47 protein-coding genes and 2 pseudogenes (1 of these 49 only partly in view) are annotated in these 57,671 nt (G+C 71.4%); 29 read left to right on the top strand and 20 right to left on the bottom strand.

Annotated elements, in window-relative coordinates; translation table 11 throughout:
* Positions 1–78 precede the first annotated feature (78 nt).
* The 10 genes and pseudogenes from E4198_RS20900 (at position 79) to aceE (ending at position 13,190) form a co-directional block, all read left to right on the top strand.
* On the top strand, positions 79–894 hold the full coding sequence (locus tag E4198_RS20900) for a PspA/IM30 family protein (protein WP_136184511.1): 816 nt from the start codon (positions 79–81) through the stop codon (positions 892–894).
* A 78-nt stretch (positions 895–972) separates the two neighbouring features.
* Positions 973–1,275 (top strand): hypothetical protein, encoded by a 303-nt coding sequence (locus E4198_RS20895; protein WP_136184510.1) that lies wholly within the window; start codon positions 973–975, stop codon positions 1,273–1,275.
* Positions 1,276–1,407: 132 nt separating this feature from the next.
* Positions 1,408–2,661, top strand: a pseudogene (locus E4198_RS20890) (histidine kinase); the annotation flags it as partial.
* 115 nt (positions 2,662–2,776) lie between these two features.
* A complete protein-coding gene (locus E4198_RS20885; RefSeq protein WP_136184509.1) occupies positions 2,777–3,481 on the top strand; it encodes a response regulator transcription factor in 705 nt (234 codons plus the stop codon).
* Positions 3,482–3,502: 21 nt separating this feature from the next.
* Complete coding sequence (gene cobS, locus E4198_RS20880) at positions 3,503–4,273, top strand: adenosylcobinamide-GDP ribazoletransferase (RefSeq protein ID WP_136184508.1); 771 nt, start codon at positions 3,503–3,505, stop codon at positions 4,271–4,273.
* A gap of 194 nt (positions 4,274–4,467) precedes the next feature.
* The gene (locus E4198_RS20875; RefSeq protein WP_136184507.1) at positions 4,468–6,015 is read left to right on the top strand and encodes a leucyl aminopeptidase; all 1,548 of its coding nucleotides are present in this window, start codon (positions 4,468–4,470) and stop codon (positions 6,013–6,015) included.
* Positions 6,016–6,268: 253 nt separating this feature from the next.
* Entirely contained in the window at positions 6,269–7,657 is a 1,389-nt protein-coding gene (gene lpdA, locus E4198_RS20870) for a dihydrolipoyl dehydrogenase (protein WP_027763079.1), read from the top strand.
* 57 nt (positions 7,658–7,714) lie between these two features.
* Positions 7,715–9,493: a 2-oxoglutarate dehydrogenase, E2 component, dihydrolipoamide succinyltransferase gene (gene sucB, locus E4198_RS20865; RefSeq protein ID WP_136184506.1), complete on the top strand. Its 1,779-nt coding sequence runs from the start codon at positions 7,715–7,717 to the stop codon at positions 9,491–9,493.
* Between the two features lie 99 nt (positions 9,494–9,592).
* Positions 9,593–10,216, top strand: a complete 624-nt coding sequence (locus E4198_RS20860) for a GntR family transcriptional regulator (RefSeq protein WP_136184505.1) — start codon at positions 9,593–9,595, stop codon at positions 10,214–10,216.
* A gap of 292 nt (positions 10,217–10,508) precedes the next feature.
* Positions 10,509–13,190 (top strand): pyruvate dehydrogenase (acetyl-transferring), homodimeric type, encoded by a 2,682-nt coding sequence (gene aceE, locus E4198_RS20855; RefSeq protein ID WP_136184504.1) that lies wholly within the window; start codon positions 10,509–10,511, stop codon positions 13,188–13,190.
* A 106-nt stretch (positions 13,191–13,296) separates the two neighbouring features.
* Here the strand turns inward: aceE and E4198_RS20850 are convergent, their stop codons facing one another.
* Positions 13,297–13,434 carry a methionine/alanine import family NSS transporter small subunit gene (locus tag E4198_RS20850; RefSeq protein WP_136184503.1) on the bottom strand — a complete coding sequence of 46 codons (138 nt, stop codon included), beginning with the start codon at positions 13,432–13,434 and terminating at the stop codon, positions 13,297–13,299.
* Entirely contained in the window at positions 13,434–15,005 is a 1,572-nt protein-coding gene (locus tag E4198_RS20845; RefSeq protein ID WP_136184502.1) for a sodium-dependent transporter, read from the bottom strand. The genes E4198_RS20850 and E4198_RS20845 overlap by 1 nt, the downstream gene beginning before the upstream one ends.
* A 259-nt stretch (positions 15,006–15,264) precedes the next feature.
* On the opposite strand from E4198_RS20845, the gene E4198_RS20840 reads away from it, so the two are divergent.
* Entirely contained in the window at positions 15,265–15,783 is a 519-nt protein-coding gene (locus tag E4198_RS20840; RefSeq protein ID WP_136185523.1) for a DUF4240 domain-containing protein, read from the top strand.
* 48 nt (positions 15,784–15,831) lie between these two features.
* Here E4198_RS20840 and E4198_RS20835 read toward each other — a convergent pair whose 3' ends face one another.
* Positions 15,832–16,329: a GNAT family N-acetyltransferase gene (locus E4198_RS20835; RefSeq protein WP_136184501.1), complete on the bottom strand. Its 498-nt coding sequence runs from the start codon at positions 16,327–16,329 to the stop codon at positions 15,832–15,834.
* A gap of 50 nt (positions 16,330–16,379) precedes the next feature.
* Between E4198_RS20835 and E4198_RS20830 the strand changes: the two genes are divergently transcribed.
* From E4198_RS20830 to E4198_RS20820, 3 genes are all read left to right on the top strand, one after another.
* On the top strand, positions 16,380–17,279 hold the full coding sequence (locus E4198_RS20830) for a TIGR01777 family oxidoreductase (protein ID WP_210732868.1): 900 nt from the start codon (positions 16,380–16,382) through the stop codon (positions 17,277–17,279).
* 244 nt (positions 17,280–17,523) lie between these two features.
* Complete coding sequence (locus E4198_RS20825) at positions 17,524–18,915, top strand: FAD-dependent oxidoreductase (RefSeq protein ID WP_247597779.1); 1,392 nt, start codon at positions 17,524–17,526, stop codon at positions 18,913–18,915.
* 127 nt (positions 18,916–19,042) lie between these two features.
* A complete protein-coding gene (locus E4198_RS20820; protein WP_136184499.1) occupies positions 19,043–19,285 on the top strand; it encodes a hypothetical protein in 243 nt (80 codons plus the stop codon).
* 112 nt (positions 19,286–19,397) lie between these two features.
* Here E4198_RS20820 and E4198_RS20815 read toward each other — a convergent pair whose 3' ends face one another.
* A complete protein-coding gene (locus E4198_RS20815; RefSeq protein ID WP_136184498.1) occupies positions 19,398–21,047 on the bottom strand; it encodes a regulator in 1,650 nt (549 codons plus the stop codon).
* A gap of 238 nt (positions 21,048–21,285) precedes the next feature.
* On the opposite strand from E4198_RS20815, the gene lipB reads away from it, so the two are divergent.
* The 4 genes from lipB to E4198_RS20795 all read left to right on the top strand — a co-directional run bounded on the left by lipB (position 21,286) and on the right by E4198_RS20795 (position 24,449).
* Entirely contained in the window at positions 21,286–22,107 is an 822-nt protein-coding gene (lipB, locus tag E4198_RS20810; protein WP_136184497.1) for a lipoyl(octanoyl) transferase LipB, read from the top strand.
* 64 nt (positions 22,108–22,171) lie between these two features.
* Positions 22,172–23,110 carry a lipoyl synthase gene (gene lipA, locus E4198_RS20805; protein ID WP_136184496.1) on the top strand — a complete coding sequence of 313 codons (939 nt, stop codon included), beginning with the start codon at positions 22,172–22,174 and terminating at the stop codon, positions 23,108–23,110.
* A gap of 275 nt (positions 23,111–23,385) precedes the next feature.
* Positions 23,386–23,661 carry a hypothetical protein gene (locus E4198_RS20800; protein ID WP_136184495.1) on the top strand — a complete coding sequence of 92 codons (276 nt, stop codon included), beginning with the start codon at positions 23,386–23,388 and terminating at the stop codon, positions 23,659–23,661.
* A 92-nt stretch (positions 23,662–23,753) separates the two neighbouring features.
* A complete protein-coding gene (locus E4198_RS20795; protein WP_136184494.1) occupies positions 23,754–24,449 on the top strand; it encodes a DUF4191 domain-containing protein in 696 nt (231 codons plus the stop codon).
* Positions 24,450–24,530: 81 nt separating this feature from the next.
* Here E4198_RS20795 and E4198_RS20790 read toward each other — a convergent pair whose 3' ends face one another.
* Positions 24,531–25,001 carry an RDD family protein gene (locus E4198_RS20790; RefSeq protein ID WP_136184493.1) on the bottom strand — a complete coding sequence of 157 codons (471 nt, stop codon included), beginning with the start codon at positions 24,999–25,001 and terminating at the stop codon, positions 24,531–24,533.
* A gap of 207 nt (positions 25,002–25,208) precedes the next feature.
* On the opposite strand from E4198_RS20790, the gene glnA reads away from it, so the two are divergent.
* Together glnA and E4198_RS20780 are read left to right on the top strand one after the other, a co-directional pair.
* Entirely contained in the window at positions 25,209–26,624 is a 1,416-nt protein-coding gene (gene glnA, locus E4198_RS20785; protein WP_136184492.1) for a type I glutamate--ammonia ligase, read from the top strand.
* Between the two features lie 463 nt (positions 26,625–27,087).
* A complete protein-coding gene (locus E4198_RS20780; RefSeq protein ID WP_210732867.1) occupies positions 27,088–32,190 on the top strand; it encodes an ATP-binding protein in 5,103 nt (1,700 codons plus the stop codon).
* Positions 32,191–32,228: 38 nt separating this feature from the next.
* Here the strand turns inward: E4198_RS20780 and E4198_RS20775 are convergent, their stop codons facing one another.
* Complete coding sequence (locus tag E4198_RS20775) at positions 32,229–32,888, bottom strand: hypothetical protein (protein ID WP_247597778.1); 660 nt, start codon at positions 32,886–32,888, stop codon at positions 32,229–32,231.
* A gap of 466 nt (positions 32,889–33,354) precedes the next feature.
* Between E4198_RS20775 and E4198_RS20770 the strand changes: the two genes are divergently transcribed.
* Entirely contained in the window at positions 33,355–34,632 is a 1,278-nt protein-coding gene (locus E4198_RS20770; protein ID WP_210732866.1) for a tyrosine-type recombinase/integrase, read from the top strand.
* A 249-nt stretch (positions 34,633–34,881) separates the two neighbouring features.
* On the opposite strand, the gene E4198_RS20765 is transcribed toward E4198_RS20770, so the two are convergent.
* Positions 34,882–35,238: a hypothetical protein gene (locus E4198_RS20765; RefSeq protein ID WP_136184490.1), complete on the bottom strand. Its 357-nt coding sequence runs from the start codon at positions 35,236–35,238 to the stop codon at positions 34,882–34,884.
* A 1,974-nt stretch (positions 35,239–37,212) separates the two neighbouring features.
* On the opposite strand from E4198_RS20765, the gene E4198_RS20755 reads away from it, so the two are divergent.
* Positions 37,213–38,022, top strand: coding sequence for an alpha/beta fold hydrolase (locus tag E4198_RS20755; RefSeq protein ID WP_136184489.1), 810 nt, complete (start codon positions 37,213–37,215; stop codon positions 38,020–38,022).
* Here E4198_RS20755 and E4198_RS20750 read toward each other — a convergent pair.
* The gene (locus E4198_RS20750) at positions 38,019–38,711 is read right to left on the bottom strand and encodes a DNA alkylation repair protein (protein WP_136184488.1); all 693 of its coding nucleotides are present in this window, start codon (positions 38,709–38,711) and stop codon (positions 38,019–38,021) included. The two genes, E4198_RS20755 and E4198_RS20750, sit on opposite strands and share 4 nt — an antisense overlap.
* Before the next feature lie 107 nt (positions 38,712–38,818).
* On the opposite strand from E4198_RS20750, the gene E4198_RS20745 reads away from it, so the two are divergent.
* The 4 genes from E4198_RS20745 to E4198_RS20730 all read left to right on the top strand — a co-directional run bounded on the left by E4198_RS20745 (position 38,819) and on the right by E4198_RS20730 (position 44,408).
* Entirely contained in the window at positions 38,819–39,154 is a 336-nt protein-coding gene (locus E4198_RS20745; protein WP_136184487.1) for a metalloregulator ArsR/SmtB family transcription factor, read from the top strand.
* Positions 39,154–39,903 (top strand): cation transporter, encoded by a 750-nt coding sequence (locus E4198_RS20740; protein ID WP_136184486.1) that lies wholly within the window; start codon positions 39,154–39,156, stop codon positions 39,901–39,903. Before E4198_RS20745 ends, E4198_RS20740 begins: the two co-directional genes overlap by 1 nt.
* Positions 39,904–40,053: 150 nt before the next feature.
* Entirely contained in the window at positions 40,054–41,499 is a 1,446-nt protein-coding gene (locus E4198_RS20735; RefSeq protein ID WP_136184485.1) for a glyceraldehyde-3-phosphate dehydrogenase, read from the top strand.
* Between the two features lie 269 nt (positions 41,500–41,768).
* A complete protein-coding gene (locus E4198_RS20730) occupies positions 41,769–44,408 on the top strand; it encodes a SpoIIE family protein phosphatase/ATP-binding protein (protein ID WP_136184484.1) in 2,640 nt (879 codons plus the stop codon).
* A 69-nt stretch (positions 44,409–44,477) separates the two neighbouring features.
* Here E4198_RS20730 and E4198_RS20725 read toward each other — a convergent pair whose 3' ends face one another.
* Together E4198_RS20725 and E4198_RS20720 are read right to left on the bottom strand one after the other, a co-directional pair.
* Positions 44,478–44,915: a DUF2752 domain-containing protein gene (locus E4198_RS20725; RefSeq protein WP_136184483.1), complete on the bottom strand. Its 438-nt coding sequence runs from the start codon at positions 44,913–44,915 to the stop codon at positions 44,478–44,480.
* Positions 44,905–45,426, bottom strand: a complete 522-nt coding sequence (locus tag E4198_RS20720; RefSeq protein ID WP_136184482.1) for a TM2 domain-containing protein — start codon at positions 45,424–45,426, stop codon at positions 44,905–44,907. Before E4198_RS20720 ends, E4198_RS20725 begins: the two co-directional genes overlap by 11 nt.
* A gap of 153 nt (positions 45,427–45,579) precedes the next feature.
* Between E4198_RS20720 and E4198_RS20715 the strand changes: the two genes are divergently transcribed.
* Positions 45,580–46,722 carry a beta-eliminating lyase-related protein gene (locus tag E4198_RS20715; protein WP_136184481.1) on the top strand — a complete coding sequence of 381 codons (1,143 nt, stop codon included), beginning with the start codon at positions 45,580–45,582 and terminating at the stop codon, positions 46,720–46,722.
* On the opposite strand, the gene E4198_RS20710 is transcribed toward E4198_RS20715, so the two are convergent.
* The 9 genes and pseudogenes from E4198_RS20710 to E4198_RS20670 form a co-directional block, all read right to left on the bottom strand.
* Entirely contained in the window at positions 46,719–47,300 is a 582-nt protein-coding gene (locus E4198_RS20710) for a potassium channel family protein (RefSeq protein ID WP_247597777.1), read from the bottom strand. The two genes, E4198_RS20715 and E4198_RS20710, sit on opposite strands and share 4 nt — an antisense overlap.
* Positions 47,301–47,629: 329 nt before the next feature.
* Positions 47,630–48,619 (bottom strand): hydrogenase expression/formation protein HypE, encoded by a 990-nt coding sequence (gene hypE / locus E4198_RS20705; RefSeq protein WP_210732952.1) that lies wholly within the window; start codon positions 48,617–48,619, stop codon positions 47,630–47,632.
* Between the two features lie 91 nt (positions 48,620–48,710).
* Positions 48,711–49,844 carry a hydrogenase formation protein HypD gene (gene hypD / locus E4198_RS20700; protein WP_136184479.1) on the bottom strand — a complete coding sequence of 378 codons (1,134 nt, stop codon included), beginning with the start codon at positions 49,842–49,844 and terminating at the stop codon, positions 48,711–48,713.
* The gene (locus E4198_RS20695) at positions 49,841–50,197 is read right to left on the bottom strand and encodes a HypC/HybG/HupF family hydrogenase formation chaperone (RefSeq protein ID WP_136184478.1); all 357 of its coding nucleotides are present in this window, start codon (positions 50,195–50,197) and stop codon (positions 49,841–49,843) included. Before E4198_RS20695 ends, hypD begins: the two co-directional genes overlap by 4 nt.
* The gene (gene hypF, locus E4198_RS20690) at positions 50,151–52,733 is read right to left on the bottom strand and encodes a carbamoyltransferase HypF (protein ID WP_136184477.1); all 2,583 of its coding nucleotides are present in this window, start codon (positions 52,731–52,733) and stop codon (positions 50,151–50,153) included. The genes E4198_RS20695 and hypF overlap by 47 nt, the downstream gene beginning before the upstream one ends.
* Position 52,734: 1 nt before the next feature.
* On the bottom strand, positions 52,735–53,526 hold the full coding sequence (gene hypB / locus E4198_RS20685; protein ID WP_136184476.1) for a hydrogenase nickel incorporation protein HypB: 792 nt from the start codon (positions 53,524–53,526) through the stop codon (positions 52,735–52,737).
* Positions 53,527–53,528: 2 nt separating this feature from the next.
* Complete coding sequence (locus tag E4198_RS20680; RefSeq protein ID WP_136184475.1) at positions 53,529–53,921, bottom strand: hydrogenase maturation nickel metallochaperone HypA; 393 nt, start codon at positions 53,919–53,921, stop codon at positions 53,529–53,531.
* Between the two features lie 128 nt (positions 53,922–54,049).
* Positions 54,050–54,571, bottom strand: coding sequence for a hydrogenase maturation protease (locus tag E4198_RS20675; RefSeq protein WP_136185519.1), 522 nt, complete (start codon positions 54,569–54,571; stop codon positions 54,050–54,052).
* Positions 54,572–54,660: 89 nt separating this feature from the next.
* Positions 54,661–54,969, bottom strand: a pseudogene (locus E4198_RS20670) (hypothetical protein); the annotation flags it as partial.
* 435 nt (positions 54,970–55,404) lie between these two features.
* Here E4198_RS20670 and E4198_RS20665 point away from each other — a divergent pair.
* Both E4198_RS20665 and E4198_RS20660 read left to right on the top strand, forming a co-directional pair.
* Positions 55,405–55,884, top strand: a complete 480-nt coding sequence (locus E4198_RS20665) for a cation:proton antiporter regulatory subunit (RefSeq protein WP_136184473.1) — start codon at positions 55,405–55,407, stop codon at positions 55,882–55,884.
* Positions 55,885–55,889: 5 nt separating this feature from the next.
* On the top strand, positions 55,890–57,056 hold the full coding sequence (locus E4198_RS20660; RefSeq protein WP_136184472.1) for a cation:proton antiporter: 1,167 nt from the start codon (positions 55,890–55,892) through the stop codon (positions 57,054–57,056).
* Positions 57,057–57,384: 328 nt separating this feature from the next.
* Here the strand turns inward: E4198_RS20660 and E4198_RS20655 are convergent, their stop codons facing one another.
* Positions 57,385–57,671, bottom strand: partial view of a CBS domain-containing protein gene (locus E4198_RS20655; protein WP_136184471.1) — the 3' portion only. 388 nt of this gene lie beyond the right edge of the window; only the last 287 of its 675 coding nucleotides appear in the window; its start codon lies off the right edge, out of view — the gene reads right to left on this strand; it ends in the stop codon at positions 57,385–57,387.

Here is a 57,671-nt window from a genome sequence, read left to right as displayed (position 1 = left end):
CGTACCCTGGGGTCAAGAAGACGTGCTGAGGCTCGAGTCCGTTACTGAAGGGGGCGCGCGAGGCCCATGAGCGGTGTCATGAAGCGTATGGGGATGATCTTCCGCGCGAAGGCCAACAAGGCCCTGGACCGGGCCGAGGACCCGCGCGAGACGCTCGACTACTCGTACCAGAAGCAGCTGGAGCTGCTGCAGAAGGTGCGCCGCGGCGTCGCCGACGTCGCGACCTCCCGCAAGCGCCTGGAGCTCCAGCTCAGCCAGCTGCAGACGCAGTCGTCCAAGCTGGAGGACCAGGGCAAGAAGGCACTGGCTCTGGGCCGCGAAGACCTGGCCCGGGAGGCGCTGACCCGCCGGGCGGCCCTCCAGCAGCAGGTCACCGATCTGGAGACCCAGCACCAGACGCTCTCCGGCGAGGAGGAGAAGCTCACCCTTGCGGCGCAGCGCCTCCAGGCGAAGGTCGACGCCTTCCGCACCAAGAAGGAGACGATCAAGGCCACGTACACCGCCGCGCAGGCGCAGACGCGGATCGGCGAGGCGTTCACCGGCATCTCCGAGGAGATGGGCGACGTCGGCATGGCCATCCAGCGTGCGGAGGACCGTACGCAGCAGCTCCAGGCCCGCTCCGGCGCCATCGACGAGCTCCTCGCCTCCGGTGCGCTGGAGGACCCGTCGGGCACGGCGAAGGACGACATCGCGGCTGAGCTGGACCGCCTGTCCGGTGGTTCGGACGTCGAGCTGGAGCTCCAGCGCATGAAGGCGGAGCTGGCGGGCGGTTCCGGCTCGGAGCGGCAGGCGCTCGAGGGCGGCGCACAGGGCGCGACCGAGGCCCCGCAGAACGGCACCGCGCAGACCGGCGGCCAGCAGGGGCAGGACACCCCCCGGTTCGACAAGCAGTGACCGCCGGCCGGTGCCGGGCCGGCTGACGGGTGGGTCCGGCCGGTGCCGGGTCGTGCGCCTCGTGAGAAGGAGAGCGTCGTGATCGTCAGGATCATGGGAGAAGGCCAGGTCAGGCTCGAGGACAGCCATTTCCCCGAGCTCAACCGGCTGGACGACGAGCTGGCCGCCGAGGTGGACTCCGGCGACGAGACGGGCTTCCGGCGCACGCTGAACGCGCTGCTGGACGCGGTGCGGGAGATGGGCACGCCGCTCCCGGACGACTCGCTGGAGCCTTCCGAGCTGATCCTCCCGGCACCGGAGGCCACGCTGGACGAGGTGCGCGGGATGCTGAACGAGGACGGGCTGATCCCGGGTACGACGGACCCGGAGCCGGCGGAATAGGCGCCCGCGGGTGAGCGGCAGGTTCGTCGACGGGCGGGGCGGCGCGCCGCCCCGCCGGGAGCCCGTAACGTGCGTGCTGTGACCAGCGACCCCACCGATCCCCTCGGCGCCGGCGGCGGACGCCTGGCCGAGCTGCGGCGCAGGCAGCGCGCCCACCCGTACATGGTGGACGCGCTACTGGCGGCGGGCACGCTGCTGTACGTCCTGGCAGCGGCGGGCACCGAACCGCACGGGCCGGACGGCCACCCCACCTTCCGAGACCCATATCTCGACCTGACCACGGTCGTGCTGGCGGCCGTGTCCTGCGCCTCGCTGGTGGCGCGGCGCCCGGCGGCGCTGATCGTGCTGTGCGTGACCAGTGTGGTCACCGTGGCCGGCCTGGTGCTGGACCACCCCGACGCGGCAGGGCCCGGCGCGAGCCGGGCGCCGCTGGCGGCAGCGGCCGTCGTCGCCCTCTACACGGTCTCCAACCGCACCGACCGGGCCACCTCGTGGCGGGTGGGCGCGATCACCGTCGGCACCCTGACCGCCTCGGCGATGCTGTTCGGCGAGGGCCCCTGGTACGCGCAGGAGAACCTGGCGATCTTCGCGTGGACGGCGCTGGCCGCCGCGGCCGGTGAGGCGGTACGAGGACGCCGCGCGTTCGTCGACGCCATCCGGGAGCGGGCCGAGCGCGCGGAGCGCACCCGGGAGGAGGAGGCCCGGCGCCGGGTCGCCGAGGAGCGCATGCGCATCGCCCGCGAGCTGCACGACGTGGTCGCCCACCACATCGCCCTGGTCAACGTGCAGGCGGGGGTGGCGTCGCACGTGATGGACCAGCGGCCGGACCAGGCGAAACAGGCCCTGGCCCACGTACGGGAAGCCAGCCGTCACGCGCTGGACGAGCTGCAGGCGACAGTCGGGCTGCTGCGGCAGTCCGGCGATCCCGCGGCACCCACCGAACCCGCGCCGGGGCTGGAGCTGCTGGCGGAGCTGGTGGCGGGCTTCGAGCAGGCGGGGCTCCGGGTGGACGTCGAACTGCCGCCGCGCGGGGCGCCGTTGCCGTCGGCCATCGACCTCACCGCCTACCGGGTGGTGCAGGAGGCACTGACCAACGTGCAGAAGCACGTCGGCGCGGGGGCGCGGGTGGCGGTGCGCATCACGCGGGACCCGGCGGCACTGCGGATCGGCGTGGTGGACGACGGCGCGGGCGCGGCGGTCCGCGGCGCGGAGGACGTGGACGCCTGGCACGGAGAGCGCCACGGGGCGGAGCACCGCGGCGGCGGGCACGGGCTGACCGGCATGCGGGAGCGGGCGGCCGCCCTGAACGGGCGGTGCGACGCCGAGCCGGTCGAGGGCGGCGGCTTCGCCGTCCGGGTGCTGCTGCCGCTGCGCGCGACGGCGCCCGAGCCCGGCCCGGGGCCGGTTCCCGCACCGGGGTCCGGGGCCGTCGGCGTGCCGGCTCCGGAGGACGTGGCTGCCTCGGAAGGCGTACGGACTCCCGGGGCGGGGAGCGGCGGGCGTGACCATCCGCGTCGTACTAGCCGACGACCAGGCCCTGTTGCGCAGCGCCTTCCGCGTCCTGGTCGACTCCGAAGCCGACATGCGGGTCGTCGGCGAGGCGTCGGACGGCGCCGAGGCGGTGGAGGTCGCCCGCCGCAGAGAGGCCGACGTGGTCCTGATGGACATCCGGATGCCCGGTACGGACGGCATCGTGGCCACCCGGGAGATCTGCGCCGACCCCGCTCTCGCCCGCGTGAAGGTGGTCATCCTCACCACCTTCGAGCAGGACGCGTACGTGCTCCGGGCACTGCGGGCCGGTGCCTGCGGCTTCCTCGGCAAGGGCGCCGAGCCGGACGAACTGCTGGCCGCCGTCCGCATCGCGGCGGCGGGCGACGCCCTGCTCTCCCCCTCCGCGACGAAGGGCCTCATCAGGCGGTTCCTCACGCACGACGGCGGGGCCTCAGGCGGAGACGGGAGCGAGGGCGCGGGAGGCGGCGTGCCGGGGCTGGACGCGCTCACCGCACGGGAGCGCGAGGTGCTGTCCCTGGTGGCGGGCGGGCTCTCCAACGACGAGATCGCCGGACGGCTGACGGTGAGCCCGCTGACGGTGAAGACACACGTCAACCGGATCATGGGAAAGCTCGGCGCCCGGGACCGGGCGCAACTGGTCGTGGCCGCCTACGAGAGCGGCCTGGTCCGGCCCGGCACGCGGCCGGGCGGCTAGCCTCCGTTAGCCTCCGTCGTCATGGACGCGGGCAGGGCGACGACAGGTGAGGGGCTGCGGTTCGCCTTCGGCACGCTGACCGTGATCCCCGTGCGGGTGGCGCGCTGGGACCGTGCCGCGGCCGGACGGGGCATGGGATGCGCCCCGGTCGTGGGGCTGGCGGTCGGCGCGGTCGCCGGACTGGCGGGCGCGGCGCTGCTGGTACTGGGCGCGGGGCCGCTGCTCGCCGCGGTGGCGGCGGTCGCCGTGCCGGCGGCCCTGACCCGCGGGCTGCACCTGGACGGGCTGGCCGATGTGGCGGACGGGCTGGGCAGCGGACGTCCCGCGGACGAGGCGCTGCGGATCATGAAGCAGTCCGACATCGGGCCCTTCGGCGTCCTGACGCTCGTGCTGGTGCTGCTGGCCCAGGTCGCCGCGCTCGCCGAGCTGTACGGCGCGGGCTGGCCGCTCGGGGCGGCCGGCGCACTGGTCGCGGCGGTCGCCGCACGGGTGGCGCTGACGCTCGCGGCACGGGCGGGCGTGCCCGCCGCCCGGCCGGACGGGCTCGGTGCGGTGGTGGCCGGGGCGGTACCGGGGCGGACGGCGCTGCTCGTCGCGGCGCTCGCCGTCGTCGCCATGGGGGTGCTGGACTGGCGGTACGGCGTGGCCGTGGTGGCCGCGTCGTGCGTGGCGGAAGGGCTGGTGCGGCGGTGCCGGGCACGGTTCGGCGGTGTGACCGGGGACGTCTTCGGCGCGGCGGCGGAGTCCGCCGCCACGGTCGCCCTGCTCGCCCTCACCCTCCCCCTCGGCTGAGCCCCGCTGTCCGCTCCCCCTCCCGCCCCGGTCCCGCTCGCCGGGGGCGGGGAGGAGCACGGGGGCGGCGCTTCGCACCGGAACCGCGTAGGGTCGCCCGAAAACACGGGCTCAGGCGGGCATACGATGCCCGAAGTGCCCGAAGCCGTGCACCACCCCGACGGCTCACTCAACGAAAGCAGGTCCCTTCCACCGTGTCTGCTCTGACTCTCAGCACCTCGTCCGGCGCGACGCTGCGCGCGGACGCCGTCGTCGTCGGTGTCGCCAAGGGCGCCGAGGGCCCCGTCGTCGCCTCCGGCGACGACTCCGTGGACAAGGCCTTCGGCGGCGGACTGGCCGCCATCCTGGAGACGCTGGGGGCCGGCGGAACCGAAGGCGAAGTGACCAAGGTCCCCGCTCCGGGCAGCGGCCTCAAGGCCCCGCTGGTCGTGGCCGTCGGCCTGGGCGAGATCCCGGAGAAGAAGTCCTCCTACGACCCCGAGGCGCTGCGCCGCGCCGCGGGCGCCGCCGCCCGTGCCCTGGGTGGCAAGAAGTCGGCGGGCTTCGCCCTGCCCGTCGACGACGTGGAGTCCCTCGCGGCCGTCGCGGAGGGCGCGCTGCTCGGCGCGTACGCCTTCACCACCTACCGCGGCCGGGAGGCCGGCGGGGACGCCAAGGCGAAGAAGAAGGGCGAGGACAAGCGTGCCCCGCTCGGCGAGGTCGTGCTGCTCGGCGGCAAGCCGCGTGACAAGGCCCACAAGGAGGCCGTGGCGCGGGCCGAGGTGCTCGCCGCCGAGGTGCACCGCGCCCGCGACCTGATCAACATGCCGTCCAACGACCTGAACCCGCTGACGTTCACCGCGCAGGTGCAGGCCGCCGCCAAGGAGCACGGCCTCAAGGTCGAGGTGCTGGACGAGAAGGCGCTCGCCAAGGGCGGTTACGGCGGCATCCTCGGCGTCGGCCAGGGCTCCGAGGTCCCGCCCCGTCTGGTCCGCGTGTCCTACTCCGGTGCGCGGGCGAAGAAGACGGTCGCGCTGGTCGGCAAGGGCATCACCTACGACTCGGGCGGCATCTCGCTGAAGCCGGCCGGCAGCAACGAGACGATGAAGTGCGACATGAGCGGCGCGGCCGCCGTGTTCGCCACCGTGGTGGCCGCGGCGCGGCTGGGCCTGAAGGTGAACGTCACCGGTTGGTTGGCGCTGGCGGAGAACATGCCCTCCGGCTCGGCGACCCGTCCCGGCGACGTGCTGAGCATGTACGGCGGCAAGACGGTGGAGGTGCTGAACACCGACGCCGAGGGCCGGCTGGTGCTGGCCGACGCGCTGACCCGCGCCTGCGAGGAGTCCCCGGACGCGGTGGTGGACGTGGCGACGCTGACCGGCGCGATGATGGTCGCGCTGGGCAGCCGTACGTTCGGCATCATGGCGAACGACGAGGCGTTCCGCGGGAACGTGCACGACATCGCGGGTGACGCCGGCGAGGACGCGTGGCCGATGCCGGCGCCGCAGCACCTGCGCAAGAGCATGGAGTCACCGGTCGCGGACCTCGCGAACGTGGGCGACCGGATGGGCGGCGGCCTGTTCGCCGGCCTCTTCCTGGAGGAGTTCGTGACCGACGGCACGAAGTGGGCACACCTGGACATCGCGGGCCCGGCGTTCAACGACGGTGCGCCGCACGGCTACACCCCCAAGGGCGGCACCGGCGTGGCCGTGCGGACCCTGGTGCGGCTGGCCGAGCGCGCCGCCGCGGGCGACGTGCTCTGATCTCCGCCGCCGCGACGGCACCCGACAGGTACGGCCTCGTTCGCTTCCCGCGGATCGGGGCCGTACCCGTCGGTACAGCGGCCCCGAGTCCCGTCTTCCGGCGACAAGTGACAAGATGGGTCTTCGGCAGGACAGGGGCCCCCACGGCTTGAGACGAAGCCGAGTCCAGGGCCGAGAGAGACAAGCGGCCGAAACACAAGCCGCCCGGCCGGTCGAGACCGGTCCCGGCGCACCCATGCATGGAGGACGTGACGTGGCGAAGGACGCCAGCACCGTTTTCGACCTAGTGATCCTCGGAGGCGGCAGCGGTGGTTACGCCGCTGCCCTGCGCGCCGCACAGCTGGGTCTCGACGTCGCCCTGATCGAGAAGAACAAGCTGGGCGGCACCTGTCTGCACAACGGCTGCATCCCCACCAAGGCGCTGCTGCACGCCGGCGAGATCGCCGACGCGGCACGCGACGGTGCCGAGTTCGGCGTGAAGACCTCGCTCGAGGGCATCGACATGGCGGGCGTGCACAAGTACAAGGACGGCGTCGTCGCCGGGCTGTACAAGGGCCTGCAGGGCCTGGTCGCCAGCCGCAAGATCACCTACGTGGAAGGCGAGGGCCGACTGTCCTCCCCCACCTCCGTCGACGTGAACGGCCAGCGCTACGAAGGCCGCCACATCCTGCTGGCCACCGGCTCCGTCCCGAAGACGCTGCCCGGCCTGGAGATCGACGGCAACCGCATCATCTCCTCCGATCACGCCCTGGTGCTCGACCGCGTCCCGGAGTCCGCGATCGTGCTGGGCGGCGGCGTCATCGGCGTCGAGTTCGCCTCCGCGTGGAAGTCGTTCGGCAGCGAGGTCACCATCGTCGAGGGCCTGCCGCACCTGGTGCCCGCCGAGGACGAGAACAGCTCGAAGCTCCTGGAGCGCGCCTTCCGCAAGCGCGGCATCAAGTTCCAGCTGGGCTCCTTCTTCGAGAAGGCCGAGTACACGGACAACGGCGTCAAGGTCACCCTGGCCAACGGCAAGGAGTTCGAGGCCGAGGTGCTGCTGGTCGCCATCGGCCGCGGCCCGGTGTCCCAGGGCCTGGGCTACGAGGAGGCCGGGGTCGAGACGGACCGCGGCTTCGTCCTCGCCGACGAGTACTGCCGCACCAACGTGCCGACGATCTCCGCGGTCGGTGACCTCATCCCGACGCTCCAGCTCGCGCACGTCGGCTTCGCCGAGGGCATCCTGGTCGCCGAGCGCCTGGCCGGCCTGAACCCGGTGCCGGTCGACTACGACGGCGTACCGCGCGTGACGTACTGCCACCCCGAGGTCGCCTCCGTCGGCATCACCGAGGAGAAGGCCAAGGAGGTCTACGGCGCGGACAAGGTCGTGACGCTGAAGTACAACCTGGGCGGCAACGGCAAGAGCAAGATCCTGAAGACCGCCGGCGAGATCAAGCTGGTCCAGGTCCGGGACGGCGCCGTGGTCGGCGTGCACATGGTCGGCGACCGGCTCGGCGAGCAGGTCGGCGAGGCGCAGCTGATCTACAACTGGGAGGCGCTGCCGGCCGAGGTCGCGCAGCTGATCCACGCCCACCCGACGCAGAACGAGGCTCTCGGCGAGGCGCACCTGGCGCTGGCCGGGAAGCCGCTGCACTCGCACGACTGATCCCCCACCGGGCGCGACGCAGACCAACCGCACTTTTCGTTAGGAGCAACAGGAACCATGGCGGTTTCCGTAACCCTTCCGGCGCTCGGCGAGAGCGTCACCGAGGGCACCGTCACCCGGTGGCTGAAAGCCGAGGGTGAGCAGGTCGAGGCCGACGAGCCGTTGCTCGAGGTCTCGACCGACAAGGTCGACACCGAGATCCCCGCTCCCGCCTCCGGCACCCTGTCCTCGATCAAGGTCGCTGAGGACGAGACGGTCGAGGTCGGCGCCGAGCTGGCCCTGATCGACGACGGCAGTGGCGGCGGCGCGGCTCCCGCGGCCGAGCCCGCCCAGCAGGAGGCCCCGGCCCAGCAGTCCGAGCCCCAGCAGTCCGAGCCCCAGCAGGAGCAGGCTCCGCAGCCGGAGCCCGCCCAGGCGGCGGCCCCGTCCGGCGGCGGCGCCGAGGGCACCGACGTGGTGCTCCCGGCACTGGGCGAGTCCGTGACCGAGGGCACCGTCACCCGGTGGCTGAAGGAGGTCGGCGACTCGGTCGAGGCCGACGAGCCGCTGCTGGAGGTGTCCACCGACAAGGTCGACACCGAGATCCCCGCCCCGGCCGCCGGCAAGCTGCTGGAGATCGTGGTCGGCGAGGACGAGACCGCGGAGGTCGGCGCGAAGCTGGCCGTCATCGGTTCCGGTGACGCCGCTCCCACCGCCGAGGCCCCGGCACAGCCAGCCCCGCAGCAGCAGCAGGAGGAGGCGCCGAAGCAGGAAGCGCCGAAGCAGGAGGCCCCGCAGCCCGAGCCCGCCCCGGCCCCGCAGCCCGAGCCCGCCCCGGCCCCGCAGCCCGAGCCCGCCCGGCAGCAGACCCCCGCTTCCGTGCCGGCGCAGCCCGCCGCCCCGGCGCAGCCCGCCCCGGCCGCCGGTGCCGAGGCCGACGGCGCCTACGTCACGCCGCTGGTCCGCAAGCTGGCGGCCGAGCACGGTGTGAACCTGGCGCAGGTCAAGGGAACAGGCGTGGGCGGACGCATCCGCAAGCAGGACGTCGTCGCCGCCGCCGAGGCCGCGAAGCAGCAGGCTCCGGCCGCCGCCTCGCCCTCCGCCGCACCGGCTTCGCCGAAGCTGGAGGCATCGCCGCTGCGGGGCCAGACCGTCAAGATGCCGCGGATCCGCAAGGTGATCGCGGAGAACATGATGAAGGCGCTGCACAGCCAGGCGCAGCTCTCCACCGTGGTGGAGGTCGATGTCACCCGCATCATGAGGCTGCGGTCGCGGGCGAAGGAGTCCTTCCAGGCCCGTGAGGGCGTCAAGCTCTCCCCCATGCCGTTCTTCGTGCAGGCCGCCGCCGAGGCGCTGAAGGCCCACCCGGCCGTCAACGCCAAGATCAACGACGACGGCACCATCACCTACCACGACGTCGAGAACATCGGCATCGCGGTGGACTCGGAGAAGGGCCTGATGGTCCCGGTCATCAAGGAGGCCGGAAACCTCAACCTGGCGGGCATCGCCCGCAAGACGGCCGAGCTGGCGGGCAAGGTCCGCCAGGGCGGTCTCGGTCCGGACGACATGTCCGGCGGCACGTTCACGATCAGCAACACCGGTTCGCGCGGTGCGCTGTTCGACACGGTGATCGTGAACTACCCGCAGGTCGCGATGCTGGGCATCGGCGCCACCGTGCGTCGCCCGATGGTCGTGAACCACCCGGACCTGGGCGAGACCATCGCCGTCCGCGACATGGTCTACCTGACCCTGTCCTACGACCACCAGCTGGTCGACGGCGCGGACGCCGCCCGCTACCTCTCGGACGTGAAGGCCCGTCTGGAGGCCGGCGAGTTCGAGGGCGAGCTGGGTCTGTAACCCTCCGCACCATGAGACGGCGCCCCTGCCCGGAGAGTGATCCGGGCGGGGGCGTCGCCGTATGGTCGTGCCCAACGATCCGACCTCAGGAGCAGCCTCATGACCCCGCCCGTCGTCCATTCGCTGCGCGAGCAGATCCGCGAGCACATCGTGGAGGGGATCGTCAGCGGCCGGTGGAAGCCCGGGGAGCGGATCGTGGAGCGGCGCATCGCGGTGGAGCTGGAGGTCAGCCAGACACCCGTGCGGGAGGCGCTGCGGGAGCTGGAGGCGCTGCGACTGATCGAGTCCGCGCCGAACAAGGGCGTACGGGTGCGGGAGCTGTCCGCGGCCGACCTGGAGGAGATCTACCCGGTGCGCGCGGGTCTGGAGCAGATGGCCGCTGAGCTGGCCGCACCACGGCTCGCCGACGACGTCTCGCGACTGGAGCCGCACGTCGCCGCGCTGTACGGAGCGGACCGGGACGGGGACGGCGAGGCGCAGGTCAGGCATACCGTGGGCTTCCACCGCGAGCTGGTGCGGGCGTCCGGCAACAGCGTGCTGCTGCACACCTGGGAGGGTCTGGGCATCGAGGTGTGGACCGCCCTGTCGATCCGCTGGCTCGGCACGGTGCAGCAGAGCTACGCGGAGGAGCACGAGGCGGTGCTGGAGGCCTTCCGGCGACGGGACCCGCGTATCGGCGAGCTGGTCAAGGAACACGTGCTCGGCTGCGCGCCGCGCGCCTGACGGCGCGCGCAACGGCCCGTCCGTGCGCTGCCCGGCAGTGGCACCGCGACCTGCGAACCCGAGGGTAGAACCGGGCAGTAACCCCAGAAAGCAAGGCGGCACGCTGTGCCGACTTCAGGGGCACAGGGTGCCAATTTCTCTCGGAGTCTTTGATCGATCATCGATCGGCACGTAGAGTCATTCCGCTGGGGCGATCCCCTGTCCTGCCTGCCCATCGGGGACGAACCCTTCCCGCAGCACAACCCCCACAGCACGACGCATCTGTCCGTCCGCGAGAGGTGAGGTGGCCACCATGCCCGACGCCGTATCCCATCAGCCGAGCGAGCTCGACCAGCTCCCTGACCGCGACCCGCAGGAGACCGCCGAGTGGCGGGAATCGCTGGACGCCGTCTCCGAGCACGCGGGCGCGCACCGGGCGTCGTACCTGATGCGCCGCACCCTCGAACACGCCGGGCACAGCGGCTTGGCCCTGCCGAAGCTGCTCGAGACGGACTACGTCAACAGCATCCCCACCGCCGCCGAACCGGAGATCCCCGGCGACCGCGCGCTGGAGGCCCGGATCACCGCGTGGAACCGCTGGAACGCCGCCGCCATGGTCACCCGCGGCAGCCGTTACGGCCTGGGCGGCCACATCGCCACCTTCGCCTCCGCCGCCTGGCTCTACGAGACCGGGTTCCAGCACTTCTTCCGCGGCAAGGAGGACCGGGAGACCGGCGGCTCCGGCGACCAGCTCTTCATCCAGGGCCACGCCTCCCCCGGCATCTACGCCCGCGCCTTCCTCGACGGCCGCCTCTCCGAGCAGCAGCTCGACAACTTCCGCCAGGAGGTCGGCGGCAACGGCCTCCCCTCGTACCCGCACCCGCGGCGCAGCCCCGAACTGTGGGAGTTCCCCACCGTGTCGATGGGCCTCGGCCCGCTCGCCGCGATCTACCAGGCCCGCTTCAACCGCTACCTGGCCGGCCGCGGCATCAAGGACACCGCCGGTTCGCACGTGTGGGCCTTCCTCGGCGACGGCGAGATGGACGAGCCGGAGTCGACCGCCGCACTCGCCCTCGCGGGCCGCGAGCAGCTCGACAATCTCACCTTCGTCATCAACTGCAACCTGCAGCGGCTCGACGGCCCGGTCCGCGCGAACTTCAAGATCGTGCAGGAGCTGGAGGCGCAGTTCCGCGCCGCCGGCTGGAACGTCGTGAAGTCGCTGTGGGGCTCCGCCTGGGACGAGCTGTTCCAGCTCGACACCACCGGCGCGCTGGTGCGCCGGCTCCGGGAGGTGCCGGACGCGCAGTTCCAGACGTACGCCACCCGCGACGCCGCCTACATCCGCGAGCACTTCTTCGGCGCCGAGCCGGCCCTCGCGGAACTGGGCAGGCTGCTCACCGACGACAAGATCATCGAGTGCTTCCGCACCTCCCGCGCCGGCCACGAGCCGCGCAAGGTGTACGCGGCCTACCGCGCGGCGCTGGCCCACAAGGGCGCGCCGACCGTCGTACTCTCGCAGACCGTCAAGGGCTGGACGCTGGGCCCGGGCTTCGAGTCGCGCAACGCCAACCACCAGATGAAGAAGCTGACCGGCAAGGAGTTCCGCGCCATGCGGGACCTGCTGGAACTGCCCATCCCGGACAGCCGGCTCGACGAGGGCCTGGTTCCCTACGTGCACCCGGGCGCCGACTCGCCCGAGGTGAGGTACCTCCAGGAGCGCCGTGCCGAACTGGGCGGCCCCGCCCCGGCCCGCAAGGTGCACCCGGTGGCGCTGCCGGAGCCCGCTGCCAAGCCCTTCGACACCCTCTTCAAGGGTTCGGGCTCCCAGGAGATCGCCACCACCATGGCGTTCGTGCGGCTGGTGAAGGACCTGATGCGGGAGAAGGAGACCGGCAGGCGCTGGGTGCCGATCGTGCCGGACGAGGCCCGCACCTTCGGCATGGAGTCGCTCTTCCCGTCCGCCGGCATCTACTCGCCGCTGGGCCAGACCTACGACGCGGTGGACCGTGACCAGCTCCTGTACTACAAGGAGGCGAAGGACGGTCAGATCCTGAACGAGGGCATCACCGAGGCCGGTTCGATGGCGGACTTCACCGCCGCGGCCACCGCCTACGCCACGCACGGCGAGCCGATGATCCCGTTCTACATCTTCTACTCCATGTTCGGCTGGCAGCGGACCGCCGACCAGATGTGGGCGCTCGCCGACCAGCTCGGCCGCGGCTTCCTCATCGGCGCCACCGCCGGCCGTACGACGATGACCGGCGAGGGCCTCCAGCACGCCGACGGACAGTCGCCGCTGATCGCCTCGACCAACCCTGCGGCGCTCACCTACGATCCGGCGTTCGCCTACGAGGTCGGCGTCATCGTCCGGGACGGTCTGCGCCGCATGTACGGCCCGGACGCCGAGGACGTCTTCTACTACCTCACCGTCTACAACGAGCCGAAGGTGCAGCCCGCGATGCCGGAGGGCGTCGAGGAGGGCATCGTCAAGGGCCTGTACCGCTTCAACCAGGGCACCGCGCCCGCCGACGACGCGCCGCACGTCCAGCTGCTCGCCTCCGGCACCGCGATCCACTGGATCCTGCAGGCGCAGCAGATGCTGGCCGAGGAGTGGGGCGTGACCGCGGACGTGTGGTCCGCGCCGTCCTGGAGCGAGCTGCGGCGGGACGCCCTGGAGTGCGACGCGGCGGCGCTGCGCGGCGAGGACCGCGTGCCGTACGTGACGCGCGTGCTGGAGGGAGCGCCGGGCCCGGTGCTGGCGGTCAGCGACTGGATGCGGGCCGTCCCGGACCAGATCAGCCAGTGGGTGGAGCAGGACTGGTGCTCGCTGGGCACGGACGGCTTCGGCCTGTCCGACACCCGCGAGGCCACCCGCCGCCACTTCGGCGTGGACGCCGAGTCGGTGGTCGTCGCGGCGCTGTCCCGGCTGGCCCGACGCGGCGAGGTCAAGCAGGAGACCGTGCGGCAGGCGGCGGAGAAGTACGGCCTGGCCTGATCCGCCCCGCTCCGTCACGGCGCGTGCGGCCGCCCTTCCAGGGGCGGGCGCACGCGCCGTGCGGCGTTCCGGCTCGTGCCGGGTGGGCGCCGTGTCTGTGCCGGCGTCAGACGGCCTGGTCGGTCGTGGGCTCGTCGTCGTCGGGCGGGTCCGGGAAGCCGCGGAGCTTGAGGATCGCGGCGGCCATCCCGCCCCAGATGACCACGATGAAGACGATCATCATGATGATGGCACTTGTGGACATCAGTGCCTCCTCCCTTCGGGCAGGTCGGCCGTCCCGCCCGGTCCCCCGGGCCCGGTGGGAGGCAGTTCCTCGTCGGAGCGCCACGGCACGAGCGAGATCAGGATGCCGACGACCAGGGCGCCGAGAGCGACGCTCCAGCCGTACCTCAGCAGGAAGTCGGTGGTGTAGTCGCCGTAGTTGGTCTCGAACTCGGCGAGCAGGCTGTCGATCATCATCCATCCCAGCACCAGCGGCGTGACCACGCCCAGACAGGCCACCCACCACCAGCCCAGCCGTACCGCGGAGGTGGCGTTGACGCTCTGCTGCAGCTGCGGCAGCCGACGCAGCCACCAGGCCACGAAGACGACGAAGGCCAGACCGGCCAGCACGATGCCGTACTGGTTGATGAAGTGGTCGGCGGCGTCCAGCAGGTACAGGCCGTTGTCGTTGGAGAACAGCAACAGCGAGATGATGCCGATCGCGCCGGTCACCGTGACCACGGCGACCGCGCGACCGACCCGCAGCCGGTCCTGCACGGACGCCACCACGACCTGCACGATGCTGATCAGCGAGCTGAAGCCGGCGAAGACCAGGGACCCGAAGAACAGCACGCCGAAGAACCACCCGGCGGGCATGGTGGAGATGACCGCCGGGAAGGCCACGAAGGCCAGCCCGAGGCCGTCCGTGGCCACCTCACCCACCCCGACTCCCGACTCGGCGGCCAGGAATCCCAGGGTGGCGAAGACGCCGATGCCGGCCAGGATCTCGAAGGCGCTGTTGGAGAAGCCGGCGACGAGCGCCGATCCGCTGAGGTCCGAACGGCGCCCCAGGTAGGAGGAGTAGGTGACCATGATGCCGAAGCCGATGGACAGCGAGAAGAAGATCTGCCCGTAGGCCGCGACCCAGACGCTGCCGTCGCCCAGCGCCGACCAGTCCGGGGTGAAGAACGCGTCCAGGCCGGTCGCCGCGCCGTCCAGGGTGAGCGCACGAACGACCAGGACCACGAAGAACAGCGCCAGCATCGGGATGAAGATGATGTTGGCCTTCTCGATGCCCTTGCGCACGCCCAGGTACAGGACGAACAGCACGACCAGCCACACCGCCAGCAGCGGCCAGAAGACGCCGCCCACGAAGGCGTCGCTCACGTCCCCGGGGGTCTCCGCGGTCCGCAGGAAGTCGCCGAAGAGGAACGCCTCGGGGTCGTCGCCCCAGTCCTGCCCGAAGGAGAACCCGACGTAGCGGATGGCCCAGGCCAGGATGACGGCGTAGTAGGTCGCGATGACGAAGCAGATCGCCACCTGCCACCAGCCGATGAACTGCCCCGGCTTGCCCAGGGCCCGGAACGCGGCGGGCGGCGACTTCCGGTACTTCCGGCCGACGCTGTATTCCAGGATCAGCAGCGGCAGACCGGCGGTGAGCAGAGCCGCGAGGTAGGGCAGGAGAAACGCGCCGCCGCCGTTCTCGTACGCGACTGCGGGAAACCGCCAGATGTTGCCGAGCCCGACGGCCGAGCCGATCGCCGCGAAGAGGAACCCGGTGCGGGAACCCCAGCGCTCGCGGGGCTGGTGCTGCGGGCGGGAATGCTCAGCCATGACGCCGTCCTTCGTCGCTCAGGCCGTGCCCGTCCGGTCGCCCGCGGGAAAGAGCCAGTTCAGAGGTTCTCTTCGCGCGCCCCGGACAGTCCTTGCGGCCCATGGTGCTCCCGTCCTCGGCGCAGCGCCATCCGGCCGTGGCAGACGGGTTCAGCGGGCCGGGTCGGGCCGAGGCCCGCCCCGACGCGGCGGAAGGCGTCGGCGTGTCCCGGGCATTCCGCGTGCGTCGGGGCCCACCAGGCTGGATGCTGGTGCCGTGATGGACGAGACGGAGTTCTGGGAGCACGTCGACGCCGCCCGCGAGGCCGCCGAGGGAGACCCCGACGAGCAGGCCGACGTCCTGGTCGACCGGCTCACGCAGCTCGACCCGGACGCGGTGACGTACTTCGCCCGGCACTTCGAGGTCCGCTACCGCCGTGCCTACCAGTGGGACCTGTGGGCGGCGGCCTGGATTCTGCTGGACGGGGTCAGCGACGACGCCTTCGACGCCTTCCGCTGCTGGCTCATCGGGCAGGGCCGGCACCTCTTCGAGGTCGCCGCCCACGACGCGGACGCGCTGGCCGAGCTGCTGGAGGACTTCGACGAGGAGCTGGACGGCGAGGCCGAGGACCTGGGCTTCGCGGCGGACGAGGCGTACGAGCAGCTCACCGGCGGCGAGCTGCCGGACCTCGGGCTCCCGGACCGGTCCCCCGACCCGGAGGGCGCACCGCTCGACCTGGAGGACGACGCGGCGCTGGCCGAGCGCCTCCCCCGTCTGTGGGAACGCTTCCGCACCTGAGCCGCCCCGTGCCGGCGGCGCCTGGTGCCGTCCCCGGCACGGTACCGGTCAGCCGGCCAGCGACCGGCCCATCAGCACGTCGTCCACGTACGCGCCGTCCAGCAGGAACTCCTCCGGCAGCACGCCCTCGACCCGGAAGCCGGCCGACTCGTACAGCGCCCGGGCCGGCACGTTCGGCCCCAGCACGCGGAGGGTGAGGCGCCGCGCGCCCCGCTCCCGGGCCAGCGCGCACACCCCCTCCAGCAGGGCGCGCGCGACGCCGATGCCGCGCGCCCGCTCGTCCACCACGAGGCCGTGGATCTGGCGGACGTGCGCGTTGGACTCCAGCTCGGTGGGGCGTCCCAGCCGAACGTAGCCGACGAGGCCGCGACCCGGCAGGTCGGCGACGAGGTGGTCCTCGGGGCCGGTGGTGGCGAAGAAGGAGGGATACGGCGGCTCGGGTCGCGGCGTGACCGCGTGCAGCGGGGACCAGGTCCGGCGGTCGAGAACGCCGAGCGGGCCCTCGTCGGCGTCCGAGGCGGCCCGGATGGTGAACTGGGAGGGCATACGCGTCACTCTTGTCCTCATCCGCCGCCCACGTCCACAGGATTACGCCCATGCGCCTCGCAGTGACCGGTTCGAACGGCCTCATCGGCTCCGCCCTCGTCTCCTCCCTCCACCGGGACGGCCACGAGGTGGTGCGCGTGGTGCGGCACCCTCCGCGCGCGGCGGACGAGGTGGCGTGGGACCCGAAGGGCGGCACCGTGGACACCGCCGGCCTGGCGGGCTGCGAGGCGGTGGTCCACCTCGCGGGAGCCGGCGTCGGCGAACGCCGGTGGACCGCGGCGTACAAGAAGGAGCTACGGGACAGCCGGGTGCTGGGCACCGCCACGCTGGCCGAAGCGGTAGCGGGCATGGCGGAGCCGCCCGCGACCTTCCTCGTCGGCACGGCCATCGGCTGGTACGGCGACACCGGGACACGCGCGGTGGACGAGTCCGCGGCACCCGGCTCCGGCTTCATGGCCGACCTGTGCCGCGACTGGGAGGCCGCCGCGGCACCCGCCGAACGGGCGGGCGTCCGCACCGTGTTCGCGCGGACCGGACTGGTGGTGGCCCGTCAGGGCGGTGCCTGGGGGCGGCTGTTCCCGATCTTCCGGGCGGGCATCGGCGGCCGCCTCGGCGACGGACGGCAGTACTGGAGCCACATCGCGCTGCACGACCACGTCGCCGCGCTGCGCCACCTGCTCGACACCCCGGAGCTGCACGGACCGGTGAACCTCACCGCACCGGAACCCGTCACCAACCGCGAGGTGACGGCGGCGATGGCGCGGGTGCTGCGGCGGCCCGCGCTGCTCCCGGTGCCCGTGGCCGTACTGCGGCTGGTCCTCGGCGAGTTCGCCGACGACGTGGTCGGCTCGCAGCGTGTGCGGCCCCGGCGGCTGCTGGAGTCCGGGTTCCGCTTCGCCTTCCCGACGGTGGAGGACGCGGTGCGGGCCGCGCTGGACCGCACCGCCTGACCACCTTTCGGTTCCGGTGGGCGCGCTGCCGGCCCGACCGCTTCCGCGCGCCGGTCGTGTCCACGGGCGTGCGCCGTCGTGCGCCCGTGCCACCCCGTGCACCACTGACGGCGAGTCCGCGTGTGCATAGAGTCGACTCCCTCGGGTATTCCCGGCTCTGCCTGCGGGCATGAGCCAGACGGAACGTCCAACGCTCCGACGGGAAAAAGCCCTTGCTGTCGCTCGACGACCTTGGGGAGGGCACGTGCCGATCAACAGCGCACTCGCACGCCGCACGCACGCGGAGGAGACCGACGTCGTCGTCGTGGGCGCCGGGCCGGCCGGCCTGGCAGCGGCACTGCACCTGGCCGGTGCGGGGCTGCGGGTCGTGGTTCTGGAGGCCGAGGGCCGCATCGGCGGCCGGATGCGCACCGACGAGGTGGACGGCCATCTGCTGGACCGCGCACCGGGGTTGCTCTGCCCCGGCTGGCCCGAGGCCGAACTGCCCGGTCTGGGCCTGGGATCGGCGCTCGCGCTGCGTCCCTTCGCGCCCGGCGCCGTGTTGCGGACCGGGAACCGGGCGCTGCGTGTCGCAGACGTCCGCCCGCACGCCGGACGGCCGGGGCGGGGCGGCCACCCGCACGGCGGCCGGGTGGGCCGCGGCGCGCTGCGCTCGGCCCGCGCGCTGACCCGTACGGCGGTGAGCGACGCCGTGGAGGTCTCGCGGCTCCGGGCCGCCCTGGGCAGGCTGGCCGCGCTGCCCGAAGAACGCCTGCACGCCCGGCCCGAGGTGTCCGCGACGAAGGCTCTCGCCGGGCGCGGCCTGTCCGGCCGCACGGCCGACGCCCTGATACGCCCGCTCCTCTCCGCGCTGCTGTCCGATCCGGCGCTGACCACGTCCAGCCGGGTCGCCGACCTGGCGTTGCGCGGCTTCGCCCGGGCCGGGCTGTGCGTACCGGCCGGCGGTGCCGGCGCGCTGCCGGGCGTCCTGGCCGCCGCGCTGCCCCGGGGCTCCGTACGGACCGGGGTGCGCGCCACCTCGGTCTGTGCGAGCGCGGTGGACACGGCCGGGCACGGCAGCATCGGCTGCCGCGCCGTGGTCATCGCGGCCGGTGCACACCGGGCGGCGCAGCTTCTGCCCGGCCTGCGCGTCCCACCGCACCACCCGGTGACGGTGCTGCACCACCTCGCGGACGGCCCGCTGCCGCACCGGGACGCGCTGCTGGTCGACGCCGAGCGCCGCGGCCCGGTCTCGCACAGCTGGGTGGCGTCGGCGGTCGACCCGTCCCGGACGCCGGGCGACGGACGGCCGCTGGTGACGTCCGTGGTGCTCGGCGAGGCGGCCGGGGAACCGGCGGCCACGTTGGAGAAGGCAGTACGGGCGCACGCGGGCGTGCTGCACGGAGTGCCGTCGGACGGATGGGAGGCGATGGCCGTCCATCACGACCCGCGCGCCGTGCCCGCGATGCCCGCCCCGCACGACCTCCGGCGGGCCGTGCGCGTGCTGTGCGGCCTGTACGTGTGCGGCGACCACCGTGAGGTGTCGGGTCCGCAGGGGGCCCTCGCCTCGGCCCGGCGGGCGGCAGCCGAGGTGTTGCGCGATCTCGGTCTGCGATCCGCCCCGCAGGGCGGCCCGGGCGTGCCTGCGGCGGCCTGAGCACACCTTTCGGAAGATCCCTCCCGACGGGCCGTCACATGCGCTCTGGCCAGGGCCTTTTGTCAGTGGGCGGCGGTATTCTGGAGACAGAATCGCGAGGGCTCACCCACGTCCTGGGAGGTCGCTGATGACCGTCGTCCGCAAGGTGCCGCTGCCCGCCGGGCAGCCCCGAGAGTGGTACGTCGCACACAACCGCCGGCTGAAGGCGATGCGGCTGGCGATCGCGTTGCTCGACTCCGGCGTCTACACGCCGGACCGGGCGACGGACCGCCGCATCTGCGGCCTGGCCCAGCGGATAGGCGTCCACCGTCCGTCCCGCACGACCTGCCGCGCCGTCCGGGACCTGCTCCCTGCGCCGACGCGCCGGTAGCCCCCGCCCGGGGGCGGGGCTCGGAGAGCCCCGCCCCCGGTGTCGGCGCCGTCCCGGACAGCTGCGGCCCCGGCACGGCGCAGGCACGACCCGGAGCCCCGCAACCGGCCGTTCAGCCCAGGGCGGCTACGCGCTCGCGGTAGACACGCACCGGCCCCGCGTCGCGGTACGGCTCGAGACGGCGTTCGAAGTCACGCACGTATTCGAACGCCCGCGCCGACCGCATCTCCGCGGCCTGCAGCGCCGCCTCCGCCGCGAGCGCACACGCCTGCTCGACCTCGCCCAGCCCGAGCCGCGCGGTCGCCAGCACCACCCGGCAGAACAACCGGCTGCGCGCATAGCCTGCGCCGCGCAGCCGCAGCGCCCGCTCCGCATGCTGTGCCGCAGCGCGGTACTGCTGGAGGTCCCGGTGGCAGTGCGCGAACTCGTCCGCGAGCTGCGCCTCGTTGAAGAAGCGCGCCCAGGGTGGCACCTCCTCCCCCTGCCGCACGGCCTCCAGCGACCGTTCGGCCCGCGCCAGCGAAGCAGTGCAGGCCCGCACCTCACCGAGCACGCCGTGGCCGCGCGCCTCGGCGGCGTGCAGCAGCGCCTGGACCGCGGACGGCGCCGCCGCACCCACCCCCTGCTGCGCCACCCGCGCGAGCTGCACCGCCTCCCGGCCGTGACCGAGGTAGACGGCCTGGCGGCTCATCGTCACCAGCACGTAAGCGCCGTACGCCCGGTCGCCCGCTGCCTGGGAGAGTCGCAACGCCTGCACGAAGTAGCGCTGGGCGAGGCCGTGAGCCGCGACGTCGTACGAGGTCCATCCGGCGAGCCGGGTGAGGTCGGCGACCGCGCCGAAGAGGCGGCGCCCGGTCTGCTCGCCGTAGACGCCGCGCAGCAGCGGATCCGCCTCGTGTTCGAGGTATCGCACCAGGCCCTGGCGGGCGTGGCCGCCGCCGTAGGCGTGGTCGAGCGCGCGGAAGAGGTCGCAGACCGAGCGCAGCGCGGCGACGTCGCCTCCGGTCACGCGACGGCCCGGACCTCGTTCGGTGAGTTGCGCCGGCTCGGTGACGGCGGCCCGCCCGGCGGCGGTACCGGATGCGGTACCCGGGCCGCCGGGGAGACCGCTCGGGTCCGCCGCCCCGGCGGGGCGCGGTACCCGCACCCCTCCCGCCGCCAGCCCGCTTCCCGGTGACGCCGCGACCGCGCCCGGCCGGAGAACCGGGCTCGCCCCGCGCGCCTGCTGCGGCACCCGCGCGGAAGCCGCCGGCGGCACCGCCGGCCCGTCGGCACCGCTACCGCCTCCGCCACCACGTGCGACACGCTCGTCGGACCGCCCGATCAGCCAGTCCCGGCTGGGCACCACCAGACCGGCCGGCGTGAACGCGATCTTCCGCAGGTCGGCCTGTGCACCGGTGTCCTTGCGCCAGAGCCCGCTGACGATGTCCACCGCCTCGGCGGGCGTCGCGGCGAACTCCAGACCCGCGTACACCGGAGCACACGCGTCCAGGCCGAGGTCCTGCGCGGACAGGCGCCGGCCCAGTCGGCGGGTGAAGACCTCCGCGATCAGGGCGGGGGTGGTGCCGCGCGGCTGCTGCCCGCGCAGCCAGCGGGTCACGGACGTCTTGTCGTAGCGCAGGTCGAGACCGTGTTCGAGGCCGAGCTGGTCCACCCGCCGGGCGAGGCCCGCGTGGGAGAACCCGGCTTCCGCGATGAGCGCGGCGAGGCGTCGGTTGGGCGTGCGCTGCTGGGGGGAACCCCCAGGTCGTTCCGTCGTCATCGGCTGTACGGTCTCCTGACTCACGGCTTGCGCGCAGACGCCGGGGCGCCCTGCTGGAACGGCGCGAATGTAACGGCCACAGCGACCGCACCGGCCCTGACCGCCGCGTATTCATCCGTACGTGTGAGTAGGCGGTCGCCTCCGGATCTGCTCGGGACCCGCCGTAGAGTGGCTGGGGTGTGCATCGAGCGCACCGGGGCGCGTGCCCGCGCCCGAGACCCACGCAGAGGAGACGGCCGTGAGCGAGCTGCGCTTCGTCCACCTGGGCTTCGGCGCCGACGCCGTGGAGTACACCGCGGCGTGGCAGGAGCAGCGCCGGGTGCATGCGGCACGGTTCGCGGACGAGGCCCCGGACACCTGTCTGCTGCTGGAGCACCAGGCCGTCTACACCGCCGGCCGCCGCACCGAGGACAGCGAACGCCCGTTGGACGGCACCCCGGTGGTGGACGTGGACCGCGGTGGGAAGATCACCTGGCACGGCCCCGGCCAGCTCGTCGGATACCCGATCCTGAAACTGCCGCGCCCGGTCGACGTCGTGGCGCACGTGCGGCGGCTGGAGGAGGCGCTGATCCGGGCCGCCGCCGAGTTCGGCGTGGCGACCACGCGGATCGAGGGGCGCAGCGGCGTGTGGGTCCTCGGCGACCCGGTCGAGCGGCGCAGCCGAGACGCGGGACGGGATGAGGGTCCCGACGGGCAGCAGGCTCTCGGCGGCCTGGCGCTGGACTTCGACCCGAGGCTGACGGACGAGGAGTTCGACCCGAGGCTGAGCGGCCCGGAGTACGCGCCGTCCAACGCGGGGCAGCGCCGGGAGGACCGGAAACTGGCCGCCATCGGCATCCGGGTCGCCAAGGGCGTGACCATGCACGGCTTCGCGCTGAACTGTGATCCCGACAACACCGAGTTCGACCGGATCGTGCCCTGCGGCATCCGTGACGCGGGCGTCACCTCGCTCTCGGACGAGCTGGGCAGGAATGTTCCGGTCGCCGAGGTGCTTCCCGTAGTGGAGAAGCACCTCCGTGCGGTGCTGGAGGAGGCACTTCCCCTCCCCCGCGCCGTCTGACCCGCACAACGGCAGGCGTACTCTGGTACGCACCGAGGAATCGAAAGTACGTAGGGAGCCGGACGTGTCCGCTGTCGCACCCGACGGTCGCAAGATGCTCCGCTTGGAGGTCCGCAACAGCCAGACCCCCATCGAGCGCAAGCCCGAGTGGATCAAGACCCGGGCGAAGATGGGCCCCGAGTACAACGCCCTGCAGAAGCTCGTGAAGGACGAGGGTCTGCACACCGTCTGCCAGGAAGCGGGCTGCCCCAACATCTTCGAGTGCTGGGAGGACCGCGAGGCCACCTTCCTCATCGGCGGCGAGCAGTGCACCCGGCGCTGCGACTTCTGCCAGATCGACACCGGGAAGCCCGCCGAGCTGGACCGCGACGAGCCCCGGCGCGTGGCGGAGTCCGTCCAGCAGATGGAGCTGCGCTACGCCACCATCACCGGTGTGGCCCGCGACGACCTCGAGGACGGCGGCGCCTGGCTGTACGCGGAGACGGTCCGCCAGATCCACGCGGCGATGCCGGACACCGGCGTCGAGCTGCTGATCCCGGACTTCAACGCGGTGCCCGAGCAGCTCGCCGAGGTCTTCTCCTCGCGCCCCGAGGTCCTCGCCCACAACGTCGAGACGGTGCCGCGCATCTTCAAGCGCATCCGCCCCGCCTTCCGCTACGAGCGGTCGCTCGAGGTCATCACCCGGGCCCGCGAGGACGGCCTGGTCACCAAGTCGAACCTGATCCTCGGCATGGGCGAGACGCGCGAGGAGGTCTCCCAGGCCCTTCGCGACCTGCACGAGGCCGGCTGCGAGCTGATCACCATCACGCAGTACCTCCGCCCGTCGCCCCGGCACCACCCAGTGGAGCGCTGGGTCAAGCCGGAGGAGTTCGTGGAGCTCCAGCAGGAGGCGGACGAGATCGGCTTCGCCGGCGTCATGTCCGGTCCGCTGGTCCGCTCCTCCTACCGCGCGGGGCGCCTGTATCGGCAGGCCATGGACGCCCGCGCGGCGAAGGCCGCCTGACCGCCCGACGGCGGGGCGGGGCGGGGCGGGGTGCGCCGCCCCGCCGCTTCGGAAGGGCGGGCGTCCTCACGGGGACAGCCGCCCCGGTACGCGGGGTCCGGCACCGCGGGCGGCAGTGTGAGTTCGGCCGCACTTCGCCCCAGCGCCGCCGGGTCCCTTTGACCTGATCGACATGCGCTGATAACACCCGTGAGTGACGATGTACTCACACCCCGCGTCCGGCGCTTCGCCGTGCGGCGCGGGCCCGGCTCTCATCTTCAATCTCCGGAGGAAGCATGCGCACCGCCCTGCGTACGTTGGAGGGTCTGCTGCTGGACGGCGGTGGCCGCACCGCGCGCCGTAACGCCTGGCAGGCGGTCCTGGAAGACCGCTCCCGGGCGCGCGCCAGGGCGGAGGCCGAGCGGCTGCTGACCGCGATGCCCACCCCGGGCACGGCGCTCCGCCCCGTGGCCGCTCCGCGCCCTGCGGTCGCCGCCGCTCCGCAGGCTGTTTCGCAGGCCGCCCCGCAGGCCGTTCTGCAGGCTGGGGCAGGCGCTCTCCAGCACGGTTAGACCCTGCCGCGCGCGCCACGGCGCGGGGGCCCGGCGGGGCGTACACCCGGCCGGGGCGGAAGCGCTCCGGCGCGCCACGTAAACTGCGCCCTATGGCGAGGCAGGACACTTCCGAGAACCCGGGCCGGTTCAAGCAGATCGGCCTGACGTACAAGATGACCCGGCGCGTGGACCGGAAGATCGGCTGGATTCTGGCCGGCGTCGGTCTCGGCACGCTCGGTGTCCTGATCGGGATCGGCTTCCTCATCGGCCACCCGGTCTACCTGGGCATTCTCGGCGTGCTGCTCGCCTTCCTCGCCACGGCGATCGTCTTCGGGCGGCGCGCGGAGCGGGCGGCGTTCGGGCAGATGGAGGGTCAGCCGGGGGCTGCCGCCGCGGTCCTCGACAACATCGGCCGCGGCTGGAACGTCACCCCTGCCGTGGCGATGAACCGGAACCAGGACGTAGTGCACCGGGCCGTCGGCAAGCCCGGCATCGTGCTCGTCGCCGAGGGCAACCCCAACCGGCTGCGGGGACTGCTCGCAGCAGAGAAGCGGAAGATGAGCCGGGTCGTCGCGGAGGTTCCCGTGCACGACCTGGTGGTCGGCGACGACGAGGGCCAGGTGCCGCTGAAGAAGCTGCGCACCACCATGCTGAAGCTGCCCCGCGTGATGCAGGGCTCGCAGATCACCGCGACCAACGACCGGCTGCGTGCGCTCGGCGACCTGATGAGCAACATGCCCATGCCCAAGGGCCCCATGCCGAAGGGCATGCGGCTGCCGAAGGGCCCGAACGGCGGTCGGCGCTGACGACCGGCACCCCGACGAACGGCTGAGGGGCCGGTGCGGTGCACCGGCCCCTCTCGCATGCCCCGTCGGCAGGCGGACCGGTCAGATGCGGACCTGCACCGCGCCGGAGAGCTGGTCGTGCAGGCCGCGCCCGTCGCGGTCCCAGATCAGCGCGGGGATCGCGAGGCCGAGCAGGACCGTGCGGACCAGCACCCGCCACGTCGCCAGGCGGCCCAGCCCGTCCACCGCGACCACGCGCAGGCCGAGGATGCGCTTGCCCGGGGTGAAGCCGACCGTGCCCACCGTGAGCAGGACCATCACCAGGAAGACGGGCAGCGCCCACCGGTTCGCGACCTGCAGCGCGCCGCCCGAGAGGAGCCCGTAGGAAATGAGCACGGCCAGCGCCCAGTCGATGAAGATGGCGCCCAGCCGCCGCCCGAACGACGCGACCGACCGGGGGCCGTCCTGCGGCAGGCCGAGCCGTTCACCGCGGTAGCCGAAGTCCGCGCCCATGCCCTCGGCCACGCTGCGCGGTCCGGAGAGCCACGATCCGATTGCTTCCCTGTTGTCCACGGCTCCACGGTATCGCGGGCGAAATCGTCCACGACCGCCCGGTTGGCGAGGTTTCCGGACCGCGGGGTGGTTAACATCGGCGAAACAAATGGGTCATGCCCGAGAAATGGCGTCTCCCTATGGTCGGGGATCAGCGTGCCCCCGCACCGGCCCGCGCTCTCACGGCAGCAAAGCCCGTCCCCACACGACGGGACTAGGAGGAGTCGAATGTTCCAGAACGCCGACGAAGCCCAGAAGTTCATCGCGGACGAGGACGTGAAGTTCGTCGACGTACGGTTCTGCGACCTGCCTGGCATCATGCAGCACTTCACGGTACCGGCCAAGTCGTTCGACCCGGCCGAGCACCTGATGTTCGACGGCTCCTCGATCCGCGGCTTCCAGGCCATCCACGAGTCCGACATGGCCCTGGTCCCGGACCTCTCGACCGCCCGCGTGGACCCGTTCCGCCGCGACAAGACGCTCAACGTCAACTTCTTCATCCACGACCCGATCACCGGCGAGCAGTACAGCCGCGACCCGCGGAACGTGGCGAAGAAGGCCGAGGCGTACCTCGCCTCCTCCGGCATCGCCGACACCGCCTTCTTCGGGCCCGAGGCCGAGTTCTACGTCTTCGACGACGTGCGCTTCGAGACCAAGGCCAACGCCGGCTACTACCACATCGACTCCGAGGCGGGCGCCTGGAACACCGGCGCCATCGAGGACGGCGGCAACCGCGGCTACAAGGTCCGCTACAAGGGCGGCTACTTCCCCGCCCCGCCGGTCGACCACTTCGCCGACTTGCGCGCCGAGATCTCCCTGGAGCTGGACAGCGCCGGCCTCCAGGTCGAGCGCCAGCACCACGAGGTCGGCACCGCCGGCCAGGCCGAGATCAACTACAAGTTCAACACGCTGCTGGCCGCCGCCGACGACCTGATGCTCTTCAAGTACATCGTGAAGAACGTCGCCTGGCGCAACGGCAAGACCGCCACCTTCATGCCGAAGCCGATCTTCGGCGACAACGGCTCGGGCATGCACGTCCACCAGTCGCTGTGGCAGGGCGGCGAGCCCCTGTTCTACGACGAGCAGGGCTACGCGGGCCTCTCCGACACCGCCCGCTACTACATCGGCGGCATCCTCAAGCACGCCCCGTCGCTGCTGGCCTTCACCAACCCGACGGTGAACTCCTACCACCGCCTGGTGCCCGGCTTCGAGGCCCCGGTGAACCTGGTCTACTCGCAGCGGAACCGCTCCGCGGCCATGCGCATCCCGATCACCGGCGCCAACCCCAAGGCCAAGCGCGTCGAGTTCCGCGCCCCGGACCCGTCCTCCAACCCCTACCTGGCCTTCTCCGCGCTGATGATGGCCGGCCTGGACGGCATCAAGAACAAGATCGAGCCGGCCGAGCCGATCGACAAGGACCTCTACGAGCTGGCCCCCGAGGAGCACGCCGGCGTCCCGCAGGTCCCGACCTCCCTCCCGGCCGTCCTCGACGCCCTGGAGGCCGACAACGAGTACCTCCAGGCGGGCGGCGTCTTCACCGGCGACCTGATCGAGACCTGGATCGACTACAAGCGCACCAACGAGATCGCCCCCATGCAGCTCCGCCCCCACCCGCACGAGTTCGAGCTGTACTTCGACATCTAAAAGCTGCGGTCGGGCGACCTAGGTGGAAGCCCTGCACACATGCTGTGACCTGCGAAAACCCTTCTCAGTAGTTCTCACTGTCACGGCTGGCTTTCCGCCCCCTTGTGCACCGGGTGTGCACCGCTCGGCGATTGATCTGACGCGCTGTCAGAAAGCCACGAGGGCCGCTACCCCATAGTTGGGTGGCGGCCCTCGTCAGCTCGTCCAGGCTCTTTGTGCGGCGGCAGCCTTCTTGGTCTCCTAGTAATAGGCCAGGTCGGTGACCTGTGGAGTCGTTCGCTGCAGGCCGCTGACCTGGCCTTTTAGTGATTGCTGGCGATGGTGCACGACGGTCCTCATCGGGTGTCCTGCGGACTGTGTGCGGGCTGAACACGGATTGATGCGATATATCGCTGCACGGTCGACGACGCACCGCTACGGTGAGCCGTGCGGCCACTGATAGCACAACGCCACCGAGGAATACATGAACGAGTCTGTTGCCCCGGATGCTGCTGCTCGGTCCGAGGGCGAGGCGGCATCTGAGCCCGCCGCTGCTCCCCAGGATGCGGCCGCCAGAGGCGCCACAGCCGCAACCGGTGAAAGTGCACGAGGATCGAGCACCTACGCGACGGGCGGCGGTGGTGTTTCGTTCGCGCATCGCGTCGCGGCTGTCTATCTCGCTGGCATGTTGACCGGTGTACGACGGACGGAGGCATCTGAGCTGCCGGTCCGGAGGGTGTCGTTCCAAACTGGTCCGGCGCATCCGGTAGATGACCTTCTTGTGGAGTGCGGCGATGAGTCAGGCGAGGTCACCCTTGCCGTGGCATGCCGCGCAACGCCGGATTTCGTCCCGAGCCATGACGAGACGGTGAAGCTCGTCGGGTCGCTGCTTTCCGAAGTCGAAAGGTTCGACACAGACACTCACCAGGTCGCCGTCGCAACCGCCGGCCGGTCCAATCAGTGGGACAACCTCGCAACGCTCTGCGAAATCGCGCGGGCCCATGCCGACCCGGAGTCATTCCAAGCGTCCATGGACGTCGACGGCCGCTGGTCGAAGCCGGTGCGTGAGCGGCAGAAGCACTTTCTGAAGCTGGTCGAGAAGGTCGTCGAAGACGGCACAGTACCGAAAGAGGTCCTGCGGCTGGCGTGGCAGCTGCTAGGTCGGCTGCACATCCTCAGTTTCGCGGTCCAGAGCCCGGACGAAGGTGACCGCGCGGCGGTCGCAACGTCGCTGGACGGCCTGGCCTCAGCTGCCATCGACGGAGTGGTGGTCCGGAACCAGCTTGAGGTCGAGGCAACCCGCTACGACGCGACGGGCGCCGTGGTGGACCTCAAGGTGCTTCGCCGTGACATTCACGTGTTCTTGGACTCGGCCGCGATTCGAAGCCGGCACGCGTGGTCGGTGCTCGCTGAACAACGCAAGCTGGCTGTTGCCCGTGTGCGGACCACGATCGGTGATGAGGCATCTGGCGGGCCGGTTGAGATCTCGTTCGCCGACCGTCGCGAGCAACTCGCTGGGGTCCTGCGCGAGGCAGGTACTCGTGTTTCGGCTCTGCTGGTATCCGGCGAGTCGGGCATCGGTAAGAGCGCGCTGACGCTGTCGGCCGTCGAAGAGTTGGAAGCCGCAGACCCCGCTGGGTTTCGGGGGGTGGTGGTGAACTTCCGCGGCTTGCCGCAGTCGAGCTTGGAGCTGCGGGCTGCGCTCGGGATGTCGCTGGAGGATGTGCTCGCAGAGACATCGGCACCGTCTCGGGTCCTGGTCATCGATGCGGCTGATGCTGCTCTGGAGCGATCTGCCGGCCTGTTGAGTGACCTGGTGCTGGCAGCGGCTGCGGCGGGTGTTGGGCTCGTTGTTGTGACATCTGACGTGGCACTGGGTTTTGTGCGAGAACAGGTGGAGCTGGGGTTCGCGAAGTCCATTTCATCCTTCGAGATGCGGCCGTTGGGCGATGAGGACATCTCTGTCGTCTCAGACCACTTTCCGCTTTTGCGTACGGTCCTGCGAGACCTGCCTGCGAACTCGCTGCTGAGAAGGCCCGTTGTACTGGACCTGCTGGCTCGGACCGGGGCAGAGCCAGAAAGTTCACTGAGTGAGTGGGAATGCCTTGATCTGGTGTGGAGCCGGATTGTTCGCGGCGATGGGCGGCCCTGTGTCGGCTCGGCGGAGGCACGCGAACAGACGTTGCTCGCAGTAGCCGCAGAGACCATGAAGCTGCCCGAGGACCGTCGACCTGGCGCAGGCGTTGATGCTGCAGCGGTCGACGCGCTGCGTCGGGACCATTTGCTCGCACCACCGAGCCGGTATCGGAATCAGCCGGAATTTGCACATGACGAAGTCCGGCGGTACGCGACCGCCATCCTTCTCGTCCGTGGTCAGAGCCCCACCGATTTGCTGCAGTCAGCGGGAGCGCCTCGGTGGGCGCTGTCGGCCGCCATTCTTGCGTGCGAGGGACTACTGAAAGCACCGGACGCTCGGCCTGTCCGAAAGTTCATCGAACTGAGCTCGCAATTCGAGGTGTTCGCGGCAGCACGCGGACCCCGGTGGACTGACGTTCCGGTGGAGGCGGTACTGGAGACACCGTTCGGGTACAAATGCCTGATGTCAGCGTGCACGGACCAGTCGGTCGGCTTGGTGCTCGGCGACGTAGTTCGAGTTGTTCAGCAGCGGCATAAGGTCAATGGGCTGGTCGACCCTCTGGTCACGAAGCCCGTTGTGCAGCTCCTCCTCGATGACAAAGAGCCGTGGGACGTGTCGAAGGAGTCGTTCGAACTGCTCGCGGACTGGCTGCACGCCCTGTCCCTAGCGGACGTTCCGGCTGGCAACGAGCTACGAATCAGGCTTCGAGCCCGTCTCCTTGCCTATTGGAACTCGTTCCCTCTGCACAAAACCGGCGGGGAGACACCGTCTGGGTGGATGCCGCAGCGTCGGCGACGCCGACGCGAGCTGGATTACCACCTGACGAAGGAAGAGTTCGTCGAAACGTTGGCCCTGCTCGGTCCGGACATCGATGATGCCGTCGAAACGTGCCTTCGGGCTATCGCGGACGACGCGCCGGCGTTCCTGGCTCCGGCCGCGGATTCGCCGCTGAGCGCCCGAGCCTTGGCGCAGAAGAGCCCAGAGCTACTGGCGACGTTGATGGCGGCCTACTACATCGACGACGAGCCGAGTTGGCACCGATATGAGGGCATCAGGGGGCATCAGGGTCGGTGGACAGGTTTCGGACCACCGTTCTTCCAGTACTATTTCGGTGGATTCTGGCAGCTGTTCCACACAGCTCCGTTGCCGACATCGGTGCGGGTGCTGAACGACATCCTGAACAGCGGTGCGCGGGCGCGCGTAGCGACGCTGTCGCGGCTTAGTTCGCCCGACGCATTTGCTGGGCACGTCCACGCCCGGAACGAAAGCGTAGATGTCGATACAGAAAGCGGAGAAGGAGAAGACCGCGGTGCGATCCTGAACCTTGACGGCACCGCCCGCCTGTACGTCGGCGACAGTCATGTGTGGAACTGGTATCGGGGGACGTCAGTTGGCCCATACTCAGCTATGAGCGCACTCCAGGCGATGGAGCGTATTGCCGACACATGGTTGAGTCAGGGTGCGTCACCGAGGTTGGTTGTCGAGACACTCTTGAACGGCTGCGAGAACCTGGCTATTCCGGGGATGCTATTCGGTCTGCTAGTGCGCCACATTGAGAAGGTCGGCACCGAGCTCGACCTTTTCCTCGCCGAACCTGTCGTATGGGAGTTGGAGTTTGGACGCAGGACGAGTGAGTACATAGGGCTGCGTGCGGCAACCGAAGGGCTCGCAAACCTTGAACGCCGCCAGTGGACACCGCGTGAGGTAGCCATTTGGCTGATGGTGCACGGCGGACAGGAGCGTGCCCAGGCTTTGAAGAAGGTCGCCGACAAGCTTGTCGAGAACGGCGACCGACTGAGCATTAGCCAGGAGCGTACGAAGAACTGGGCCGCAAGCCTGGACCCGGAGCAGTATCGAGTTAAGCGGCATGAGGATGAGGTCTACATCGAGGTCGAGCCACCGCTTGAGCTGCAAGCCGCGCAAGAAGCGCACGAGGCTCACCAGGAGGTCGTGCAGACCAGTCTGCGCCTGCAGAATCGGTACTGGGGCTCGGCCAAGCATGACGCGGAGTACTGTCCGCCCTCGTCGGAGGAGATCGCTGCGGACCTGGCGGCAGGACGTGCCTTGGTCGAAGCCGATGAAGACCTGATGCCGAACCGGCCTGTGGACGCTGTTGCCCACGTCGTCCGAGCAGCGGTCGAACGAGCCGCCGCTGGCGATCTGGAGGCGCTGGGCTGCGAAGCGCAGTTCGCAGCTGAGCTCGTCATCGGCATCGCATCATCGTTCCAGGACGCCGAGGACCAGGGCCACGAGGATCAGTACTTCGATCTCAGTGCCGACCGAGCTGTGGCTCAAGCCCTGCCGGCGTTCCTTAAACCCGCACTGGCCGCACCGCTGGAAGCGGCCGGTGACTCGACCGAAGATGTTGCCCAGGCTGGTCTTGCGATGGCAGGCAAGGCGTCCTTGGAGACTCGGCTGTACCTGGCGCGTGGATGCGATGTCGTCTGGAGGTCCCCATGCCACTTCGACCCTTGCATCCACCGGACAGCGTTGAACTGGTTGCTTGAAACCGCCCGAGGCGCAGAAATCGGTCCATGGGACCAGGACGGCCAGCTACAGCCGAATGTCCAGATTGCTGGCGACGTTGCCGAACGCCTCCAGGAACTACCGGGTGACTCCGTAGACATCGCGGTTCTGGACGCAGCCATTCGCGGACTTGGGGCAGCCGCGTCGACGGACCACTGTTGCACCGACGACGCAGCCACGCTCCTCGCCGCGTTTCTCGACGTCGAGCGACGCGCCATGGTTGCGCAGGAGAAGGAGGGCTGGACCGCGGACGACCGCGGGATGCACACGCTCGTTGCCGCACGGGCCCTGCTCGAAGGCTTCGCGAAGAACGGTGACGCCGAACCGGTGCTTGAACACCTCGACGTTCTTCGCGAAGGTGCATGGCTGATGACGAATTTCCTTCACGGTCTTGCTGCGGCAGGTGCCGAGAACGAACGCTTGGCTGAAGCTGCCCGAGGTGTCTGGCCGTCGTTGCTGCGCCATGCTACTGGCTACTCAAATGATGACTCAAGCCCCTACCGTGACCATCATTGGGGCGACTGGGCTGCCGCTGCCCTGCTGCCGGACCCTGTTACATGGACGCAGGGTCTGTACAACGAGGTCGTCGGTCAACCCATTGACTGGGTCCGCGCTGAGGACCTCGTTGAGTCGATTGACGATTGGCTGCCGACCGGTCGCGGGAAGGCTAAGTCCGTCGACGCGCTCATCCGCATCGTGCGAAAGCTCTCGGAGGAAGTGCAGGCCACCCGTGCTGTGTATTGGGTCTCCGATCTCTGCATTCAAGATGGAAGTGTCACGGTCAAGCAGTCGTGGCTCTCGAACAGGTGGCTCAAGGAAGTCCGTAGGGCGGCCGAAGAACTCGGTAAATTGGACGAGTGGCAGGTGCTCGTCGACGCTTTGGTCGTCGCCGGAAATGATGGGTTGGCTCCGTACAGCAGGTGATTGCTCAGAGACGTGTCCGACCCCGAACGACAAGAACGTCAGGCGGTGATCTCGGCTGGGGCCGAGACGGGAGGACGCACCCCGGTCAGGTCTTCGCTGCGGTCCAGTAGGTACGGGGCGAGTTGCGGGTAGTGGCCGCGGGCGACGGCCTGAAGCATTTCGGCGAGGGCACACAGTTCACCGATTCGGCCGCCCGGTGTGGCGAGGACGGAGCTGAACTCGCTCCGGACACGTTCCGCGACGTTGGGGACGAGCAGGCTGTTGGCGTGGAGCAGCCCCGGGTCGTAGCCGACGGGGACGCGGCCCCAGCGTTCCCAGTCCAGGAGCGTCAGAGGCGGCCCAGTGATGTTGCCCCAGTGGAGGTCACCGTGGCCGGTGACACGCTCGATCTTGGCCGGGGCCGGGATGCCGAGGAACTGGGGGAATGCTCGGTCGATCCACGTGTCCCGCACGGTTTCTTTGACACCCTCCGCACTGGCCAGTCGGTCGAGAGCGTGCCGTAGGAGTTCCCACCACTCGTCCGGGAGGTCCGGGTCCTGGGTGAGGTCAGGTCGCGTAGGGGAGATCGGGCCGATGCCCCGGCACTTCCACTGATAGAGGGTCTTCACCGGCACCCCGAGGTACTCGGCGATCTCATCGGGCGTAGCGAGCGGGCCGCGCGCGGCGGCCTTGGCCGCTCGGCGGAATTCGTTGGGCAAGGGCACTCCATGTCGGTTGCGGGCGATAGGGATAGGCCAGACGGCACATGTGGTCCTGTGCATGAACCTCTACGCGATCTTCGGTCGGTGCGAATTGCAGGTGACCGAGGAGGACATAACCGTAGGAGCAGATCGCCGGTTGACCAAAAAGTTCGCGACGCCTTCGGGCTCTCCTCGAAAATCTCGGTAGGCACTCACCGCTTTCGCCGTGGCGGCGCGGAACTGTACCGCCCGGCCCCCGGTTTTACCTACCCACTCGTCTACGCCGAAGCGCATGTCACCTGAAAGTTCTCTCGAGTTTCAGAACCAACTGTTGCCATGCCAGTCGATTTCGAGCTACAGCTATCCGCCATGGCTACCTACCTTCCCGGCGTATCGCCAAGTGCCTCGCCGTTCCCGTGGATCGCTCACGGGGTCACCGCCTGCTCAGCAGACAAGACTTTCGATCGGGCGCGGGAGGCCCTTCTTGGCTGAGCCATACGACCGCTGGCACAAGAAGCGCCCGCAACCCGGCGACAAGAAGTGCAAGGCTCATGGCAAGGTTCCGTCGCGGGGACATGGGCGCGGAAAGAGGTGGATGGCTCGGTGGCGTGACCCCGAAGGGCGCCAGCAGAACGAGAGCTTCGAACGCTATGAGGAAGCCCGCCAGCATCTGACGCGGATGCGTGGGGCCGTCGATGACGGCACGTACATCGCCCCGAGCAAGGGCGACACTCTGCACAAAGCGATCGCCGAGCAGTGGCTGGCGAACCAGACGTTCGGCAACCCCCGCACGTACCACCAGTACGAGTCTCGCGTCCGTAACCACATCATCGGGCCCCTGGGGGATCTCAAGCTGCGACACGTCAAGGCGTCCACGGTCCAGACCTGGATCAAGCGCCGGCTACAGGTCCTCGACGAGACCACCGTCGGTCTGATCTTCACCCACCTGTCGTCGATCCTCGCCATGGCAGTGGACGACGACCTGATTCCGAAGAATCCGTGCGAGACCGGTTCGGTCAAGCGCGTGAAGCCCAGGCGGTCGAAGAAGTCGGCCAAGGACGTGCCACTCTCTTGGGAGGAGACGGACGACCTCCTCAAGCACATGCCCGACCGATATCAGGCCACGGTCGACTGCGGCCGAGGGCTCGGGATGCGCCAAGGCGAGATATTCGGCTTCAGCCCGGACGACGTGGACTGGTCGGTGGACGACAAGACCGTCCGCATCTGTCGCCAGATCACGCATCACCGTGGCACGCTCGTCTTCGCTCCGCCCAAGGGCGGCACCGAGGACGACCCCAAGGACCGGCACATCCCCCTCGACGAGGACTTGGCAACACGGTTGCGCGAGCACATGCGTGCTTTCCCACCGGTCGAGGTGACGCTGCCGTGGTTGGAGAAAGACGGAGAGCTGGTAGCCGTGCGCCTCGTGTTCACCACGCGCGAGCGGAAGCCGCTCAACAAGAACTATTTCAACTACCTCTGGAAGGCGGCCCTTGAGGCCATCGGCGTCATCAAGGCGGTGAACGACAAGCCGGTCGGCAAGGGTCGCAAGTGGGAGGCGTGCCGCGACAAGATGATGCATGCCTTGCGGCATCTGTTCGCCTCGGAGGCAATCAACGAAGGCGTCGACGTCTACACGCTCGCTGACCTCCTCGGCCACGAGGATCCGGCGTTCACGCTGCGTCGATACGTGCATCGCGTGCACGGAGCGGTCGAGAAGGCCCGCCGGGCGATTGGCAAGCGGTACCGACTGGCGGCTTGACCAAGACGGTTCGCCCACCAACCGAAGCGTGGCTCGAGGAAGCTCGTCCGGCGAAGCTCTGGGATCGGATGGGGCGGCGCGCCGGGGCTGGTGTGTGGCCAGCGGCTGCGACGGCAGAATCCACCTATGCTCACGTCATCTTCCGCACCGGGCCCAGATCGGCAGGATCCCGCGCCGCAGCCGGATTCTGGGCCAACGGGCCCAGCCGCACTGCTTTTCAACCGCCGGATCCATGTCGTCGCAGCGGTCCTAGACCGCCCTGAGGAGTTGGGTCTGCTCCAGCAGGTCTGCGAGGCGAAGGGCTGGCCCATACGCGAGCCGTTGGCCGGAGAAACGACGGTGGCCGTCGACGCGAGCTGGACGCTGCGCGTGATCGAGGTTCGGATCCGCGGTGTTCGCGAGACAGCGGTCGAAGAGGCTGTCTCCACCCTCGACACACTCGCCCAGAATGTCGAGCTTTCTCTCCACTGTCGCGACGCCAGTCTCGTGGAGCGCGTCAGCCAACCGCACATCGAGTGGCATCTGCGGGGGCGGCGGAAACCAGTGAGTCGGCGCGTGCGCCACGCACTTCACCTCGCCGCGCGGACTGGTGAGCACGATCTGCATGCAGGCACTGTGCGGCTGGTCCGCGTCCCGGCCCGGCTCGACGAGCCCCGGCCACGCCGCTTGGCACGTGCCCGACGTGCCGCCCGCGCGGAGCTATCGCGCCATCCGCTGGCACTGCGACGGCTGAACCCGAGCCTTCACGAAATCGGCCGACCCTCGTATTCCCGGAGCTGGCTCGTCCTATCCTTCCTGGCATTCGTCTTCACCGCGACCGCGATCTGTCTGCTCGGCGCCGGACTCTGGCCGGCCATCGGCGCAGACGATCCGCGTCTTGGCGCTCTGCTGGTACTTCTCGCCGGGGGCTACTTGCTGGGCGGCGCACACCTTGCGGTGCGGCACACCCCCACGCACCGCGCGCTTCCGTGGCTCGTCCCGCTGGCCGTGCCCCTCGCTGTTCCCCTTGTGCCATGGTTCGGAACACTCATCCAGCGGGCGTACCTGTCTCCGTTTGGGGTGCGTCCCACGCCGGTAAGTGACGGGCTGGGCAGCATTCAGGCAGGGCTATGGGTACTGTGCGTGTCCATCACGGCAGCGCTGCTGCCAGTGGCCTACCTGGGGTGGGCGCGATTCGTGAACCCGTCCCTGGAGGCCCGGAAGCCATGGTTGTCCTGGGCGCCGGCAGTGACCCTGGGCATAGCCCTCGGTACGGCATTCGTCCTGATAACTCTCCTTACGGCAGCGCGCAGCGGAGCGGAGCACCGCACCCTCGTCGCAGCTGGTCACGACATCCCGGAGTACTTCGGCGTCCGCGCTGCGTACGCCTGCGTGCAGCTGACCTCTTCCGAAGCCCCGTACTACGGAAGCCCACCTCCCTACGACAGTCCGGTGGTGATCTTTGGGCGCTCAGGTGACCGACTCGAATTCTGGGACCCCACGGCCAACCAAGGGGCAAGCATTCGCATGGAGGACGCTCGCGTCAGGGCCGTCCCCCACAGCGATTCACCGTGCACCAAGGCAGCCCGGTAGCGAAGTCGGCCACCTCCAGGCAGATGCTCTACGCGAACCCGCCTGACGGCCACGGACGAGTGTCCCGCCTTCCACCCAGCCACCGGGCGCCCCGCCGCTCGGGACAGCACATGGATCCGTGTTGCCCGCCATGTGCACCGGTTGTGCACCGACCGGCTCGCAACAGGGTGTCTGTGCAGGTCGGCAGCGTTACCAACCTGTACTTCGACATTTAGAAACTGTGCAGGTCAGAGCACTGATCGCTGACCTGGGCCGCAAACGGGCCGTGGGCCGGTCTTCCCTTCTCGGAAGGCGGCCCACGGCCCGTTTCGGCATGGGCTGTCAGGCTGCGTCAAGGGCCCGCTCCGCTCGTCGCACGACTCCTCGCCGCCGGGCCAGCGCGAAGGCGAGCCGGGGCGGGGCGCTTGGGGGCTGCGGCGAAGCGCTCGGCGGTCATCGGATCCGCCTCGTGCAGTGCCTCCGCTTCCTCGCCAGGCCCGCGCCACGGGGCTCCCCCACGAGACCTGGCCACCTGGGCCTCGGCGGATGAAATCGAGGAGATCTCCCGAGGTGTCTACCGCCGGGCCGACGCAGCCCCGACAGCCCACGTCGACCTCCTCGCAGTCTGCACCCGGGCGCCGCACGCGGTCGTATGCGGGGAGTCCGCACTGGCGCTGCGCGAACTGATCGACGACATCCCGTACGAGGTGCACATCGCGGTACCGCGGGGCACACACCGCCCGGCGATCGCCTATCCCGCGACCCGGACCTCTCAGTTCGCCGCGGATATTTTCGGCGGCCTGGACCTGAAGCCCCGATCCCGGGTGCCGGCGCGCTGCGGCCCAGGACTCCGTGTACGGGCCCAGGCCCGACAATCGCGAGAGGAGGAGGGCGCGCGCCACGGCCCGTTCCGGTAGCGGGCCTGTCGCTGCGCGCCGAGGGCCGCCCCTCGTCGTCGCACGGTGCCACCGGCTAGGGTCGCCCTCGTTCCCGTGCCACGATCCGTCCCTGTCGAGGTGAGCGCCCCGCATGAAGGAAGAAGTGAGGTTCCCGAGCGTCGTCGGTCCCGAGCTGGCCGGGGTGATCGACGTGCCGGAAGGGGAGATCCGGGGCTGGGGGCTGTTCGTGCACGGATTCACCCTCGGCAAGGACTCTCCGGCCGCCTCGCGCGTGTGCAGGCAGCTGGCCCGCGAGGGCGTCGGCATGCTGCGCTACGACAACCTCGGGATCGGGGACTCCGAGGGTGACTGGGGGGACGGTTCCTTCACCGTCAAGGTGCGGGACACCGTCCGGGCCGCGGCCTTCATGGCGGAGCGGGGGACTCCGGTGGACCTGCTGGTGGGGCACTCCTGGGGAGGCGCGGCCGCGATCGCCGCCGCGCACGAGACCCCTGGTCTCCGGGCGCTGGCCACGATCGCCGCGCCCGTCGACCCCAGCGACGTCGAGCGGCACTACGACTCGGTGCTGGACCGCGTCCTCGAGGACGGGGCGCACGAGTGGTTCGTCGGCGGGAGGACCCTGGTCCTCAAGCGCGCCTTCGTCGAGGACGTCCGCCGGGCGCACCTGCGTGACCGGATCGGCGAGGTTGACCTGCCGCTCCTCGTCGCCCATTCGCCCACCGACTCCACGGTCGACATCGCCAACGCCGCAGAGATCTTCCAGGAGGCGCGGCATCCGCGCAGCTTCATCTCCCTCGAAGGGGCGGACCACCTGCTGACCGCGCGTGGGCAGGCGCAACGGGCCGCCCACATCATCTGCGCCTGGGCCGACCAGTACCTCGACGAGCCGCGGGCCGGAGAGGCGGCTCCGCGACCAGTAGAGGGTCCCGGCGGACCCTAGCCTCGGGCCTCCTCCCGGCGGCGGACCATTTCGGTGATCCAGTCGGGAGCGAAGGGGGAGGTGCAGCCGGGGGAGGTCGGGTAGTCCTTGAGCACCCCGAGGCGTTCGCCGATGTCGAGGGCGCGGGCGCGGTGCTCGGGATGCTCGATGCCGATCTGGGCCAGGCAGTGGTTCATCGCCCACTGCAGGCGGTCCGGGGCGTCCTTCATCGACGCCTCGACGGTGTCCAGGAGACCGGGCAGGTCGAGGCCCTCGGGCTGCTTCGCGACGCGTTCGGTGGTAAGCGCCCAGCCGGCGCTCGCGACCACGGGGTCCGGGTCGGCGAACCAGGCCACGCGGAGTTCCTCCGCGTGGGGGCTCTTCTTCACCACGTAGTTCACGAGCCAGTCGTGCACCTTCGGCATGCGCGCTTCGCGCAGCATGCCGTCCAGTTCGTCGCGCCCGAACGCCTTCGGGCGGCAGATCAGGAGCGCCAGCAGTCGCGCCGCGGTGTCGCCCGTGCGCCACAGCTCGCGGGCGAGTTCCTGCTGCGTCCTCAGCCGTTTGGCGAGCGCGCGCAGTGTGGTCAGTTTCACGCCGTGGTCGTCGCCGTGCTTCTCGTTCACCCTGCGTGTCTTCGGGTCCTCGAGTCCGGCCAGCTCGGCCATCACCTCGTTCACCGTCGCGCCGGTGCGTGTGTCGTCAGCCATCCCGGCCTCCCGCCTCCCACATGCCGCTCAGCGTACGACGGCCACCCCGCACGGAGAACGCTGGTACACGATCTCCTGGATTCAGGAGATCGTGTACAGTCACGGGAATGCTGACTGTTGCTTCCGAGGTCGAGGTGCTGGCGCGGTTCGGGCGGGCGCTGGCGGATCCGATCCGGTGCCGGGTGCTGCTGGCGCTGCGGGAGGGTCCGGCGTATCCGGCGGACCTCGCCGATGCGCTCGGCGTCTCCCGGACCCGGCTGTCGAACCACCTGGCGTGTCTGCGCGACTGCGGCCTGGTCGTGTCCGCTCCCGACGGGCGCCGCACCCGCTACGAACTCGCCGACGCACGGCTGGGCCACGCGCTGGACGACCTGCGCGCGGCGGTGGTCGCCGTGGCGGGAGACCGCAGCTGTCCGGACGCCGACGCGGAGGGCTGCTGCTGATGGCCGCGCGGACGTCTCCCCTGTCGCTCGGCGCACCCCCGGCCCGCCGTGAGGCGCTGGCCCGGCGGGTGCGGCTGCTGGTGGCCGCGACCATCGCCTACAACGTGGTCGAGGCGGTCGTCGCGCTGACCGCCGGCACGCTGGCCTCGTCCACGGCGTTGATCGGGTTCGGCTTGGACTCGGTCATCGAGGTCTCCTCCGCCGCCGCGGTCGCCTGGCAGTTCTCCGCCCGCGACCACGCCGTGCGGGAGGAACGCGAGCGGACCACGCTGCGGATCATCGCCGTGTCGTTCTTCGCGCTCGCCGCGTACGTGGGGATCGACGCCGTACGGGCCCTCGTCGGCGACGGCGAGCCGGAACACTCGGTGCCGGGCATCGTCATCGCCGCGCTCTCGCTGGCGGTGATGCCGTTTCTGTCCGCCGCCCAGCGCCGCGCCGGGCGCGAACTGGGCTCGGCCAGCGCGGTCGCGGACTCCCGGCAGACCCTGCTGTGCACGTATCTGTCGGCGGTGCTGCTGGTGGGCCTGGTCCTGCACGCGGCCGTCGGCTGGTCCTGGGCCGACCCGGTCGCCGCCCTCGTCATCGCGGCGATCGCGGTCAAGGAGGGCCGTGACGCCTGGCAGGGCAAGGGCTGCTGCGCGCCCTCCGCCCCCGTAGGGGCGAGCCCGGACACCGCCGACGAGGAGTCGGCCGGATGCGGATGCTCACCCGGCTGCGCCTGCTGCGCGGATGCGGGCGCGGCACGCTGAACCGCCGGGCGCCGGGTGCCTCGTCCCCGGGACACCCGGGCCCCTGCCCGACCGCTTCCCCAGGGCTGGCCGGTCCGGGTGGGGCGGTCGGGTGATCGACTAGGGATGTGTTTAACATATGAGCACCGCCTAGCTCGAAAGATAAGAACTGTGACTGTCAACGAGGACGCGTTCACCAACTGGAAAAACCGCGAGGAGATCGCGGAGTCGATGATCCCGATCATCGGCACGTTGCACCGGGAGCGGGACGTGACCGTCCTCCTCCACAGCCGCTCACTGGTGAACAAGTCGGTGGTGAGCATCCTCAAGACTCACCGGTTCGCCCGGCAGATCGCCGGAGAGGAGCTCTCGGTCACCGAGACGCTGCCCTTCCTGAAGACGCTGACCACGCTCGACCTGGGCCCCTCCCAGATCGACATCGGCATGCTCGCCGCGACCTACAGGGCCGACGACCGCGGGCTGTCCGTGGAGGAGTTCACCGCCGACGCCGTGGCCGGCGCCATGGGCGAGCACAAGATCGACCGACGCGAGCCGCGGGACGTCGTGCTGTACGGCTTCGGCCGCATCGGCCGGCTCCTCGCCCGCCTGCTGATCGAGAAGGCCGGTTCCGGCAACGGCCTGCGGCTGCGCGCCATCGTGGTGCGCAAGGGCAAGGGCCAGGACCTGGTGAAGCGCGCCTCGCTGCTGCGGCGCGACTCCATCCACGGCGCCTTCCAGGGCACGATCACCGTCGACGAGGCGAACAGCAGGATCATCGCCAACGGCAACGAGATCAAGGTCATCTACTCCGACGACCCGACGACGGTCGACTACACGGCGTACGGCATCAAGGACGCCGTCCTCATCGACAACACCGGCCGCTGGCGCGACCGTGAGGGCCTGGCGAAGCACCTGCGTCCCGGCATCGACAAGGTCGTGCTGACCGCCCCGGGCAAGGGCGACGTGCCGAACGTCGTGCACGGCGTCAACCACGACACGATCAAGCCGGACGAGCGGATCATCTCGTGCGCGTCCTGCACCACGAACGCGATCGTGCCGCCGCTGAAGGCCATGGCGGACGAGTACGGCGTGCTGCGCGGCCACGTGGAGACCGTCCACTCGTTCACCAACGACCAGAACCTGCTGGACAACTACCACGGCTCGGACCGCCGCGGGCGTTCGGCCGCGCTCAACATGGTGATCACCGAGACGGGTGCCGCCTCGGCGGTCGCGAAGGCGCTGCCGGACCTGAAGGCGAAGATCACCGGCAGCTCGGTGCGGGTGCCGGTGCCGGACGTGTCGATCGCCATCCTCAACCTCCAGCTCGCCCGCGAGGCGGAGCGCGAGGAGGTCCTCGACTACCTCCGCAACGTCTCGCTCACCTCGCCGCTCAAGCGCCAGATCGACTTCATCAGCGCCCCCGACGCCGTCTCCAGCGACTTCATCGGCTCGCGTCACGCCTCGATCGTCGACGCCGGCGCCACCAAGGTCGACGGCGACAACGCGATCCTCTACCTCTGGTACGACAACGAGTTCGGCTACTCCTGCCAGGTCGTCCGGATCGTGCAGCACGTCTCGGGCGCCGAGTACCCGACCTTCCCGGCCCCGCTGGCCTGATCCGCCCGGTTCCGCCCTCCGGCGTTGCCCGGTAACCCGCAGGCCGTGCCCCCGCACTCCGGGGCACGGCCTGCGGGCGTGCGGCGGCCCGGCGGACACCCCCCGGCCGGTTGGGCGCCGTACCCGGTACGCGGCCCGTACGGTGTGCGGCTTCGCCCCGGCGGAAGCGGTGTGGAAGCATCTCGAACATGGTGAGTCTCGGGTCCCGGACGAACGCGGAACCCCCCTCCCGGCGTCGTCCGTGGCGGTGGGGCGGCGGGGGACGGTCGATGCTGGGCATGCGCACCGTCGCCGGCCAGGCGCTGGTGCTCCAGGTCGTGCTGGCGCTGCTGATCGTCGCTGCGGGCGTGGCCGCGCTGCTGCTCCAGACGGAACGTTACAGCGAGCGTGCGGCGAAGGACCGGTCGCTCGCCGTGGCGCAGAGCCTCGCCCGGTCCCCCGGCATCGTCGAGGCCCTCCGGTCCCCCGACCCCACGAGCGTGCTGCAGCGGCGGGCCGAGGCGGTCCGGGAGCGCACCCGGGTGGACTTCGTGGTGATCACTGACGATCAGGGCATCCGCTACACCCACCCCGAACGCGACCGGATCGGCAAGAAGTTCGTCGGGGACATCGAGACGCCGCTCGGCGGGCGGGCGGTCACCGAGACCATCGACGGCACGATCGGACGGCTGGTGCAGGCCGTCGTCCCGGTGAAGGACGAGCAGGGCGACGTCGTCGGCCTGGTGTCGGCCGGGGTGCTCACCAGCGCGGTGGGCGACGTGGTGGACCGTCAGCTGCCGGTGCTGCTCGGCGGTGCGGCGGTCGCGCTGGCGGTGGCGACAACCGGCATGGTGCTCGTGGGCAGGCGGCTCAGCAGGCAGACGCACGGGCTGGGCCCGGCCGAGATGGCCCGGATGTACGAGCACTACGACGCGGTGCTGCACGCCGTGCGCGAGGGCGTGCTGATCGTCGGCGGCGACGGGCGGCTGCTGATGGCCAACAACGAGGCGCGCCGCCTCCTGTCCCTCCCCGCCGACGCAGAAGGCCGCCCGGTCGTCGACCTGGGCATGGACGCGCACATCACCGATCTGCTGGCGACAGGCCGGGTGGCGACCGACGAGGTGGTGGCCTCCGGCGACCGCCTGCTCGCCGTGAACAACCGGCCCGCCGACCGGCACGGCAGCCCGGCCGGAGCCGTGGCCACGCTCCGCGACACCACCGAGCTGCACGAGCTGTCCGGCAAGGCGGCGCTGGCCCGCGACCGGCTGCGCCTGCTGTACGACATCAGCGTGACCGTGGGCACGACGCTGGACGTGCGGCGCACCGCCCAGGAGCTGGCCGAGGCGTCCGTGCCCGGCTTCGCCGACTTCACCACGGTGGACCTGCTGGACGGTGTGCTGGCCGGTGAGGAGCCGGGGTCGGCGTCGTCGGTGGAGATGCGCCGGGCCGCGCTCAGCGGTATCGCGGAGGGGCCGCCGTTCTTCCCCGTCGGCCGGCTCATCCGGTTCGTGGAGTCCTCTCCGCAGGCCCAGGGCGTCGGCCGGGCACGCGGGGTACTCGCCGCCGACCTGCGGGAGTCGCCGGGCTGGCAGGCGCAGGACCCGGAGCGCGCGCAGGCCCTGATGGACTACGGCATCCACTCGATGATCACCGTCCCGCTGCGGTCCCGGAACACCGTGCTGGGCCTGGCGAACTTCTGGCGCACGGAGGGTTCCGAGCCCTTCGAGGTGGACGACCTGTCGCTCGCGGAGGAGGTCTGCGCCCACGCAGCGGCCTGCGTGGACAACGCCCGCCGCTTCACCCGCGAGCACTCCATGGCGGTCACCCTCCAGCAGAGTCTGCTGCCGAGCGGGCTGCCGGAACAGCGTGCCCTGGAGGTCGCCTACCGCTACCTGCCGGCGCAGGCCGGGGTGGGCGGCGACTGGTTCGACGTCATCCCGCTGCCCGGCGCCCGGGTCGCGCTGGTCGTCGGCGACGTGGTGGGGCACGGCCTGCACGCAGCCGCCACGATGGGACGGCTGCGCACCGCCGTGCACAACTTCTCCTCCCTCGACATGGCGCCCGAGGAACTGCTGGGCCGGCTGAACGAACTGGCGCTGCAGAGCGATCCGGACGGCGCGGACCTCAGCGGCGCGGGGCTGACCGGCGCGACGTGCCTGTACGCCATCTACGACCCGGTGGCCCGGCGCTGCACCGTCGCCCGGGCGGGACACCTGCCGCCCGCGGTGGTGGCGCCGGACGGCTCGGTGACGTTCGCCGAGGTACCGGCCGGGCCGCCGCTGGGCGTGCCCGGGCTGCCCATCGAGTCGGCCGAAATGGAGCTGGCCACCGGCAGCCGCCTGGTGCTGTACACCGACGGGCTGGTGGAACGGCGCGGCCGGGACATCGACCACGGCCTGGGCCTGCTGCGGGACGCACTGGCCGGTGCGGACGGCGACGGCGCCGAGGAGACCTGCCGGGGCGTGCTGGAGACGCTGCTGCCCCAGCAGCAACAGCAGGAGGACGACATCGCGCTGCTGGTGGCCCGGACCCGTTCGGTGCCCGCCGACCGGATCGCCGAGTGGGACGTGCCCTCGGACCCGGCGGCGGTCGCCGAGGTGCGCGCCGCGGTGGGCGAGGTGCTCGAGCGGTGGGGCGTGTCCGAAGAGGCGTTCGCGACGGAGCTGATCCTGAGCGAGCTGGTCACCAATGCGATCCGCTACGGTTCCAGCCCGGTGCGCGCCCGGCTGATCCTGGACCGTGCGCTGATCTGCGAGGTCTGGGACGGCAGCAGCACCTCGCCGCACCTGCGGCACGCCGCCACGATGGACGAGGGCGGCCGCGGGCTGTTCCTGGTAGCCCAGCTCTCGGACCGCTGGGGCACCCGGTACACGCCGAACGGCAAGGTGATCTGGACCGAACAGCCGGTGGCCCCCGCCGCGCAGGTCTGACGGGTCGTCGCCGCCCCCGCGGTCACCCGCGGGCCGGTGTCACCCGCGGGTGTGTCACCCGCGGGCGTGTCACCCGGCGACGTTGCGTCCGACCGTCCAGACCAGGGCCGTCGCGACGATCGCGGCCGTGCCGAGACGGGTCGGCTCGGGGCGGTAGTGACGGCCCCGCAGGCCCTCGCGCAGCATCCGCGTGAACAGGTACGCGGCGGCCGGCAGCCCGAGCAGCAGCATCGCCGCGTTGTCGTGGAAGGCGGCGACGAGATCGCCGTGCAGCAGGTCGTACGTCATGCGGGTGCCGCCGCAGCCCGGGCAGAGCAGCCCCGTCGCCCACTCCAAGGGGCAGCGGGGCAGGAGCTGACCGGGCTGGTGCGGGTTCGTCCGGTACAGGTAGGCGGCACCGGCAGCGGCGAACGCGGCCAGCCCGACGGGCAGGGCCAGCGGGTGGCGCAGTGCCGCACGGAGCCGGACGAGGCCGCGACCGGCCGCCGCGCCCCCGTCAGCCGCCACGCAGCACCCGGCCCTCGCTGTCGGTCGCGTCCTTGTTGGTGAGCGTGATGATGCCGTCGATGAGTGCCCAGAAGCCGAGTCCGCCGCAGGTGAAGAGCTGGGCGAGCGCGATGCCGACGTGGCCGGTGTAGAACCGGCCGATGCCGAAGCCGCCGGCGAACAGCGTCAACACGCCCGCGACGATGCGGGACTTGTCGGAGTAGGGCCGCCCGTACGGGTCGTAGCCGTAGGGCGCCGCCGGGTCGTAGCCGTAGGGCACGGGCATCGCACCGGGCTGGCCGGGGTAGCCGTAGCCCGGCTGACCGGCGAACTGCTGACCGTACTGCTGGCCGAACTGCGGGTCTCCGTACGGTTGGCCGCCGTACTGCTGGCCGTACGGGTCGGCGCCGTACGGCGGCTGCGTGCCGTAGGGCGGCGGGGTGCCGGGCTGCGGGCTCGGCTGCTGGGGGTAGCCGTAGCCGCTGGCCGGGGGCTGCTGCTCCGGGTACGGGTTCTGGTGCGGATCGGACATGGCGCTGGACCCCCCGAGGGACGCGGATGGTGGCGTGGGGCCGAGCGGAGCCCCTGGCTTCATCCTGCCAGTTCCGGCACCCGGCCCGCACACCCACTGCAGAGGCCGGTTCCCATCGGCCCGCGCAGGCGCGTCCGGTGCGAGAATCGGCGGATGACCGACGAGGAGCGGGCGGCGCTGCGGGCGCGGCGGACGGCGGCGGTGAACGGCTGCGACCGGCTGCTGTCGGCGGGCAGGTGGCCGACGATGCGCGAACGGCTGACGCGGCTGGAGAGCTACGACCTGGACGGGCCACCGGACATGTACGGCGACGGCCCCGTGGCGGGGTTGGAGCAGCGCGTCGCAGAGCTGCTGGGCACCGAGGACGCCGCGTTCTTCCCCACCGGGACGATGGCGCAGCAGGTGGCGCTGCGCTGCTGGGCGGGCCGCACGGGCAACGCCACGGTCGCCCTGCACCCGCACGCGCATCCGGAGGTGCACGAGGGCGGGGCCCTCGGCGCGGTGGCCGGACTGCGCACGGTCCACCCGACGCGGGAGGAGCGGCTGCCGGACGCGGCGGAAGTGCGCGACCTGGCGGAACCGTTCGGCACGCTCATGCTGGAACTGCCCCTGCGGGACGCCGGGTTCGTGCTGCCGTCGTGGGAGGAGCTGACGGCGACCGTGGCGGCCGCGCGGGAACGCGACGCGGTGGTGCACTTCGACGGCGCCCGGCTCTGGGAGTGCACGCCCCACTTCGGGCGGCCGCTGCCGGAGATCGCGGACCTCGCGGACAGCGTCTACGTGTCGTTCTACAAGTCGCTGGGTGGCGTCTCGGGAGCCGCGCTGGCGGCCTCCGCCGACCTGGTCGCGGAGGCGAAGGCGTGGCGGCACCGGTACGGCGGGCTGCCGTTCCAGCAGTGGCCGGCGGTGCTGTCCGCGCTGTACGGGCTGGACCACGAGCTGCCGCGGCTCCCGGGGTACGTCGCGCACGCGGCGACCGTCGCCGCGGCGCTGCGCAAGGCGCTGGCGGCAGAGGTGCCGTTCTTCCGCGTGCATCCGCAGACGCCGTGCACGCACCAGTTCCAGGTGTGGCTGCCGTACCCGGCGGACGTGCTGAACGAAGCCGGGCTGCGGCAGGCGGAGGAGACCAAGACGCTGGTGTTCGGCATCTGGCAGGAAAGTCTGCTGCCCGGCCTCTCGCACACGGAGGTCACGGTGTCGGCGTCGGCGCTGGAGTGGACGGCGGAGGACGTCGCGGATGGCACCGCGCAGTTCCTCGGATTCTTGCGAGCCGGGTCGCCTCGCAGTACTCACTAGGGACGCAGCGGCGGCCCGCCGTCATCCTCGCCGTCCGGTCCGGCGTCATGGGGCCCGCCCGTGTCCGGCCGGCCATCGGGGCCCTCACGGTCGGCGGGCCGCACCGCGCCGCCGCCCCGGCCGCCCCAGTGGCGGCCGACGTGCCGCCGGAAGCGGTGGGACAGCGTGGTGGCGGCCGCGGTGAGGAAGACCAGGTTGTACGTGATCTGGATGACCGCCAGTAGGCGGGACGTCTGTCCCCGCGGGTGGATGTCGCCGTAGCCGACCGTCGCCAGGGTGACGACCGTGAAGTACAGCGCGTCCAGCCGGGTGCGCAGTCCGTGGAACTGCCCGGGCTCCTTGGCCAGCGTGTAGTACGCCGCGGAGAACGCAAGCACCGTGAGTGCCACCAGAAGCGGGATGACGAAGCCCGGATGCACGCCCATGCGGTCCAGCAGCACGTCCCGCATCTGCTTGAGCAGCAGCACAGCGATCAGCGTGAGGAGCAGGACGAAGACGGACCAGCCGATCACGGGGCGCTCGGAGCCGAACGCGTCGAGGGGCAGCAGGAAGTACCCGGTGACCATGAGGGCCGTCACGATGCTGAGGGCTCCCCAGATCCGTTCCGGGTTCCGCCTGCCGCCCCGGCCGTCGTCCCGCACGTCCGTCCCGTCGCCGCGGTAGCCGGGGCGCTACCGTTCCGGCATCGGCGCGGGCGTCCGGGCCCCGCCGTCTCTGGGCCTCACGTCCCGGTTTCCGGGCCGCACCGCAGCCTGCATGGCCTCTCACCTCCGGCTTCGACGTCCTCGTCGGTCGCCCGCCGCGCGGGCCGGGGTCGGGAACCGGGGCCGGGTACCCCGCCGCCCCGCCCTCACGCGCCCGGAACGGGCAGGCGGGCCGGCGGGTCGATGAGTGGGCGGCGGTGCGGTCAGCAGATGCGGGGCAGCTGCTCCCCGAGCGGCAGGTCGACGACCCGGGTACCGCCCAGGCCGGTGCGGGCGACGACCATTCCGGGGTGGTCGGCGACGCACGCGCCGATGACGGCCGCGTCTGCGCCCAGCGGGTGGGCCCGCATCGCCTCCAGCACCGCGTCGGCGTGGTCGCGGGGCACGAAGGCGACCAGCTTGCCCTCGTTCGCCACGTACAGCGGGTCCAGGCCGAGCATGGCGCAGGCTCCGGCGACGGGCTCGGGGACCGGCAGGTGCCGCTCGTCGACGGCCACGCCCACACCCGCCGCGGCGGCGATCTCACCGAGGGCCGCCGCCACTCCCCCACGTGTCGGGTCGCGGAGCACGTGCAGGTCGGGGGTGACGGCGAGCATCGCCTCGACCAGTCCGCCCAGCGGGGCGCAGTCGCTCTCCACCTGCACGTCGAACTCCAGCCCTTCGCGCAGGCTGAGCACCGCGACGCCGTGCAGGCCGATCTGCCCGCTGACGAGCACCACGTCGCCGGGCCGGGCGCGCTGCGGGCGGATGTCGACGCCGTCGGGGATCAGGCCGATGCCGGCGGTGTTCAGGTAGACGCCGTCGCCGTGGCCGGCCTCGACGACCTTGGTGTCCCCGGTGACGATCTCCACTCCCGCCGTCCGGGCGGCGGCGCCGATCGCCTCGGCGACACGGGCCACGACGGGCATCTCCACGCCCTCCTCCAGCACCACGCCGCAGGACAGGTACGCCGCGCGGGCGCCACTCATGGCGAGGTCGTTGACGGTGCCGTTGACGGCCAGGTCTCCGATGGAGCCGCCCGGGAAGAACAGCGGGCGCACCACGAAGGTGTCGGTGGAGAAGGCGAGACGGGCGCCGCCGAGGGTGACGGCGGCGGAGTCGGCCATCGTGGCGAGCGTCTCGCCGCCGAAGGCGGGGGCGAAGACGTGCTCGACCAGTTCGGCGGACAGAGCGCCGCCGCCGCCGTGGCCCATCACGATGCGCGGCTGGTCGCGCAGCGGCGCCGGGCAGGTCCAGCCGGAGAAATCGGGTGCCGGGTGGCCGGTGGTGCGTTCGGCAGTGGTCTCAGCCAACGGTGGTCGCCTCCTGCGCGGTGGTGGTGCTCACGGGGCCGCCGAGGCGGCGGTAGAGGTAGTAAGCGGCGCAGGCCCCCTCGCTGGAGACCATCGTGGCGCCGAGCGGCGTGCGCGGCGTGCAGGTGGTGCCGAACGCCTCGCACTCGTTCGGCTTGAGCAGGCCCTGGAGCACCTCGCCGCTGCGGCAGGCGGCCGGCTCCGCGGTGGTGATGCCGCTGACGGGGAAGCGCTCCTCGGCGTCGTAGTCGCGGTAGCGCTCGGAGAGCCGCCAGCCGCTGTCGGGGATGACGCCGATGCCGCGCCAGGCCCGGTCGGTGACCTCGAAGACGTCCGCCAGCATGGCGCGCGCGGCCGGGTTGCCCTCGGGGCGCACGGCGCGGGCATAGGCGTTGTCGACGGTGTGCTCGCCACGTTCGAGCTGCTGCACGGTGCGGCGGACACCCTCCAGGATGTCCAGCGGCTCGAAGCCGGTGACGACGATCGGCACCCGGTGGCGTTCGGCCAGCTCCGGATACTCCTCCACGCCCATCACGCTGCACACGTGCCCGGCCGCGAGGAAGCCCTGCACCTGGCAGTCCGGCGAGGTCATGATGGCCTCGATGGCGGGCGGGACGCGGACGTGCGAGACCAGCAGGCTGAAGTTGCGGATGCCGAGCCTGCGGGCCTGGTACACCGTCATGGCGTTGGGCGGGGCGGTCGTCTCGAAGCCGATCCCGAAGAACACCACCTCACGGTCCGGGTTCTCCTGCGCGACGCGGAGCGCGTCCAGCGGCGAGTAGACGACGCGCACGTCGCCGCCCTCGCTGCGCACCCGGAACAGGTCGCGGTCGGTGCCGGGGACACGAAGCATGTCGCCGAAGGAGCAGAAGATCACCCCGGGGCGGGCTGCGATGGCCAGCGCCTTGTCGATGACCTCCAGCGGGGTCACGCACACCGGGCAGCCGGGCCCGTGGATCAGGCGTACCTGCTCGGGCAGCAGCTGGTCGATGCCGTGCCGGATGATGGTGTGCGTCTGTCCGCCGCAGACCTCCATGAGCGCCCAGGGCCGGGTGACGGTGGCGTGGATGCCGTCCAGCAGGCGCCGCGCCAGCTCGGGGTCCTGAAACTCGTCGATGTATTTCACCGGGCCTCCTCCACCGTGTCCTGGGCGGCGGGGACGCCTGCTGCCCCGCCGGGCCCCTCCGCTGCGTGCGGTACGGGCTGCCCGCTCTCTTCGGCCGCCTGCAGCCAGGCGTCGCCGAACTCCTCCTCCAGCAGACCGAGTCCGGCGAAGAGTTCGAGTGTCTGCCGCGCAGACTCCTCGTCCAGCCGCTGGAGCGCGAAGCCGACGTGCACGATGGTGTACTCGCCGACCCGGAGGTCGGGCACGTACTCCAGGCACACCTCCTTCACCACGCCGCCGAAGTCGACCTCGGCCATCCGGGTGCCGTCACGCTCCTCGATGGTGAGCACCCTGCCGGGTACCGCCAGACACATGGGCTCCTCCTCGCTCTCTGGTTTCGTCGGGGCGGGGCCCGGCCGGGCCCACAGGGTCCTCGCGGGCGGCGAGCACCAACTGGCCGAGTGCCAGCCCGCCGTCGTTCGGGGGGACGAGACGGTGGGTCAGCACGGTGAAACCGTCCGCCCGCAGTCCCTGCACGCAGTCGCGCGCGAGCAGCGCGTTGGCGAACACGCCGCCGCTGAGGGCGACGGTGTCCGTGCCGTGCCGGTCGCGGGCGGCGGCGCACACGCGCCGCACGAGGCGGGCGACGCAGGCGTGGAAGCGGGCGGCGATCGCGCCCGGCGGGTCGCCGCGCCGCACCGCGTCCGCCACCGCGCGGATCACGGGCGCCGGGTCGGCGATCAGCGGCCCGTCGTCTCTCGGCCGGCCGTCCTGCCCTGCCGGGGGCCGCCGGAGCGCGAAGTCCGCGTCGTGCGCGGAATCCGGGTCTTCCGCGCCGTGTTCGCCCAGGTGCGCGTGGGCGGCAGCCTCGAGTTCGACGGCGGCCTGGGCCTCGTAACCGGCGTGGTGGCAGATCCCGGCGAGGGAGGAGACCGCGTCGAACAGCCGACCCATGCTGGAGGTGGGTACGCAGTGCAGGCCGCGCTCCAACTGGCGTGCCAGCAGGCGCAGTTCGTCGGGGGCGCAGGCCGCCGCCGGGGGCAGCGCGGGGTCCCACGGGAGCCCGGCGGCGTGCAGGTGGGACAGCGCCATCCGGCGGGTGTGGCGCACGGCCGCGTCGCCGCCGGGCAGCGCGGCGTAACCCAGGTGTGCGAAGCGCCGGTAACCGTCGTAGTCGGCGAGCAGGAACTCGCCGCCCCACACGGCGCCGTCGTCGCCGTAGCCGGTGCCGTCGAAGGCCACGCCGAGCACCGGGCGGGTGCCGTCGTGCCCGGCTTCGGCCATCGCGGCGGCGACGTGCGCGTGGTGGTGCTGGACCCGCCGTAGTGGCCGGCCTGCGGCGTGGCGCCGGGCCCAGCCGGTACTGCGGTAGCCGGGGTGCCGGTCGGCGGCGAGGAGTTCCGGGGTGACGCCGGTGAGCCCTTCCAGCGCCGCTTCGGCGTCGGTGAAGGCGGTGAGGGTCGCGAGGTCGTCCATGTCGCCGATGTGCGCCGAGAGCCAGGCGCGTCGGCCGCGACCGAGGCAGAAGGTGTTCTTCAGGTCGCCGCCGACGGCCAGGGCCGGGCGTACGGGGAACGGCAGGGTGACGGGAAACGGTGCGTGGCCGCGCGAGCGGCGCACCGGCAGGGCCTCGCCACCCACCACGCGCAGCACGGAGTCGTCGCACGGCACGTGGATGGGACGGTCGTGGACGAGCCACGCGTCGGCGAGTCCCGCGAGCCGTTCCAGCGCCTCGTCGTCGTCGGTGACGATGGGCTCGCCGCCGAGATTGCCGCTGGTCATCACCAGCAGCCGGGGACCGGGCGGGTCCCCGGGGAGCCCGAGCAGCAGATGGTGCACGGGCGTGTAGGGCAGCATCACGCCCAGGTCTGCGCTGCGGGGGGCGACGGCGTCGGCGAGCGGCACCGCGTCCGCGGGCACGTGCGCGGCGGGGCGGCGGCGGAGCAGCACGATGGGCCGGGCCGGGCCGGTGAGCAGGTCCCGTTCGGCGGTGCCGAGGTGCACGCGGGGCGCGAGGTCGGCGAGTTCGCGGGCCATCAGGGCGAACGGCTTGTCGCCGCGGGCCTTGCGACGGCGCAGGGCCCGCACGGCCTCGGGGTTCGCGGCGTCGCAGGCCAGGTGGTAGCCGCCCAGGCCCTTGACCGCGACGATCGCCCCGGCGGCCAGCAGCTCCCGCGCGCGGGCGACCGGCTCGCCGTCGTACTGGGTGTGGTCGGCGTGGGCGGTGTGCTCGGCGTGGGCGGCGGGTCCGCCCGGGACACCGGTTCCGCCGCCGTCGGCGGGGAGCAACAGGCGCAGCCGGGGACCGCAGGCGTGGCAGGCGACCGGCTGGGCGTGGAAGCGGCGATCGGCCGGGTCGGCATACTCGCGGGCGCAGTCCGCGCACATCGGGAAGCCGGCCATGGTGGTGTGCGCCCGGTCGTAGGGCAGCGCGGTGACGATGGTGAAGCGCGGCCCGCAGTGCGTGCAGGTGAGGAAGGGGTGCCGGTACCGCCGGTCGGCGGGGTCGCACAGTTCGGCCAGGCAGTCGGCGCAGGTGGCGGTGTCGGGGGAGACGAGGGTACGGGCCGCCGCGCCGCCGCGGGACTCGTGAATGGCGAAGCCGGCCGAGCCGCCGGTGCCGGTGGCGAGGAGCGGTTCGGGGGTGACGGACTCGACCAGGGCGAGCGGGGGTGCGTCGGTGGCGAGCCGTTCGAGGAACGCCGTCACGGCTCGCTCCGCCCCCTCGGCCTCGGCCACGACCCCCTCGGGGGTGTTGGCGACGTGGCCGTGCAGTCCGAGTTCGGTGGCGAGCGCGTACACGAAGGGGCGGAAGCCGACTCCCTGCACCACACCGCGCACGGTGACCCGGCACCGGCGTCGTTCCGGGGCCGCGGTGGCTGCCGCAGCGGGCAGGGCGTCGGCGCTCATGTCAGCGGGCGTGCTCGTGGACGTGCGGGTGGGCGGCCTGGTGGTCGTGGACGTGGTGGCCGTGATCGTGGTGCCCGTGCGCGTGGTCGTGTCCGTGGTCGTCGGAGGTGCGGGCCAGCACAGGCCGATGGACGGGCTCCCCGGCGTGCGCGGCCAGGGCACGGTCGAGCACGTCGCCGCTCCCCTCCCCCGTCCGCGCGGAGGTGAACAGCACCTCGACGCCGGGGTTGACCTGTTGCACGTTTGCTTCGAACGCGGCGCGGTCGAAGCTGACCGCGGCCGCGATGTCGTTCTTCGTGACGACCACCAGGTTCGACAGCCCGAATGCGGTGGGGTATTTGAGCGGCTTGTCCTCCCCCTCGGTGACGGAGGCGAGCGCGATCCGCAGGGTCTCGCCGAGGTCATAGGAGGCGGGGCAGACCAGGTTGCCGACGTTCTCCACGAACAGCAGCCGGGTGTCGTCCGGCAGCCAGCCCTCCAGGTGACCGCGGAGCATGTGCGCCTCCAGATGGCACAGCCCGTCCGTGCAGACCTGCTTGACGGGGACGCCCGAGCGGGCGAGGCGCACCGCGTCGTTCTCGGTGGCGAGGTCGGCGGTGAGCGCGGCGACCGGCACGCCCCGGCGGCAGGCGTGCCCGAGTTCGGTCTCCAGCAGCGCGGTCTTGCCACTGCCCGGGCTGGAGAGCAGGTTGACCACGGTGGTGCCGCGGGCGGCGAGGTCGGCGCGCAGCGTCCGCGCGCTGTCGTCGTTCTTGGCGAGTACGGCCTGTTGCAGGTCGACGGCACGGCACATGGTCAGCTCTCCTCGGGCACCGGGGCGGACGGGACGGGGTCGGGGCGGGCACCGGAGCACCGGAGCGCGGTGATCCGCAGCTCCCGGCCGGCGAGCAGTTCGGTGTCCGCCCCGTCGCACTGCGGGCAGGCCAGGCGGGGCGGCATGCCCGTCGCCCACGCGTGGTCGCAGGTCATGCAGCGGGCACGGCCGGGGACGGCATCGATCAGCAGCTCCGCGCCCTCCAGGACGGTCCCGGCACAGGCCAGGGAGAAGCTGAAGCGGAGGGCGTCGGGGACGACGCCGGCGAGTTCGCCGACCTGGAGCCGGACGCACTCGACGGCGCCGTTGACGTCCTCCGGCGGCGCCTCCTCGACCTGCTGCACCACCGCCATGGCGATGGACATCTCGTGCATCGTGGTCTCTTCTCGCGTGGACGTCGGGTGCGCGGCGCCTCCCGCTGCCCCTCCGCTCATTACAGGACGGGCCCGGGTGGGCCCCGGGCTGACACGCCGCCGCAGCCGGGGCGGCTGGCCCGTTCGGCTCAGGAGGGGCCGCCAGCCGCCGCTCCCGCCTCCGGGTGCGGCAGGAGCTCGGCGACCAGGTCGTCGACGAGTTCACGCACGAGCAGCACGGCCTCTGGCACCGCCGCGGCCACCGACCGGGACAGGCCCATCCCCTCCTCCACCGTCTCGGGCACGCAGCCGACCACCAGCACCCGGCGAGGGCCGGCCTCACCGGTGCCTTCGGCCAGGGTGTCCAGGAGGCCCAGCACGGCGTCCGGGGTCATGCGGTGGCCGTCGACCACGGCCACCGGGCCCCCCGCAGGGTCGGGACCGGGTTCGATGACGCGGAGCGTGCCGGGCGGGTCGTCCCCGGGTACGGCGTCGACGAGGACCAGGCCCGCGTAGCCGTCGAGCAGCTGGTAGGCGAGGTGGACGCCGCGCACGCCGGTGTCCTGCACCTCCACGCCCGGCGGCATCGTCTCCTCGCGCAGCCGGCGCGCGGTCTCGACGCCGAAGCCGTCGTCACCGAGGAAGATGTTGCCGATGCCGGCGACGAGGATGCGGCCGGGCGCGGTCTCCGGGCCGGTGTTCGCGTCCGCGTTGCCGACGGCCGGGCCGTTCGCCCGCGGGCCGTTCGTCTCCGGGCTGCTCACGCCTCCTCCGGGAGGGTGACCTCGTCGGGCTGGAAGTACCAGTAGCGGCGCTGGGCACGGCGCAGTTCGGTGCCCGGATCGCCCTCGACGGTCACCGCGAGGTGCACGGAGCCGTCCACGTCGTGCAGCACCTCCTCCACCACGGCCGTGCGGCCGTCGAGGAAGACGTCCTGGGCGTCGCTGCGGCGCTGTCCGGGCCGCAGCACGACGCGGTCCCCGGCGCCGATCGACGCGCCCTGCACCTGCACCCGGTCACGCGCGGGGTCCACGCTGCGTTCGGCCTCGGGGTGCCACCAGGGCGTCTCCTCGGCGGTGGGCTCCGTACTGCCGGCCATGCGTCGCGCCTTTCGTCGGTGCGGTCGTGCGGTCGTGCGGTCTGAGGTCGGTCGGGTGGCGGGTGGTCAGGAGCTCACGACCGGAGCGACCGAGCCGCGCACAACCGGAACCGGCGTCCTTCCCTGCGGATCCGGTGTGGAAGCGCCACCAGGACTGCCGTTCACCCGGGCACAGCACATTCCGGGCCAAGTGGCACCGTTCGGGCCATGCCCGCGTGCACGCTCCGGGGGCCGGGTGCAGGTGAGGACTGCGGTGCACCCCTCACCTGCACGGCCTCCGCGATGACCTCTCTCTGACCGCCGACGGCCGAGCGGTCCTTCCCCTCCGGAAAGGGAAGTGACGTCCACCCGTATGCCGACCATGTCCCTTCGGGACAGCGGCACCTCTCTGACGACAATCTGCGGATGGACGTGAACGAGGTGCTCCTCCCCGGGGTGGGACTGCGATACGAGTTCACCAACCAGGACGACGACCGCATCGGCGTGGTGGCGTTGCGCTCAGGGGCGTTCGAAGTGGTCGTGTACGCGGCCGACAACCCCGATAGGGCGGGCTCCGTGCTCCGGCTCACCAGCGAAGAGGCCGACGTCCTCGCAGAGATCCTGGGCGCCCCGCGGATCGCGGAGCGCTTCGCCGACCTCACCAAGGAAGTCCCCGGGCTCAGCGCCGGACAGATCGAAGTATGGGGCGGCAGCGCCTTCGACGGCAGGCCGCTGGGAGACACCCGAGCCCGGACCCGCACCGGCGCGTCCATCGTGGCCGTAGTACGAGGCGTCGAAGTGATCGCTTCCCCCGGGCCCGAACACGTACTGCGTGGTGGTGACGTGCTGGTGGTGATCGGTACTCACGGCGGGATCGCGGGTGTGGAACAGATCATTCGCGGCTGATCCCGGTGCACACCTCGACCGCTCTGCTGCTGGAACTCGGCATCATCCTCGGAGTCCTGAGCGTGCTGTGCGCCCTCGCGCAGCGCCTCGCACTCTCGCCCGTGCCCCTGTATCTCCTGGCTGGACTCTTCCTCGGTGAGGGAGGCCTCGCTCCCGTGCCGGCCGCCGGAGAGTTCGTGGAGATCGGCGCTTCCATCGGCGTGGTCCTCCTGCTCCTGACCCTCGGCCTGGAGTTCACTGTCCTCGAGTTCACCGTCAGCCTGCGTCGTCACGTACCGTCCGCCGGTCTCGACCTCGTCCTCAACGCGGCGCCGGGAGCCCTGGCGGGGTGGCTGCTCGGGTGGAACGCGGGGGGCATGCTGGCTCTCGCGGGCGTCACCTACATCTCCTCGTCCGGCATCATCGCCCGGCTCCTCGGAGACCTGCGGCGGCTGGGAAACAAGGAGACATCGGCCGTTCTCTCCGTGCTCGTCCTGGAGGACTTCGCCATGGCCGCATACCTTCCCGTGCTGGCCGTTGTCGTCTCCGGCGGCACCTGGAGCCAGGCGCTCGGGGGCGCGCTCCTCGCCGTGGGCGCGGTGGCGGTCGCCTTCGCCGCCTCGTACTGGTGGGGCCGTCACCTGGGCCGCCTGGTCTCCCACCCCGACGCGGAACAGGTTCTCCTCCGCGCTCTGGGACTCACCCTCATCGTCGCGGCCCTCGCCGAGGCCGTCCACATCTCCGCGGCGGTCGGCGCCTTCCTCGTGGGACTCACCCTCACCGGAGAGGCAGCCGACCGCGCGCGATCGGTACTCGGCCCGCTGCGCGATCTTTTCGCCGCAGTGTTCTTCCTGGCCATCGGACTGTCCGTGAGCCCTGGCAGCCTGCTGCCCATGCTTCCCGTCGCGTTGGCGCTGGCCGCGGCCACGGCGGGTACGAAACTGGTGGTCGGCTGGTACGCCGCTGCACGGGACGGCGCCGGTGTGCAGGCCCGCCTACGGGCGGGGACCGCACTCATCGCCCGCGGTGAGTTCTCGATCGTCATCATCGCCCTGGCCGGGACGCTGGACGACAGGCTCGGCCCGCTTGTGACCGCCTACGTCCTCATCCTCGCCGTCGCCGGACCCGTGACGACACGCATCGCCGGGGGCTCGGTCCCCAGTGGGCTACGGCCCCCCGGCCGCGAGGCGTGAACGGGAGCGGGCCCGCGCCCCCACCGCCGAGCGGCTGCGGACAGCAGCCCGCGCGGGGCACGCGACTACGAGTCGTCACATGAGCGCACCGGCCGGACGGAGCCGTTCGGAATCCACACCTCGGGCAACCCGACAGCCGGTCGACTGGATTCCGCCGGAGGGAGTCTGCGGATGTCGGTGGTCGTGGGATACCCGGCATCAGCGGTGCTCCCCGGCCCCCGGAACCACCGCGCTTCGTGGGAGTGCTGCCCGTGCGAGTGGCCCCGGCCGCGAGGGCGTCGGAGGCGACGGCTCACCGAGGACGGCGTCGGCGGTCAGCGGGGCGGCCTCATGGGCCGGAACGAGCGGGGCGCACGTCGTCGATGCGGTAGGACAGCCGGTCGGTGACGCCGACGACTCCGTCGACGGAGGCGCTCAGGCGCAGGACGACCGGAATCAGGCTCCTGCTGTCGACCACACCGCACAGTTCGACTCGTCCCTCTCGTACGGCGACCGCAACCTGCGCGGGTGCCAGACCCAGGGTGTCCTGCAAAACATCCTGTTCGATCTCCTCGCGGATCGCCCGATCCTTGCGCAGGAAGACGCGCAACAGGTCCCTCCGGCTGACGACGCCCA

This window comes from Streptomyces sp. RKND-216, assembly GCF_004795255.1.
Classification (GTDB): Bacteria; Actinomycetota; Actinomycetes; order Streptomycetales; family Streptomycetaceae; genus Streptomyces; species Streptomyces hazeniae.
The sequence above is the reverse complement of the archived record's forward strand: the minus strand, read 5'-3'. Positions and strand labels throughout refer to the sequence as shown.

Coding starts and splice junctions, on each gene's coding strand:
- E4198_RS20900 (WP_136184511.1), top strand. CDS start 79: ATGAAGCGTATGGGGATGATCTTCCGCGCGAAGGCCAACAAGGCCCTG.
- cobS (WP_136184508.1), top strand. CDS start 3,503: ATGGACGCGGGCAGGGCGACGACAGGTGAGGGGCTGCGGTTCGCCTTC.
- sucB (WP_136184506.1), top strand. CDS start 7,715: ATGGCGGTTTCCGTAACCCTTCCGGCGCTCGGCGAGAGCGTCACCGAG.
- E4198_RS20860 (WP_136184505.1), top strand. CDS start 9,593: ATGACCCCGCCCGTCGTCCATTCGCTGCGCGAGCAGATCCGCGAGCAC.
- aceE (WP_136184504.1), top strand. CDS start 10,509: ATGCCCGACGCCGTATCCCATCAGCCGAGCGAGCTCGACCAGCTCCCT.
- E4198_RS20850 (WP_136184503.1), bottom strand. CDS start 13,434: ATGTCCACAAGTGCCATCATCATGATGATCGTCTTCATCGTGGTCATC.
- E4198_RS20845 (WP_136184502.1), bottom strand. CDS start 15,005: ATGGCTGAGCATTCCCGCCCGCAGCACCAGCCCCGCGAGCGCTGGGGT.
- E4198_RS20840 (WP_136185523.1), top strand. CDS start 15,265: ATGGACGAGACGGAGTTCTGGGAGCACGTCGACGCCGCCCGCGAGGCC.
- E4198_RS20835 (WP_136184501.1), bottom strand. CDS start 16,329: ATGCCCTCCCAGTTCACCATCCGGGCCGCCTCGGACGCCGACGAGGGC.
- E4198_RS20830 (WP_210732868.1), top strand. CDS start 16,380: ATGCGCCTCGCAGTGACCGGTTCGAACGGCCTCATCGGCTCCGCCCTC.
- E4198_RS20820 (WP_136184499.1), top strand. CDS start 19,043: ATGACCGTCGTCCGCAAGGTGCCGCTGCCCGCCGGGCAGCCCCGAGAG.
- E4198_RS20815 (WP_136184498.1), bottom strand. CDS start 21,047: ATGACGACGGAACGACCTGGGGGTTCCCCCCAGCAGCGCACGCCCAAC.
- E4198_RS20800 (WP_136184495.1), top strand. CDS start 23,386: ATGCGCACCGCCCTGCGTACGTTGGAGGGTCTGCTGCTGGACGGCGGT.
- E4198_RS20795 (WP_136184494.1), top strand. CDS start 23,754: ATGGCGAGGCAGGACACTTCCGAGAACCCGGGCCGGTTCAAGCAGATC.
- glnA (WP_136184492.1), top strand. CDS start 25,209: ATGTTCCAGAACGCCGACGAAGCCCAGAAGTTCATCGCGGACGAGGAC.
- E4198_RS20780 (WP_210732867.1), top strand. CDS start 27,088: ATGAACGAGTCTGTTGCCCCGGATGCTGCTGCTCGGTCCGAGGGCGAG.
- E4198_RS20765 (WP_136184490.1), bottom strand. CDS start 35,238: ATGCAGATCGTGCTCACCAGTCCGCGCGGCGAGGTGAAGTGCGTGGCG.
- E4198_RS20755 (WP_136184489.1), top strand. CDS start 37,213: ATGAAGGAAGAAGTGAGGTTCCCGAGCGTCGTCGGTCCCGAGCTGGCC.
- E4198_RS20750 (WP_136184488.1), bottom strand. CDS start 38,711: ATGGCTGACGACACACGCACCGGCGCGACGGTGAACGAGGTGATGGCC.
- E4198_RS20745 (WP_136184487.1), top strand. CDS start 38,819: ATGCTGACTGTTGCTTCCGAGGTCGAGGTGCTGGCGCGGTTCGGGCGG.
- E4198_RS20740 (WP_136184486.1), top strand. CDS start 39,154: ATGGCCGCGCGGACGTCTCCCCTGTCGCTCGGCGCACCCCCGGCCCGC.
- E4198_RS20730 (WP_136184484.1), top strand. CDS start 41,769: ATGCTGGGCATGCGCACCGTCGCCGGCCAGGCGCTGGTGCTCCAGGTC.
- E4198_RS20720 (WP_136184482.1), bottom strand. CDS start 45,426: ATGTCCGATCCGCACCAGAACCCGTACCCGGAGCAGCAGCCCCCGGCC.
- E4198_RS20715 (WP_136184481.1), top strand. CDS start 45,580: ATGACCGACGAGGAGCGGGCGGCGCTGCGGGCGCGGCGGACGGCGGCG.
- hypE (WP_210732952.1), bottom strand. CDS start 48,619: ATGGGCCACGGCGGCGGCGGCGCTCTGTCCGCCGAACTGGTCGAGCAC.
- E4198_RS20695 (WP_136184478.1), bottom strand. CDS start 50,197: ATGTGTCTGGCGGTACCCGGCAGGGTGCTCACCATCGAGGAGCGTGAC.
- hypF (WP_136184477.1), bottom strand. CDS start 52,733: ATGAGCGCCGACGCCCTGCCCGCTGCGGCAGCCACCGCGGCCCCGGAA.
- hypB (WP_136184476.1), bottom strand. CDS start 53,526: ATGTGCCGTGCCGTCGACCTGCAACAGGCCGTACTCGCCAAGAACGAC.
- E4198_RS20680 (WP_136184475.1), bottom strand. CDS start 53,921: ATGCACGAGATGTCCATCGCCATGGCGGTGGTGCAGCAGGTCGAGGAG.
- E4198_RS20665 (WP_136184473.1), top strand. CDS start 55,405: ATGGACGTGAACGAGGTGCTCCTCCCCGGGGTGGGACTGCGATACGAG.